General features: G+C 59.0%; 49 protein-coding genes and 1 tRNA gene (1 of these 50 running past the window's edge). 15 read left to right on the top strand and 35 right to left on the bottom strand.

Annotated features, from left to right (window positions below; translation table 11 throughout):
* The 5 genes in view from purM to purE are tightly spaced (at most 52 nt apart) and all read right to left on the bottom strand, a layout consistent with a single transcriptional unit that may run on beyond the window.
* On the bottom strand, positions 1-334 hold the 5' portion of the coding sequence (gene purM / locus B5G40_RS08780) for a phosphoribosylformylglycinamidine cyclo-ligase (protein ID WP_087399368.1). 710 nt of this gene lie to the left of the window's left edge; the window shows 334 of its 1,044 coding nt (coding positions 1-334); the start codon lies at positions 332-334; the stop codon falls past the left edge of the window.
* Positions 335-352: 18 nt separating this feature from the next.
* Positions 353-1,777 carry an amidophosphoribosyltransferase gene (gene purF, locus B5G40_RS08775; protein WP_087399367.1) on the bottom strand — a complete coding sequence of 475 codons (1,425 nt, stop codon included), beginning with the start codon at positions 1,775-1,777 and terminating at the stop codon, positions 353-355.
* Positions 1,778-1,829: 52 nt separating this feature from the next.
* On the bottom strand, positions 1,830-3,251 hold the full coding sequence (locus tag B5G40_RS08770; RefSeq protein WP_087399366.1) for an amidophosphoribosyltransferase: 1,422 nt from the start codon (positions 3,249-3,251) through the stop codon (positions 1,830-1,832).
* Between the two features lie 3 nt (positions 3,252-3,254).
* Positions 3,255-3,974, bottom strand: a complete 720-nt coding sequence (gene purC, locus B5G40_RS08765; protein WP_087189080.1) for a phosphoribosylaminoimidazolesuccinocarboxamide synthase — start codon at positions 3,972-3,974, stop codon at positions 3,255-3,257.
* Between the two features lie 37 nt (positions 3,975-4,011).
* Positions 4,012-4,503 (bottom strand): 5-(carboxyamino)imidazole ribonucleotide mutase, encoded by a 492-nt coding sequence (gene purE / locus B5G40_RS08760; protein WP_087189079.1) that lies wholly within the window; start codon positions 4,501-4,503, stop codon positions 4,012-4,014.
* Positions 4,504-4,884: 381 nt separating this feature from the next.
* On the opposite strand from purE, the gene B5G40_RS16635 reads away from it, so the two are divergent.
* Complete coding sequence (locus B5G40_RS16635; protein ID WP_143383393.1) at positions 4,885-5,202, top strand: hypothetical protein; 318 nt, start codon at positions 4,885-4,887, stop codon at positions 5,200-5,202.
* Positions 5,132-5,860: a phospholipase D-like domain-containing protein gene (locus tag B5G40_RS08755; protein ID WP_087399365.1), complete on the top strand. Its 729-nt coding sequence runs from the start codon at positions 5,132-5,134 to the stop codon at positions 5,858-5,860. Before B5G40_RS16635 ends, B5G40_RS08755 begins: the two co-directional genes overlap by 71 nt.
* A gap of 42 nt (positions 5,861-5,902) precedes the next feature.
* Here the strand turns inward: B5G40_RS08755 and B5G40_RS08750 are convergent, their stop codons facing one another.
* Positions 5,903-8,002: a glycogen debranching protein gene (locus tag B5G40_RS08750; protein WP_087399364.1), complete on the bottom strand. Its 2,100-nt coding sequence runs from the start codon at positions 8,000-8,002 to the stop codon at positions 5,903-5,905.
* A gap of 56 nt (positions 8,003-8,058) precedes the next feature.
* Positions 8,059-10,305, bottom strand: coding sequence for a hydratase (locus B5G40_RS08745; protein WP_087399363.1), 2,247 nt, complete (start codon positions 10,303-10,305; stop codon positions 8,059-8,061).
* Positions 10,306-10,496: 191 nt separating this feature from the next.
* On the opposite strand from B5G40_RS08745, the gene B5G40_RS08740 reads away from it, so the two are divergent.
* The gene (locus tag B5G40_RS08740) at positions 10,497-12,002 is read left to right on the top strand and encodes an N-acetylmuramoyl-L-alanine amidase family protein (protein WP_087399362.1); all 1,506 of its coding nucleotides are present in this window, start codon (positions 10,497-10,499) and stop codon (positions 12,000-12,002) included.
* 59 nt (positions 12,003-12,061) lie between these two features.
* On the opposite strand, the gene B5G40_RS08735 is transcribed toward B5G40_RS08740, so the two are convergent.
* From B5G40_RS08735 to larA, 6 genes are all read right to left on the bottom strand, one after another.
* Positions 12,062-12,775 (bottom strand): FadR/GntR family transcriptional regulator, encoded by a 714-nt coding sequence (locus B5G40_RS08735; protein WP_158099501.1) that lies wholly within the window; start codon positions 12,773-12,775, stop codon positions 12,062-12,064.
* A 222-nt stretch (positions 12,776-12,997) separates the two neighbouring features.
* On the bottom strand, positions 12,998-14,140 hold the full coding sequence (locus B5G40_RS08730; protein WP_087389263.1) for an acyl-CoA dehydrogenase: 1,143 nt from the start codon (positions 14,138-14,140) through the stop codon (positions 12,998-13,000).
* 138 nt (positions 14,141-14,278) lie between these two features.
* Complete coding sequence (locus B5G40_RS08725; RefSeq protein ID WP_087399360.1) at positions 14,279-15,283, bottom strand: electron transfer flavoprotein subunit alpha/FixB family protein; 1,005 nt, start codon at positions 15,281-15,283, stop codon at positions 14,279-14,281.
* A 14-nt stretch (positions 15,284-15,297) separates the two neighbouring features.
* A complete protein-coding gene (locus tag B5G40_RS08720; RefSeq protein WP_087399359.1) occupies positions 15,298-16,104 on the bottom strand; it encodes an electron transfer flavoprotein subunit beta/FixA family protein in 807 nt (268 codons plus the stop codon).
* Positions 16,105-16,126: 22 nt separating this feature from the next.
* Positions 16,127-17,548 (bottom strand): FAD-binding oxidoreductase, encoded by a 1,422-nt coding sequence (locus tag B5G40_RS08715; RefSeq protein WP_087326713.1) that lies wholly within the window; start codon positions 17,546-17,548, stop codon positions 16,127-16,129.
* A 62-nt stretch (positions 17,549-17,610) separates the two neighbouring features.
* A complete protein-coding gene (gene larA, locus B5G40_RS08710) occupies positions 17,611-18,885 on the bottom strand; it encodes a nickel-dependent lactate racemase (RefSeq protein WP_087399358.1) in 1,275 nt (424 codons plus the stop codon).
* Between the two features lie 381 nt (positions 18,886-19,266).
* Here larA and B5G40_RS08705 point away from each other — a divergent pair, with 381 nt between their 5' ends.
* Positions 19,267-20,826, top strand: coding sequence for an L-lactate permease (locus B5G40_RS08705; RefSeq protein WP_087399357.1), 1,560 nt, complete (start codon positions 19,267-19,269; stop codon positions 20,824-20,826).
* 52 nt (positions 20,827-20,878) lie between these two features.
* On the opposite strand, the gene B5G40_RS08700 is transcribed toward B5G40_RS08705, so the two are convergent.
* Positions 20,879-21,580, bottom strand: a complete 702-nt coding sequence (locus B5G40_RS08700; protein ID WP_087399356.1) for an ATP-binding protein — start codon at positions 21,578-21,580, stop codon at positions 20,879-20,881.
* A 131-nt stretch (positions 21,581-21,711) separates the two neighbouring features.
* Positions 21,712-21,960: an IreB family regulatory phosphoprotein gene (locus B5G40_RS08695; RefSeq protein ID WP_087189243.1), complete on the bottom strand. Its 249-nt coding sequence runs from the start codon at positions 21,958-21,960 to the stop codon at positions 21,712-21,714.
* Between the two features lie 243 nt (positions 21,961-22,203).
* On the opposite strand from B5G40_RS08695, the gene B5G40_RS08690 reads away from it, so the two are divergent.
* Positions 22,204-22,671, top strand: a complete 468-nt coding sequence (locus B5G40_RS08690; protein ID WP_087189244.1) for an RNA polymerase sigma factor — start codon at positions 22,204-22,206, stop codon at positions 22,669-22,671.
* 2 nt (positions 22,672-22,673) lie between these two features.
* A complete protein-coding gene (locus B5G40_RS08685; RefSeq protein WP_087399355.1) occupies positions 22,674-24,149 on the top strand; it encodes a serpin family protein in 1,476 nt (491 codons plus the stop codon).
* Positions 24,150-24,190: 41 nt separating this feature from the next.
* On the opposite strand, the gene cls is transcribed toward B5G40_RS08685, so the two are convergent.
* From cls to B5G40_RS08640, 9 genes are all read right to left on the bottom strand, one after another.
* On the bottom strand, positions 24,191-25,735 hold the full coding sequence (gene cls, locus B5G40_RS08680) for a cardiolipin synthase (protein ID WP_242959343.1): 1,545 nt from the start codon (positions 25,733-25,735) through the stop codon (positions 24,191-24,193).
* 25 nt (positions 25,736-25,760) lie between these two features.
* On the bottom strand, positions 25,761-29,237 hold the full coding sequence (locus B5G40_RS08675) for a DNA polymerase III subunit alpha (protein ID WP_087326693.1): 3,477 nt from the start codon (positions 29,235-29,237) through the stop codon (positions 25,761-25,763).
* Between the two features lie 37 nt (positions 29,238-29,274).
* Positions 29,275-30,165: a DNA-binding protein WhiA gene (whiA, locus tag B5G40_RS08670; RefSeq protein ID WP_087399354.1), complete on the bottom strand. Its 891-nt coding sequence runs from the start codon at positions 30,163-30,165 to the stop codon at positions 29,275-29,277.
* Between the two features lie 12 nt (positions 30,166-30,177).
* Complete coding sequence (locus B5G40_RS08665; protein ID WP_087189249.1) at positions 30,178-31,194, bottom strand: gluconeogenesis factor YvcK family protein; 1,017 nt, start codon at positions 31,192-31,194, stop codon at positions 30,178-30,180.
* A 13-nt stretch (positions 31,195-31,207) separates the two neighbouring features.
* The gene (rapZ, locus tag B5G40_RS08660) at positions 31,208-32,068 is read right to left on the bottom strand and encodes an RNase adapter RapZ (protein ID WP_087399353.1); all 861 of its coding nucleotides are present in this window, start codon (positions 32,066-32,068) and stop codon (positions 31,208-31,210) included.
* Positions 32,069-32,079: 11 nt separating this feature from the next.
* Positions 32,080-32,994 (bottom strand): UDP-N-acetylmuramate dehydrogenase, encoded by a 915-nt coding sequence (murB, locus tag B5G40_RS08655; RefSeq protein WP_087399352.1) that lies wholly within the window; start codon positions 32,992-32,994, stop codon positions 32,080-32,082.
* 63 nt (positions 32,995-33,057) lie between these two features.
* Positions 33,058-33,756 (bottom strand): glycoside hydrolase family 25 protein, encoded by a 699-nt coding sequence (locus B5G40_RS08650; protein WP_242959340.1) that lies wholly within the window; start codon positions 33,754-33,756, stop codon positions 33,058-33,060.
* A 166-nt stretch (positions 33,757-33,922) separates the two neighbouring features.
* Positions 33,923-35,212 carry a branched-chain amino acid transport system II carrier protein gene (gene brnQ / locus B5G40_RS08645; RefSeq protein ID WP_087399350.1) on the bottom strand — a complete coding sequence of 430 codons (1,290 nt, stop codon included), beginning with the start codon at positions 35,210-35,212 and terminating at the stop codon, positions 33,923-33,925.
* A 115-nt stretch (positions 35,213-35,327) separates the two neighbouring features.
* Positions 35,328-35,498 carry a DUF362 domain-containing protein gene (locus tag B5G40_RS08640; RefSeq protein WP_087189254.1) on the bottom strand — a complete coding sequence of 57 codons (171 nt, stop codon included), beginning with the start codon at positions 35,496-35,498 and terminating at the stop codon, positions 35,328-35,330.
* Between the two features lie 328 nt (positions 35,499-35,826).
* Between B5G40_RS08640 and B5G40_RS08630 the strand changes: the two genes are divergently transcribed.
* From B5G40_RS08630 to malQ, 3 genes are all read left to right on the top strand, one after another.
* Positions 35,827-38,319, top strand: a complete 2,493-nt coding sequence (locus tag B5G40_RS08630; RefSeq protein WP_087326678.1) for an ATP-dependent Clp protease ATP-binding subunit — start codon at positions 35,827-35,829, stop codon at positions 38,317-38,319.
* Positions 38,304-38,819: a DUF4358 domain-containing protein gene (locus tag B5G40_RS08625; RefSeq protein WP_087265544.1), complete on the top strand. Its 516-nt coding sequence runs from the start codon at positions 38,304-38,306 to the stop codon at positions 38,817-38,819. Before B5G40_RS08630 ends, B5G40_RS08625 begins: the two co-directional genes overlap by 16 nt.
* Positions 38,820-38,921: 102 nt before the next feature.
* Positions 38,922-40,400 carry a 4-alpha-glucanotransferase gene (gene malQ / locus B5G40_RS08620; protein ID WP_087326675.1) on the top strand — a complete coding sequence of 493 codons (1,479 nt, stop codon included), beginning with the start codon at positions 38,922-38,924 and terminating at the stop codon, positions 40,398-40,400.
* 88 nt (positions 40,401-40,488) lie between these two features.
* Here the strand turns inward: malQ and B5G40_RS08615 are convergent, their stop codons facing one another.
* From B5G40_RS08615 to B5G40_RS08605, 3 genes are read right to left on the bottom strand one after another with little or no spacing between them, the layout of a single operon-like run.
* Complete coding sequence (locus tag B5G40_RS08615; protein ID WP_343286729.1) at positions 40,489-41,040, bottom strand: GNAT family N-acetyltransferase; 552 nt, start codon at positions 41,038-41,040, stop codon at positions 40,489-40,491.
* Entirely contained in the window at positions 41,037-42,011 is a 975-nt protein-coding gene (locus tag B5G40_RS08610) for an HAAS signaling domain-containing protein (RefSeq protein ID WP_087399349.1), read from the bottom strand. Before B5G40_RS08610 ends, B5G40_RS08615 begins: the two co-directional genes overlap by 4 nt.
* A complete protein-coding gene (locus B5G40_RS08605) occupies positions 42,004-42,330 on the bottom strand; it encodes a PadR family transcriptional regulator (RefSeq protein ID WP_087265538.1) in 327 nt (108 codons plus the stop codon). Before B5G40_RS08605 ends, B5G40_RS08610 begins: the two co-directional genes overlap by 8 nt.
* Positions 42,331-42,578: 248 nt before the next feature.
* Between B5G40_RS08605 and B5G40_RS08600 the strand changes: the two genes are divergently transcribed.
* The 4 genes from B5G40_RS08600 (at position 42,579) to B5G40_RS08585 (ending at position 48,840) form a co-directional block, all read left to right on the top strand.
* Positions 42,579-45,515, top strand: coding sequence for an acyl-CoA dehydratase activase (locus B5G40_RS08600; RefSeq protein ID WP_087399348.1), 2,937 nt, complete (start codon positions 42,579-42,581; stop codon positions 45,513-45,515).
* 19 nt (positions 45,516-45,534) lie between these two features.
* A complete protein-coding gene (locus tag B5G40_RS08595; RefSeq protein WP_087265535.1) occupies positions 45,535-46,845 on the top strand; it encodes a 2-hydroxyacyl-CoA dehydratase in 1,311 nt (436 codons plus the stop codon).
* Complete coding sequence (locus B5G40_RS08590; protein WP_087399347.1) at positions 46,838-47,401, top strand: GNAT family N-acetyltransferase; 564 nt, start codon at positions 46,838-46,840, stop codon at positions 47,399-47,401. Before B5G40_RS08595 ends, B5G40_RS08590 begins: the two co-directional genes overlap by 8 nt.
* A gap of 98 nt (positions 47,402-47,499) precedes the next feature.
* Positions 47,500-48,840 (top strand): MATE family efflux transporter, encoded by a 1,341-nt coding sequence (locus B5G40_RS08585; protein ID WP_087265530.1) that lies wholly within the window; start codon positions 47,500-47,502, stop codon positions 48,838-48,840.
* A 54-nt stretch (positions 48,841-48,894) separates the two neighbouring features.
* On the opposite strand, the gene B5G40_RS08580 is transcribed toward B5G40_RS08585, so the two are convergent.
* The 3 genes from B5G40_RS08580 to B5G40_RS08570 are packed head-to-tail and all read right to left on the bottom strand — an operon-like array spanning position 48,895 to position 51,850.
* A complete protein-coding gene (locus tag B5G40_RS08580; protein ID WP_087189413.1) occupies positions 48,895-50,118 on the bottom strand; it encodes an aspartate kinase in 1,224 nt (407 codons plus the stop codon).
* A gap of 52 nt (positions 50,119-50,170) precedes the next feature.
* Entirely contained in the window at positions 50,171-51,382 is a 1,212-nt protein-coding gene (locus B5G40_RS08575) for a homoserine dehydrogenase (RefSeq protein ID WP_087399346.1), read from the bottom strand.
* 27 nt (positions 51,383-51,409) lie between these two features.
* Positions 51,410-51,850, bottom strand: a complete 441-nt coding sequence (locus B5G40_RS08570) for an ACT domain-containing protein (protein WP_087189411.1) — start codon at positions 51,848-51,850, stop codon at positions 51,410-51,412.
* Between the two features lie 174 nt (positions 51,851-52,024).
* Between B5G40_RS08570 and ytvI the strand changes: the two genes are divergently transcribed.
* Entirely contained in the window at positions 52,025-53,107 is a 1,083-nt protein-coding gene (gene ytvI / locus B5G40_RS08565; protein WP_087399345.1) for a sporulation integral membrane protein YtvI, read from the top strand.
* A 32-nt stretch (positions 53,108-53,139) separates the two neighbouring features.
* On the opposite strand, the gene B5G40_RS08560 is transcribed toward ytvI, so the two are convergent.
* Positions 53,140-53,529, bottom strand: coding sequence for a PaaI family thioesterase (locus B5G40_RS08560; RefSeq protein WP_087189409.1), 390 nt, complete (start codon positions 53,527-53,529; stop codon positions 53,140-53,142).
* Between the two features lie 10 nt (positions 53,530-53,539).
* The gene (locus B5G40_RS08555) at positions 53,540-54,109 is read right to left on the bottom strand and encodes a xanthine phosphoribosyltransferase (RefSeq protein ID WP_087189408.1); all 570 of its coding nucleotides are present in this window, start codon (positions 54,107-54,109) and stop codon (positions 53,540-53,542) included.
* Positions 54,110-54,919: 810 nt separating this feature from the next.
* Between B5G40_RS08555 and B5G40_RS08550 the strand changes: the two genes are divergently transcribed.
* A tRNA-Ser gene (locus B5G40_RS08550) sits at positions 54,920-55,013 on the top strand.
* Positions 55,014-55,053: 40 nt separating this feature from the next.
* On the opposite strand, the gene B5G40_RS08545 is transcribed toward B5G40_RS08550, so the two are convergent.
* The 3 genes from B5G40_RS08545 to B5G40_RS08535 form a co-directional block, all read right to left on the bottom strand.
* Positions 55,054-56,340, bottom strand: coding sequence for a tyrosine-type recombinase/integrase (locus B5G40_RS08545; protein WP_071428856.1), 1,287 nt, complete (start codon positions 56,338-56,340; stop codon positions 55,054-55,056).
* A gap of 147 nt (positions 56,341-56,487) precedes the next feature.
* Positions 56,488-56,730: a helix-turn-helix domain-containing protein gene (locus tag B5G40_RS08540; protein ID WP_071428857.1), complete on the bottom strand. Its 243-nt coding sequence runs from the start codon at positions 56,728-56,730 to the stop codon at positions 56,488-56,490.
* The gene (locus B5G40_RS08535) at positions 56,723-57,100 is read right to left on the bottom strand and encodes a type II toxin-antitoxin system PemK/MazF family toxin (protein ID WP_071428858.1); all 378 of its coding nucleotides are present in this window, start codon (positions 57,098-57,100) and stop codon (positions 56,723-56,725) included. Before B5G40_RS08535 ends, B5G40_RS08540 begins: the two co-directional genes overlap by 8 nt.
* Positions 57,101-57,671 lie beyond the last annotated feature (571 nt).

Below are 57,671 nucleotides of genomic sequence, written 5' to 3'. Positions count from 1 at the left end.
AGGCGATGTAGTCCAGGAAGAAGAGGGGAGTGGCGCCGCCGCAGATGATGTCGTTGACGCACATGGCCACGCAGTCGATGCCGATGGTGTCGTGCTTGTTCATCAGCTGGGCCAGGCGCAGCTTGGTGCCCACGCCGTCGGTGCCGGACACCAGCACGGGCTTCTTCATGCCCGCCATATCGGGGGCAAACAGACCGCCAAAGCCGCCCAGGGTGCCCATGACGCCGGGGATATAGGTGGATTCCACCATGGGCTTGATGCGCTCTACCGACTCATAACCGGCGGTCACATCTACGCCGGCGGCGGCGTAGGACTCAGAGTGAGAATTTTTCATACGGAGAAACCTCCTCGATTATTGGGTTTGACCGATTTTTTGTTCAAAACGGAATTTTTCCCTGGCTTCCGGCACGGGCACCGGATAGCTGCCGGTGAAGCAGCCGTCGCAGAAGGTGCAACCGCAGCCGTTGGCCAATTTATGGACGCTGTCCACGCTGAGGTAGCCCAGGGAGTCGGCGCCGATAATCTTGGCGATCTCCTCTACCGTGTGATTGCAGGCGATGAGGTGATCCCGGGAGTCGATATCGGTGCCGAAGTAACAGGGATGGAGGAAGGGGGGCGCGGAGACCCGCATATGGACCTCTGTGGCCCCGGCCTCCCGCAGCAGCCCCACGATGCGGGCGGAAGTAGTACCCCGGACGATGGAGTCATCGATGATGACTACCCGCTTGCCCCGCACTACGGAGGAAATGGGGTTGAGCTTGATACGCACCTTGTCCTCCCGGTTTTTCTGGCCGGGGGAGATGAAGGTGCGGGCGATGTACTTGTTCTTGATGAAGCCAGTGCCGTAGGGGATGCCGGACTGCCGGGCATAGCCGATGGCGGCATCGATGCCGGAGTCGGGCACGCCGATCACGATGTCGGCCTGGACCGGATGCTCCAGGGCCAGGAAGGCTCCTGCACGGAGCCGAGCCTCGTGGACGCCGGCACCGTCGATCACCGAGTCAGGCCGGGCAAAGTAGATAAACTCAAACACACACAGGCTGCTCTTGGCCTTGCCGCAGTGGGTCCGTATGCTCCGCAGGCCGGACTGGTCGGCGATGACGATTTCGCCGGGTTCCACATCCCGGAGGAAGTGGGCGCCGATGGCGTCCAGAGCGCAACTCTCCGAGGCGAACACATAGCCGCCGTCCAGAGTACCGATGCACAGAGGCCGGAAGCCGTTGGGGTCCCGGGCGGCGATCAGCTTGCGGGGGGAGAGAAGCACCAGGGAATAGGCCCCCTGGATCACATCCATGGCGGCGGACACGGCCTCCTCGATGGAGGGGGCTTTCAGCCGGGCGCCTGTGATGGTGTAGGCGATGACCTCGGTGTCGCTGGTGGTGTGGAAGATGGCGCCGGACAGCTCCAGCTTCTCCCGCAGCTCGGCGGCGTTGGTCAAATTGCCGTTGTGGGCCAGAGCCATGGAACCCTTCACATGGTTGATGACCATGGGCTGGGCATTGGTACGGCTCTTGCGGCCGGTGGTGGCGTAGCGCACATGGCCCACGGCCATACTGCCGGGACCCAGGTGCTCCAGAACTTCAGGGGTAAATACTTCGCTGACCAGTCCCACGTCCTTGTGGCTGGTGATGACGCCATCGTCATTGATGGCCATACCGGCGCTCTCCTGGCCCCGGTGTTGGAGGGCATAGAGCGCGTTGTAAGTAACAGAGGCGGCGTGGGTCATACCGGCCACACATACGCCGAAAACACCACATTCTTCATGAATTGTTGCCATGGTTTTTCTTCCTTTGCGTCAGGGGCTTGGACGTGGAAACCGGACGGACCGGTTATTCCTTACCGGTCCAGCAGTAGGTACAGATCTTGTCGCGGTCGATGGCGATGGCCTCCAGCAGGCCATCCAGAGACTGATAGCCCAGGGAATCGAAGCCCATTTCCTTACAGATGGCCTTGAGCATACACTGGCCTCGCTCTGTGGAGGAGTCGGCATATTCCTCCAGATGCTGCTGCCCCTCGTCACCCTCCAGGTTCTGGATGGTGCGCCGGGCCAGCAGCTCCATGTCGGAGTTGCTGCGGGAGAAGTTCAGATATTTGCAGCCGTACATGATGGGGGGGCAGGCCGAGCGCATATGAACTTCTTCGGCGCCGGATTCGTAGAGAAATTCCACCGTTTCTCTCAGCTGGGTGCCGCGGACAATGGAGTCGTCCACGAAGAGCAGCTTCTTGCCCTCGATGAGCTCGGGTACGGGGATCTGCTTCATTTTAGCTACCTGGTTGCGGGCCGCCTGATTGGCGGGCATGAAGGAGCGGGGCCAGGTGGGGGTGTATTTCACAAAGGGGCGGGCAAAGGGCTTGCCGCTGCGGTTGGCAAAGCCGATGGCGTGGGGCACGCCGGAGTCGGGCACGCCGGCCACATAGTCCACCTTGGGCAGCTGTCCTTTCCGGACCTCATCCCGGGCCATGATCTCGCCGTTGCGGTAGCGCATGACCTCCACGTTGACCCCCTCGTAATTGGAGTTGGGGTAGCCGTAGTAGGTCCACAGGAAGGCGCAGATCTTCATCTTATCGCCGGCAGGGGCCAGGGTCTCCCAGCCTCTGGCGGTTACCTTGACCACCTCGCCGGGGCCCAGCTCGTAGGCGTCGATGTAGCCCAGCTTGTGGTAGGCGAAGGATTCAAAGGAGACACAGCAGCCCTCGTCGTTCTGGCCGATGAGTACCGGCAGACGGCCCAGCTTGTCCCGAGCGGCGATGATGCCGTCGGGGGTGAGGATAAGCATGGTGCAGGAGCCATCGATCTCCTCCTGGGCGTGGCGGATGCCGGACACCAGGTCGTCCTTCTGGTTGATGAGGGCGGCGGCCAGCTCGGTAGCGTTCACCTTACCCGAACTCATGGCCATAAACTGGTGACCATGGTCGGAAAAGTACCGCTCGATCAGCGCCTCGGAGTTGTTGATGATGCCTACCGTAATGATGGCGTACAGACCCAGATGGGAGCGTACCAGGAGGGGCTGAGGGTCGGTGTCGCTGATGCAGCCGATGGCGGAACAGCCCTTGAACTCGGCCAGGTCTTTGTCGAACTTGGTACGGAAGGGGGTGTTCTCGATATTGTGGATCTGGCGCTGAAAACCGATCTTGGGATCATAGACTGCCATGCCGCCCCGCTTGGTACCCAGGTGGGAATGGTAGTCGGTGCCGAAGAACACGTCCATGACGCAGTCGCGCTTAGAGATAGTGCCAAAGAAACCGCCCATGCCTTACTTGTCCCCCATCAGACGGCGCATGACCTCTTCATAGGCCTCTTCGGCGCCGCCCAGATCCCGGCGGAAGCGGTCCTTGTCCAGCTTCTCGTGGGTCTTCTCATCCCACAGGCGGCAGGTGTCGGGGGAGATCTCGTCGGCCAGCACGATGGTGCCGTCGGCGGTCTTGCCGAACTCCAGCTTGAAGTCCACCAGATCGATGCCGATCTCCTTCATGAAGCCCTTCAGCAGGTCGTTGACAGCAAAGGCGTACTTCTTGATGAGCTCGATCTCTTCCTTGGTGGCCAGTTTCAGAGCCAGGGCGTGATAGTCGTTGATGAGGGGATCGCCCAGGTCGTCGTTCTTATAGGAGAACTCGATGGTGGGCTCGTCAAACACGATGCCCTCCTCCACGCCATAGCGCTTGGCGAAGGAACCGGCGGAAATGTTGCGGATAATGACCTCCAGGGGGACGATGGATACCTTCTTCACGGCGGTCTCGCGGTCGCTGAGCTCCTCCACATAGTGGGTAGGCACGCCCTTCTCCTCCAGGCGGCGCATCAGGTTGTTGGTCATGCGGTTGTTGATGGCGCCCTTACCGGTGATGGTGCCCTTCTTCAGGCCGTTGAAAGCGGTAGCGTCGTCCTTGTAGGACACAATGACCACCTGGGGATCGTTGCTGGCGAAAACCTTCTTAGCCTTGCCTTCGTAGAGCTGCTCTTTCTTCTCGTAAGCCATGACGTGATGCTCCTTTTTCTATTCTAAATTGATTTGATTACAGTTTTTCTACAATATGGCGGTCTTTTTCCATCACTTCTTCCGCCATGCGGGCCTTGAACTGGACCAGCTTGTCGGTCAGTTCAGGATCGGACAGGGCCAGCATCTGAGCGGCCAGGATAGCGGCGTTGTCAGCGCCATCCACCGCCACGCAGGCCACGGGGATGCCCTTGGGCATCTGGACCATGGACAGCAGAGAGTCCAGGCCGCCCATCATGGATGTCTTGATGGGAACGCCGATGACGGGCAGGGTGGTGTAGGCGGCCAGCACACCGGCCAGATGGGCGGCCTTGCCGGCAGCGGCAATGATAACACCGAAACCGTTTTCCATGGCGTGGGAGGCCAGTTCCTCAGCGGCGGCAGGGGTGCGGTGGGCGGAAATAATGCGGACCTCAGCGGGAATGCCGAAGGACTGCAGACGCTGGATGCAGGGGCGCATGGTGTCCAGATCGGAGTCGGAACCCATGACAACAGCAACTTTTTTGCTCATAAGACCCTCCTGTATACCTAAAAATTTTTCAGGGCTGGAAAAAATAAATCAGGGCATCCGGTATACGGATGCCCTGACGGTTTCAGACCCTGAGGTTGGACAGGTTGGTGCCGTGGATGGATCGCCAGTTTGCGTAAAACCAGTGCAGTGATGACATCCCCGTACCTCCCCATTTGTTTGATTCATGTAAAATAATATCGGATTTTTTGGTGCTTGGCAAGGGCACTGGTGGATTTTTGTCTTGTTATACAACTTTGACGAAAAAAGGAAGGGGTACGTTGTGGAAGAAGAGAGGAACCGCTCCGAAAGAGGTTGTGTTCCGGAGCGGCAGAGGCTATACTTGCCATAGGAAGAATCCATCGAAAAGGGGAGGTGGCCCGAGTGAAATCCAGCCGGAACGAGACGGTAAAAAACAGTGTGGGACGAGCGCTGTTCGTGGCTCTCAGCGTACTGCTCCAGGCGGCCTGGATCGTAGGGCTGGTGCTGCTGCTCAACGACTATTATTATGCTGTCTCTCTTATCACCAGCGTGCTGGCCTTCCTGGTGGTGCTCAATCTCTATGGCAAGCAGATGACCGGCCCTATGAAGGCCTCATGCCTCATGGATTATTCTGATCCTTTTTTTCCCTGTGATGGGCCTGTGCATCTATCTGATGTTTGGACGTCCCAACTGTACCCGTGTCATGCGCCGGCGGTTTGAGCGCCTCCAGCAGCGGACCCAGGACCTCCTGCCCGACAGTGAGACGGTGCTGGCCCGGATGGAGGAGCAGGACAAGGGGATCGCCAATCAGCTGCGCTATCTCTCACGACGGGCCGGGTTTCCGGCCTATGAGAATACCGATGTAGAGTATTATGCCACGGCGGAAGAGGGGCTGGAAGCCCAGAAGCAGGCCCTGCGGCAGGCGGAACACTTTATCTTTATGGAGTACCACGCCATTGAGGACTCCCAATCCTTCCACGGCCTGGAGGAGATTCTGGTGGAGAAGGTCCGGCAGGGGGTGGAAGTGCGGCTGCTGTACGACGACATGGGCAGCATGGGCTTCATCAGCCCGGCTTTTATCAAACGAATGGAAAAGCTGGGCATCCAGTGCCGGGTATTCAATCCCCTGATGCCGGTACTCAATATTTTTATGAACAACCGGGATCACCGGAAGATTACCGTCATTGATGGTAAGGTGGGCTTTACCGGCGGTTACAATCTGGCAGACGAGTACTTTAACCTGACGCATCCCTTTGGCTGGTGGAAGGACACGGGGGTCAAGCTGACGGGGGATGCGGTGCCCAGTCTGACGGTGATGTTTCTGACCATGTGGAACGGGATCAAGGAGACCGACAAGGACTTTGCCCCCTTGATGTAACAGAAAAAGCCTGCCGGAAATTTTCCGGCAGGCTTTTTTGAATCAACTGCGTCCGCTGACCGCATGAAAGACGGCCACCGAGCGGGGACCCATCTGAAGTCCATTGCCGCTGAACAGAGGACCGGCGGCAAAGGGATCGGGGCAGGCGGTATGGAGCACCAGACTCCACCGCAAGCCGGAGGGCAGCTCAGGCAGGCCCTGCCAATGTGCCTCCCAGTGGGAATTGACCGCCAGCAGAATCAGGTCGTCGGCGGTGTCATCCTGGTTCCGGCCGGTGAAGAGCACGCCGATCTGCCGGGTCTGCTCATCCATCTTGGCGTTCCAGGCCGCCCCATTGTGAAGGGACACCGAGGGCCAGCCGCACCGGGCGGGGGCGGTCTCTCCCCGGATAATGGGGTGTGCTTTGCGGAAGGCGATCATTTGCGAGACAAAGTGGAACAGATCCTGGTGGTTTTCCAGCCGGGACCAGTCCAGCCAGGAGATCTCGTTGTCCTGACAGTAGGCGTTGTTGTTGCCAAATTGGGTGTTGGCAAACTCGTCACCCGCCAGGAACATGGGGGTGCCCCGGCTGCACAGCAGCACGGCAAAGGCGTTTTTTATCAGCCGGTCTCGGAGGGCCAGCACCTCCGGATCCGTGGTGTCTCCCTCCACGCCGCAGTTCCAGCTGTTGTTGTCGTTGGCCCCGTCGGTGTTGCCCCAGCCGTTGGCCTCGTTGTGCTTGACGTCGTAGGAGTACAGGTCGTACAGGGTAAAGCCGTCGTGGCAGGTCAGAAAGTTCACCGAGGCATTTTGTCGCTGGGAGGGGGGATACAGGTCGGCGGAGCCGGTGATGCGCTGGACCGCCGCCCAGGCCAGACCTCCGTCCCCCTTCAGGAAGCAGCGCAGGTCGTCCCGGTACTTGCCGTTCCATTCTGCCCACCGGTTCCAGGAGGGAAAGGACCCCACCTGATACAGTCCGCCGGCGTCCCAGGCTTCGGCAATGAGCTTCACCCGGCCCAGGATGGGATCGAAGGCAAGGCTCTCCAGCAGCGGCGGTTCGGACAGGGGAGCGCCGTCGGTGTCCCGGCCCAGGATGGAGGCCAGGTCAAACCGGAACCCGTCCACCCGGTACTCCACCACCCAGTACCGCAGGCAGTCCAGAATGAACTGCCGCACCACCGGATGGTTGCAGTTGAGGGTGTTGCCCACCCCCGAGAAATTGTAATACTTGCCGTCGGGGGTGAGCATATAGTAGATATTGTTGTCCAGGCCCTTAAAGGAGAAGAAGGGGCCCTGCTCGTTGCCCTCGGCGGTGTGGTTGACTACCACATCCAGAATGACCTCGATGCCGTGCTCATTTAAAGTGCGGATCAGGTGCTTGAGCTGGGTGCCCTCATGATTAAATTCCGGGGTGGCGGTGTAGCTGGTATTGGGGGCGAAGAAGCAGACGGTGTTGTAGCCCCAATAGTTGAGCAGTTGACGGCCGTCCACAATGCGCTCGTCCGCCATCTCGTCAAACTCAAAGATGGGCATCAGCTCCACTGTGTTGACCCCCAGCTCCAGCAGATAGGGCAGCTTCTCCAGCAGGCCCTCAAAGGTGCCGGGGTGCCTGACGCCGGAGGAGGGATGCTGGGTAAAGCCCCGGACGTGGGTCTCATAGATGATCATATCCCGGAAGGGGAGATGGGGGTCGTGGAAGTCCCCCCAGTCAAAGATATCCTCCACCACCCGGGCGTGGTAGGAGCAGCCGGGGGTCTGGTTCACGCCCCAGATGCTCTGGCCGGTGACCGCCCGTGCATAGGGGTCCAGCAGGTATTTGGTTTTGTCAAAGAGCAGGCCCCGGTCCGGGTCGTTGGGACCGTCCATCCGATAGGCATATTCGATCTCGTAGATGTCCAGGTCAAAGACGATCATAGAGAAGGTGTTGCCGATACGAAAGTTCTCCGGGAAGGGCAGGATGGCGAAGGGCTCCTGCTGGGTGCGGCGGAAGAGGCACAGCTCGCAGTAGGTGGCGTTGATGGAGTGGATGGTGAAGCTGACTCCGCCGGGCACCACGTTGGCGCCGTTGAGGAGAAACAGGCCAGGCCGCACTCGGAAGCCGGAGATGTTGTTGGTGGCGGCCAGGGGTTTGGCGGGCAGCAGGGGGATAGGCTTTGGGACCATGGGAAAGTCTCCTTTAAAAAAGAGGGGCGCTGCATCGGTGTGCAGCGCCCCGGCTTTTATTTGGCGTAGTAGTTGATGAGGCAGCCCGCCAAAACAATATCACGTTCTTCGCGGGTCATACCGGGCAGCTTCAGGGTGACGGTGTGCTCCGTACCGTTCTGGATAAGGACGGCGGGGATCACGTCGGCGCCGCTGTCCAGGGCAGTGCGGACGCCGGGGATGTACAGCTTGTCGCCGGGCTGGATGTTCCAGTCCTTTACGTCCTCGTTGATGAAGGGCAGCATACCCCAGTTCACCACGTTGGAGCGGTAACGCTTGGTGGCGTACTCAGCGGCCAGGTTGGCCACGCCGCCCAGCACACGCTGGCAGGAGGCAGCCTGCTCACGGGCGGAGCCGTCGCCGGGCTTGAGGGCCATCACCAGGGAGCCCAGGCCGGTGTTGGCGGGATTGTGGCCCATCAGGGCCTCCTTCACCTCGGGGGCCTCGGGGTTGGTACGGCGCAGCTTCTCCACCGCCAGAATCTCCTTGGCCCGGGGCACATACTGGGGATCCTTCCGGCTCAGAGCGAACTCAGACAGCTTGATGGGGTTGGAGCGGTAGGAGGAGGTCTCGCCGGAGGGGATTAGCTCGTCGGTGGTGGTGACGGGATCATAGATGGCGGAGCAAACGGTGAGCAGCAGGTTGTCGGGCAGAGCCACCTGCTCCGGCCAGTCGGCGATGTTGGGACCAAAGACCAGCTCCTGGCTGGGATCAGCCTTGCCCACGCCGAAGTACACCCGGGCCTTGTAGGGAGTGTCGTCATAGGCGAAGGGCTCCACGGCGGGATCAGCGGGGGCGTTGGGCAGTTCGTCGGCTCCGGTAAGGGCACCCCCGTTGAGGGCGGTGGCGGCGATGGAACGGGCGTCCATCAGGGCCACATAGGACACCTGGCCGTCGGAAGGCTTGGAGCCCTCCCGGTTGGGGAAGTTGCGGGTGGAGTGGCGGATGGAGAAGGCCCCGTTGGCGGGCACGTCGCCGGCGCCGAAGCAAGGACCGCAGAAGCAGGAGCGGATGGAAGCGCCAGCCGCCATCAGGGAGGCGATGTAGCCACGCTTTGTCAGCTCCAGGTTGACGGGCTGGCTGGTGGGGTAGACGGACAGCCAGAAGGCGTCGGAGCCGATGGCGTGACCATCCAGCACCTGGGCTGCCCGGACAATGTTTTGATAGGTGCCGCCGGAGCAGCCGGCGATGACACCCTGATCCACCATGAACTTGCCGTCCACGATCTTGTCCAGCAGGGAGGCAGGCTTGCTCTTCAGCTTCAGCTGGTGCATAGTGTCCTCGTCTACCTGGTGGAGGAGGTCGGCCATGTTCTCCTTAAACTCCTGGATGGTGTAAGCGTTGGAGGGATGGAAAGGCAGGGCGATCATGGGCCGGATCTTGTCCAGCTCCACATGGATAACGCCGTCATAGTAGGCGCCGTCAGCGGGGGCCTGGGGCTTGAACTCGCCGCCGCGGCCCAGCACCGCCAGGTGGTCCTTCAGAGTGTCGTCGGCTACCCACACGGAGGACAGACAGGTGGTCTCAGTGGTCATGACGTCGATGCCGGAGCGGTAGTCCATGGACAGGTTGGCCACGCCGGGACCGAAGAATTCCATGACGGCATTCTTGACGGTGCCGTCCTTGAAGGTGGAGCGGATCAGCTCCAGAGCTACGTCCTGGGGACCCACGCCGGGGATGGGGGTGCCGGTGAGATAGATGGCGATAACCTTGGGATAGCTGATGTTGTAGGTCTTTTCCAGCAGCTGCCGGGCCAGCTCGGGGCCGCCCTCACCGATAGCCATGGTGCCGTAGGCACCGTAGCGGGTGTGGGAGTCGGAGCCCAGGATCATCTTGCCGGGGGCGGCATACCGCTCTCTCATATAGGAGTGGATCACGCTCTGGTGGGCGGGGACGAACTCGCCGCCATACTTCTTGGCAGCGGACAGGCCGAACACATGGTCGTCCTCATTGATGGTGCCGCCCACGGCGCACAGGGAGTTGTGGCAGTTGGTGAGCACATAGGGGAGCGGGAACTCCTTCATGCCGGAAGCCCGGGCGGTCTGGATGATGCCGACGTAGGTGATGTCATGGGAGGCCATGGCGTCGAACTTGATGGCCAGACTGTCCATAGAATCGCTGGTGTTATGGGCCTTCAGAATGGAATAGGCCATGGTGCCTTTCTTTGCCTCCTCGGGAGCGGGCAGGCCGGCGGCGGGGCCGTCCTGGACAGGCACAAAGGCGTTGTTTTTATAGTAGACGCCCTGACGGGTGATGTTCAGCATATGATTCCCTCCGATGCTCTTGAATTATCTTTCATCATACCAACTTTTTCTTGCAAGTGCAAGAGCTTTGTCCGTCATTTTCTGGATGATGAAATTTATGTCAACTTTTTCTGCCGGCGTTTTCTTGACGGCTCTATGGGAAATAGGATAAAATATGTCGAAGATATCCCAGTTCTGGCAAGGAGCATACCATGAAGAAACGCATATTTACGCTGTTTTTGCTGCTGGCGGTGGTAGTTGGACTGTTTCCGGCCGCTATGGCGGCGGGGACGGAGCAAATCACCGTCCGGTTTTACGATGAGGTGAGCCAGCGTTACAGTGAACCTACAGTGACCGATCGTGCCAATTTGACTCTGGACGGGGAGGCGTTGATACCGGAGGACGTGCCGGCGCTGGCCTACTATCCGGAGGGAAGCACCAACGGCCGTACCCTGGTGCCTGTCCGGCTCATCTCCGAGGCACTGGACGCTACAGTGACCTGGGTGCCTGAGACCCGGCAGATCATCATCCTGCGGGAGGAGAGCACCATTGTACTGACGGCAGGCAGCGCCACGGCCCTGGTGGACGGCCAAGCGGTGGAGCTGCCCGACGGAGTGCCCGCCGGCGGCGTCATGTGGGATGGCAAGGAGAGCACCATGGTACCCCTCCGCTTTGTGTCCGAGCAGTTGGGGGCCGGTGTGGAATGGGTGGGGGAGACGGCCACAGTGGCCATTACCTCCCCGGAGGAGCCTCAGCAGCCCGATCCCACCCAGCCCCAGGAGGGAGATCTGGGGTGGATTACCGAATTGTCTTTTGATGAGGAGGAGCAGACCTTTACCATCACCGCCGACCATACGCCCAAGTACCGCATTGTGGACCTGGGGGACCGGCTGGCCATAGACTTGCTGGGGGCAGTGTACGCCCCGGCGGTAGGGAAAGATCTGACGCTTCAGGTGGAGAGCGACTCCATTGAGAAGATCCGCTGTTCCCAGCATGGGGATGATCTGGGCTACGGGTATCCCCACACCTTGCGGGTGGTGCTGGACCTGGCCTCCGGTGTCAGCTATGCACAGAATCTGTCCGTATCTTCCGGTGGGAATCAGGTGCGAGTCAGCGTCACCGATGTGCCGGAAGAGCCGGAGGTGCCCCCTCTGGATCCGAGCAAGATTACCATTGCCATTGATCCCGGCCACGGCGGCAATCAGCCGGGTGCGGTCTATCCCGATGAAAATGGAAATGATGTAAAGGAAAAAGATCTGACCCTGCCCATGTCCCTGATGCTGGCAGATATCCTGGAGGAGCGGGGGTACAACGTGGTACTTACCCGGACGGGGGACGACTCGGTGAGCCTGGCCGACCGGGCCAAGATGGCCAACGCCGCTCAGGCGGAGGTCTTTGTCAGCATCCACTGCAATGCCCTGGACCGGACAGATTATGAGGGGATCTTTACCTATTATTATCCCAACAGCACCCGGGGTGAGGCCTTGGCCAAGCAGGTGCAGGCCGGGGTAGTAGCCGCCACCGGCGGCATCGGGCGTGGTACCCCCTCCGCCAATTTCCAGGTGCTGCGGGAGACCACCATGCCCGCCGTGCTGGTGGAAACCGGATTCATGACCCATCCGGGAGAGCTGGCCCGGTTGTGCGACCCTGATTACCAGCAAAAGATCGCCCAGGGCATCGCCGACGGTGTGGAGGCCTATCTGAAAGCGGAGACATAAAGAAAAAACAGCGCTTCATCTGCATCATCAGATGAAGCGCTGTTTTTTTGAAAAAAGGATTAAAAAATCTTGCGTCCGGCCAGTTCATCCTTCTGGATGGAGGTGTTGACTATCTCGAAGTGGGTGAAGGTGGCTCGGATGGCGGCCAGCTCATCATGGTCGGCCAGGGCTTGGGCCAGTTGGATATGGGCGTTGTGCAGGAGGGAGGCCTGTTCCTTGTCCTCCATGATGCGGACGTAGACGGTGCCGATAAAATCATTTACGGTGGCCCGGATAGCGCCGAACAGGGAGCGGATCAACTTGTTGCCCGAGGCGTCGCACAGCAGGTTGTGAAATTCCTGGTCATAGTGGGAGGCCTTTTCTGCATCCGTTTCATCCCGCATTTTTACAGCCAGTTCCATCAGGCGGGCGGCCTGGCCGGGCAGAATACGGTTGGCGGCCAGACGTGCGGTCTCACTTTCCAGACCGCGGCGCAGCTGGCTGACCTGCAGGTAGTTGGTTTCACCCAGCAGCAGCATCATGCGGAAACTGGCGCTCAGGTTTTGTTCCAGGTCGCAGGTGAGGAAGTTGCCAGCACCGTGGACGCTGGAGATAAAGCCCATCAGACTCATGGTGCGCAGGGCTTCCCGGACGGAATTGCGGCTGACGCCCAGCAGTTCGGCCAGATCCCGTTCAGGGGGCAGGCACTCACCCCGTTTCAGATTGCCTTTCCAGATTTCACTCTGGATATAATTGACTACCTTTTCATAGGTGCGTTCCGATCGTTCGTTCATGGAGCCTCCCAATTCGGTCATATTCTGTCACCGCGCTATTGTATCACAAAAAAAGTGAGGACACAACCGGAACCCGTTGCTCCTCGTATCAGGAGAAAAGACAGAGACACCGGCAAGGATGGATCGGCCTTGTCGGTGTCTCTGCGTTCATATGGAGGAAGACGATACGCGGAGCAGGTCCGCGAGAATAAACCGGGCAAGCGGTTTATTCACAAAAGGAAATTATTTGACGCCCATCCAACCGGAGATGACCATACGCTGGACCTCAGAGGTGCCCTCGTAGATCTCGGTGATCTTGGCGTCGCGCATCATGCGCTCAAAGGGATACTCACGGGTGTAGCCGTAGCCGCCCACCAGCTGCACGCAGCGGCGGGTCACGTCGCTGGCGGTCTCGGAGGCGAAGAGCTTGCCCATGGCGGCGAGATGGCTGTAAGGCTCGCCATCCTGCTTGGCCTGAGCGGCCCGGTAGATGAGCAGTCGGGCGGCATCCACCTTGGTCTGCATATCGGCCAGCTGGAACTGGGTGTTCTGGAACTGGCTGATGCGCTTACCGAACTGGATACGCTCCTGGGTGTACTTCACGGTCTGATCGATGCAGCCCTGAGCGATGCCCAGCGCCTGGGCGCCGATGCCGATACGGCCGCCGTCCAGAGTCATCATGGCGATCTTGAAGCCCTTACCGACCTCGCCCAGCAGATTCTCCTTGGGTACCTTGCAGTTGTCAAAGATCAGCTCGCAGGTAGAGGAGCCGCGGATACCCATCTTCTTCTCATGGGCGCCCACGCTGAAGCCCGGGGTGTCCCGGTCCACGATAAAGGCGGAAATGCCCTTGGTGCCCAGGGACTTGTCGGTCATAGCGAAGATGACGAACACGGAGGCATAGCCGGCGTTGGTGATAAAGATCTTGGAGCCGTTGATGAGCCAGTGATCGCCCTTATCCTCGGCGGTGGTTTTCTGCATGGCGGCGTCGGTGCCAGCGCCGGGCTCAGTGAGGCCGAAGGCGCCCAGCTTCTCACCGGAGCACAGAGCGGGCAGATATTTCTGCTTCTGCTCCTCGGTGCCGAAATGCTCGATGGGCCAGCAGCACAGGGAGGAGTGAGCGGACACCATGACGGAGGTGGTGGCGCAGTGCTTGGCCAGCTCCTCACAGCAGGCGATGTAGGTCAGATAGCTCAGACCGGCGCCGCCGTACTCCTCAGGATAGGCAATGCCCATCATGCCCATGTCGGCCAGCTTGTGCCAGGTCTCCTCGGGGAAACGCTCCTGCTCGTCGATCTCGGCGGCCAGAGGGGCCACCTCCTTGACGGCAAAGTCGTGGAGCATATCAATGATTTCCTGCTCTTCTTCGTTGAATTTGAAATTCATAAAACAGCACTCCTTCTATCATGGGCGGCGAACGGTGTGACCGGTGGAAGGGAGAGGGGAGAGGGGAGCAGGGGCGGGGGGACGCCCCTGCCGGTCTTGCCGGCCGTTCCGGCCGCGGCCCAACGGGTCTGACAATACTTAGCCTTTCATCTTCTTGATCTCGGCGGTCAGGGCGGGCAGCACCTCGAAGAGGTTGCCCACGATGCCGTAGTCAGCAACACCGAAAATGGGGGCGTCGGGGTCCTTATTGATGGCCACGATCACATCGGAGGAGCTCATACCAGCCAGATGCTGGATGGCGCCAGAGATGCCGCAGGCGATGTACAGCTTGGGTCCCACGGTCTTGCCGGTCTGGCCAACCTGATGGGAGTGAGAGATCCAGCCGGCATCCACAGCGGCGCGGGAGGCGCCCACGGTGGCGCCCAGGGCCTCAGCCAGCTGGCGGACGGGCTCAAAGCCCTCGGCGCTGCCCACGCCGCGGCCGCCGGCCACAATGATATCGGCGCCCTCCAGGTCCACCAGCTCACCGGCGGTCTCCTTGATAACCTCCAGGATCTCGGTGCGGATGTTCTCGGCGGGGAAGGAGAAGTCCACCTTCACGATCTCAGCCTTGGCCTCACCAGCCTCGGGCTTCTTGAACACGCCGGGACGGACGGTGCCCAGCTGGGGACGGTGGTCGGTGCACAGAATGGTGGCCATCAGGTTGCCGCCGAAAGCCGGACGAGTCCAGGCCACACAGCCGGTCTCTTCGTCGATAGCCAGGCCGGTGCAGTCGGCGGTCAGGCCGGTCTGCAGGCGGCTGGACAGGCGGGGGCCCATGTCACGGCCATTGGGAGTGGCGCCGATGAGCATGGTAGTGGGACCATAGGTCTCCACCAGGTGATCCAGAGCGGCCACATAGGCGTCGGTGGAATACTGACGGAACTCTTCGCCGTCGATGTAGAGGACCTGATCCGCGCCATGGCAGGCGGCCTCGTCCACTGCGGCCTTCACGCCGCAGCCGATGACCACAGCCACCAGCTTGCCACCCTGCTTGTTGGCCAGCTCACGGCCGGGGCCCAGCAGCTCGATACCCACATTCTTGGCGGAGCCATCCTCCTTGGTTTCTACAAATACCCAAAGGTCCTTGGTTTTCGCTTCCATGTTGTACGCCTCCCTTAAATCACATGGGCCTCGCTCAGCAGCGCGAACAGCTTCTGAGCGGATTCTTCGCCGGTCTCTTCCTTAATCACCACGCCGGCCTCCTTGCGAGGGGGCACGAAGGTCTTTTTCACCTTGGTGGGAGAACCCTTCAGACCGGCCCGGGCGGGATCGATGGCGGTCAGCTCGGCGGAGGTCAGGCTCTCGATGACTGCCTTGCGGGCGGCCATCTTCCGCTTGATGGTGGGGAAGCGGGGGTCAAAGGCGGGCTTGGTGAAGGTGATCAGGCAGGGGGTCTTGACGCCGATCAGATAGTTGCCGTCCTCACCCTCCTTCAGGATGTGCAGAGTACCGTCGGCATTGGTGGCCTCCAGCGCGTAGGTCACCTGGGGGTAGTTCAGCAGCTCAGCCAGCTCGGGACCCACCTGAGCGGTGTCGCCGTCGATGGCCTGCTTGCCGCAGAAGATAGCGTCGAACTTGACGCCCTCCAGCTCCTCCACCTTGGAAATGGCATTATAGAGGATGTAGCTGGTGGCCAGGGTGTCGGAACCGCCGAACATACGGTCGGTGACCAGATAAGCCTTGTCGGCGGCGATGGCCAGAGCCTCACGCAGAGCGGCCTCGGCCTGCTTGGGACCCATGGACAGCACCACGATGTGGGTGTCGGGGTCCTTGTCCTTGATGCGGGCGGCGGCCTCCAGAGCGTAGCCGTCAAAGGGATTGATGATGCTGGGAACGCCGTCCCGGACCAGGGTATTGGTGACGGGATCGATCTTGATCTCCGTCGTGTCCGGGACCTGCTTGATGCATACCAGAATATTCATAACGAAACTCCTTTCCGAACGATCACAGAGTGCAGCACACCTTGCCGGGATTGAGGATCATCTTGGGATCAAAGACCTTCTTGATGCCCTGCATCAGCGCCATATTCACCGGGCCAACAGCCTCGGCCAGGTATTTGACCTTGCCATAACCGATGCCGTGCTCGCCGGAGATCTGTCCGCCCAGCTCCACAGCCTTCTGATAGATGGCGCTGAGGAACTGATCCACCTGCTTGCGGAACTCGGCCTCGTCCATGGTGTTGGAGCACTCATAGATGTGCAGGTTGCCGTCGCCGGCATGACCGAAGTACTTGACCTCGAAGTCGTAATTGCTCTTGGTCTCGTTGACAAAGGCCACGTAGTTGGCGATCTGATTGACGGGAACCACCACGTCGCATTCGTCCAGCAGCTTGGTCTGCTCCTCGATGCCCTCCAGGAAGGAGGAACGGGCGGCCCAGGCGTCCTTCAGCTTGCCCGGGGTGTCGGCAATGAGCACGTCCAGCGCGCCCTCCTCCACCAGCATCTCGGCAGCGCTCTCCACAATGGGATCCAGCTCGTCCATGGAGTCGCCGTCGAAGGTGAGCAGCAGATAGGCACCCACATCCACGCCGTCAAAGGTGTGGGGGAAGGCCTGCTTGCCCAGATACTCCTCGGAGGAGACCAAGATCTCCTTCTCAAAGAACTCTACGGCCTGGGGCTTGAAGTGATTCATAAAGATCTTGGGCACAGTGGAGATGCAGGCGTCCAGATCCTCGTAGGGGACGATGAGGCTGACGGTGGCCTTGGGGGCGGGGATGAGCTTCAGGGTCAGCTCAGTGATAATGCCCAGGGTGCCCTCGGAGCCCACCATCAGGTTGGTCAGGCTGTAACCGGAGCTGGTCTTGGACACGGTGCTGCCGAAGTGGGTGATCTCACCGGTGGGGAGAACTACGGTCATGGCCCGTACATAGTCACGGGTAGCGCCATACTTGACAGCCCGCATACCGCCGGCATTGGTGGCCACGTTGCCGCCCAAGGTAGCCATCTTCTCGCCGGGATCGGGGGGATACAGGCAGCCGTGGGTGAGCGCATCGTCGGCCAGCTGCTGCAGCAGCACGCCGGGCTGGACAGTGACGGCGAAGTTTTCCAGGTCATAGCTCAGGATCTTGTTCATCCGCATGGTGCAGAGTACCACGCCGCCGCACACGGGGGTGCAGCCGCCCACCAGGCCGGTGCCCGCGCCCCGGGTGGTGACGGGGATGTTGTTGTCGTAGCAGATCTTGACGATGCCGGCCACCTCTTCGGTGGTGAGCACGTCGATGGATACTTCGGGCATCTTCACGCCGTAGATGGGCATTTCGTCCCGGGCGTAGTCAGGATTGACGTCGGCCCCCACCACGACGCGGCCGGGTACCACCTGCTCCAACTGAGCGATGATTTCAGGCGTGACAGGATTGTACGTTGCCATAAGTAGAACCTCCTCCATACACATAGTTCAGGCAAAATGTATTAACGAATGGGAAACGGGACTTACTCCCGCACCATGACGGAAATACCATTGGGAATGACCACCAGATGGGCGTCGGCACCCTTGGCCTGGCGGGCCCGCTCCAAAGCGGTATCCACGTCGGGGGCCCATTCCATCTTCATATCCTCGATGGTTTGGCGCTGCTCGGGTACGGTGACATAGATCACGCGATGCTTGCACAGCACCCGGGCCAGGATCTGAAACTCCCACTGATCAGGTTTGGTGTGATCCTGAGGGGTAGCCAGGATCTCATCGGTCAGGGCCTGGGGGGAGGAGGCGTCACGCAGGGCATGATAGAAACTGTCCCCGCCGGCCCCGTCCATGCAGGAGCTGACCATGATGAGCACGCCGCCTTCTGCCGCGGCGGCCTCCGCCGCGGTGAGGCCCTTGACGCTCTGGTAGATGTTCTGATCCAGGGGGTAGCCGCCGTTGCTGGAGATGACGATATCGCCCCGGCGCTCCGGCTTGACCTGGCAGTAACCCAGCAGGAAGTCACAGCCCTTGCGGTGGGCGGTCTCCGGGTCGCCGGCAAAGGCGGCCACTACCTTCTTGTCCTCGTCAATGATGACGTTTACGATGTAAGCCAGCTTGGCCATCCTGGCCGCCGCCAGCATATCGGAGTGGAGGGGATTGCCGTCCAGCACGCCAGTGCGGGCGCAGGGGGAGGCAATAAACTTGGAGCAGTGGTTGCCCAGAACGGTGACCTGATCGCACACGCCGGGCAGCACGCTCTTGCGGCCGCCGGAGAAGCCGGCGAAGAAGTGAGGCTCAATGAAGCCCTCGGCCACCAGCAGGTCGGTCTCCACCGCCAGCCGGTCAATGACGCAATCGGCGCCGGAGGGGAGCACGCCGATCTTCACGTTGGAGGCGGCGTCCCGGCTGTCGTGAATCACGATGGTTTCATGGTCCACGATGTCCTGACCCAGCTTGCCAATCAGCTCCTCTTTGGTGGTGGGGCGGTGGAAGCCGGTGGCAACCAGCAGGGTGATCTGGATGTCCGGATTGCCCCGGCGCAGCTGGGCCAGCATATGGGGCAGAATGTGCTTGCTGGGCACCGGACGGGTATGATCGCTGATGATGATGGTGCAGGTTTTCTTGCCGGCGGCCAGCTCCTCCAGAGGCTTGGAGTCGATGGGGTTGGCCATGGCGGCCAGCACCAGGGCGTCCTCTGAGCCGGAGGCAGTCAGCTCCCCGATGTGAGAGGTGAGTACCTCAGCCCCGGACAGATCAGCGTGCAGCGTCATGCCGGAAGATCCAAAGGGAATGGTAAGGGCCATTCGAAATACCTCCTTGCAGATCGGAATTAAGAATGAAGTGGTACAACCACTTTGCTGACGTCATCACTTTACCACAATTTTTGAAAAATGCAATCCCCAGTTTTTAATTTCTCACATATTCCGAAAAAATGGGTTTTAATTTATGCAAAGTGCCAATTTTGAGCTGAAATAAAGAAAGGGAGTGGACAATTTGCTGGTACGAATTTATAATAAGACCAGTCAGTTTATCGAAATATCATTTACTGCGGAAAAGTATGGAAAAATTAAGGAGGGAGAGAAGGGCGAATTTCGGTTTTTGTATTTTGATTGGTAGAACCAATAAAAAGTGGGCCGCCGCCCTGTGTCCGGCGGCGGCAGGAGACAAAGGAGGTCCCGTTTTCAATGCCGTTGTTGATGTCGATCCTTACGCTGCTGCCTATTGTCTGGCTGATAATTGCGCTGGCTGTTCTGAAAATGCCGGGCCATCGCGCCTGTCTCATCGCGCTGCTGCTCACGGCGGTGCTGGCCCTGACCCTGTGGAAGATGCCGCCGGTGGATTGCCTGACCTCCGCCCTGGAGGGCTTTGCCGCGGCCCTGTGGCCCATCATTCTGGTCATCATCGCCGCCATTTTTACTTACAATCTGTCTTTGCGCACCGGCGCTATGGATGTGATCAAGCGGATGCTGTCCAATGTGTCGGGGGACCGGCGGGTCATCATCCTGCTGATCGGCTGGTGCTTCGGCGGATTTCTGGAGGGAATGGCGGGCTTTGGTACCGCCGTGGCCATTCCCGCCGGTATGCTGGCCGGTATGGGTATGGACCCGGTGCTGTCCTGCCTGGTGTGTATGCTGGCCAACGCCTTCCCCACGGCCTTTGGCTCGGTGGGTATTCCCACCACCACGCTGGTCAGTGTGACCGGGCTGGATGCCATCCCGCTGGCCTTTACCACCGTGGTGGAAATGGCTCCCTTCATGATCCTGATGCCCTTCCTGATGGTGATTGCCGGCGGTGGAGGCTTCAAGGCCTTGAAGGGTGTGGTAGGTATTACCCTGGTGGCCGGCCTGTCCTTTGTGCTGCCTGAGTTGGTGGTCTCTTATTTCCTTGGGCCGGAGCTCACTGTGGTAGTGGGCAGTGTGGTTTCCCTGATTTGTACGCTTGCCATGGCGCGGCTGCGGAAGGGCAAGCCGGTACCCCAGATCTACCAGATGGCTGGAGGTCAGCAGGTCCGGACGGAGGAGAAGGGCAAAATGTCTCCTCTGGTGGCGTTCCTGCCTTTCCTGCTGATTTTCATCCTGCTGCTGCTTACCTCCAAGCTGGTGCCGCCGGTCAACAGCTTCCTGTCTCAGTTTGCCTCGTCCTTCAAGATCAGCACCGCTGAGACGGCGGGGCTGACCTCCTTCAGTTGGGTCAACACACCTGGTGTGGTTATCTTTGTGGCGGCCATCATCGGCGGCGTGGTGCAGAAGGCAGGGGCCCGGTTGATGTGGGAGACCTTCCTGGCCACCCTGAAGCAGATGAGCCGCACCATTGTTACCATTATGGCGGTATTGGCGGTGGCCAAGATCATGACCTATTCCGGCATGATCTCTGACATGGCAGGGCTGTTTGTCTCCATTACCGGCGTGTTCTATCCCTTTGTTTCCCCCATCATTGCTGCCATTGGTGCCTTTGTTACCGGCAGCGGTACCAACACGGAGGTATTGCTGGGCCGGCTTCAGTCGGAAGCGGCCACAGCCATCGGCGCTTCGCCCTACTGGCTGGCGGCAGCAAACTCTGTGGGTGCCGGTATCGGCAAAATCCTCTCTCCCCAGTGTATCGCCACCGCTGTGGCGGCGGTTGGCCTGGTGGGTCAGGACAGCAAGGTGCTGTCTGCGGTTCTGAAATGGGCCCTCTTCATGCTGGTTTTGGCCTGTATTCTGGTGGGCTGCTTCCAGTGGCTTGCCCCTTATCTGGTTGGATGAAATTAAATACCCCCGGACCACTGTTTTCAGAGGTCCGGGGGTATTTTGATAGTTACTGTATGGAGCCGTCGGGGGCTACGATGGCAACCCGCAGGGGAATATTCTTTCCGCTGGCGGCCACGGCGTTCTGGACTGCCCGCTGGATACCGCCGCAGCAGGGTACCGTCATGCGGACTACGGTGACACTCTTTACGTCGTTACCCGCCAGAATGGCAGTCAGTTTCTCAGTATAATCGCCCTCATCCAGCTTGGGACAGCCGATGAGAGTTACCCTGCCCTTGATGAAATCCTGATGGAAATTGCCGTAGGCGTAGGCTGTGCAGTCGGCGGCAATGAGCAGATGGCAGCCGTCGAAGTAGGGGGCATTGATGGGCGCCAGCTTGATCTGTACCGGCCACTGACGCAGCTGGCTAGGTACCTGCCCGGCGCAGGGGGAAGGGAAGGCTTCATCACGATGGATGGCCCGGCTCATGCTGCCGGGGCAGCCGCAGGGCAGGGGAGCGGCTGCTTTCTCCTTGGCCGCCTTGGCGGCCAGCACGGCGACGTGGTCGTAGGCAGGAGCTTCCCGTTCTTCAAACGTGATGGCTCCGGTGGGGCAGGCGGGCAGACAATCGCCCAGCCCGTCACAGTAGTCCTCCCGGGTCAGTTTGGCCTTACCATTTACCATCTCGATGGCGCCCTCGTGGCAGGCGGCGGCACACAGGCCGCAGCCGTTGCACAGGGCCTCGTCAATTTTTATGATCTTGCGTTTCATATGGAACGCCTCCTTGTGTTTGTGTGAGCCAAGCATACCAGAGCTGTGCCCTGCGGTATGTTGCAGAAGCAACACAAACAGAAAAAAGATGTCTGCGCATAGCGCAGACATCTTTTTCTCGCAATCAAACATCAATCCCTGAGATACTGCTTGACCAGCTCCTGCAACAACTCGTCCCGGTCCAGCTTACGGATGAGGGCCCGGGCGTTGTTATAATTGGTGATATAAGTCGGGTCCTCCGAGAGGATGTACCCCACGATCTGATTGATGGGGTTATATCCCTTCTCCTGAAGGGAGTTGTATACGGAGGTCAGCACCTCTTTGATCTCAGGATCTTTTTCATAACGGATGCTGAATTTGCGAGTGTAATCGGTCTCCATACCTGTCGCACCTCCTAGTTCAATCTGTTTTCCATTGTAGCCGAAAATGCTTGTGCTGTAAAGGGGGAGTGTGAAAATTTATCAATCTTTAAGATGTTGGAAAGGAAAATATCTGGTGGATGCAACCATTGGATGGGTGCTGTGGTATTATGGATACCAGAGGACCGGCGGGGCCTGCGCTTACGGGCATGAGCGCAGGAGAAATCGGCGGCCTCCGGATGCCCGTAAGGGAGGGGAAAGACCATGACGGACGAGCGGAAAGCCAGAGCTCAGGTGGAGCGCTGGGGAGATATGGTGTGGCGGCTGGCCCTGGCCCGCACTCGCCATATCCAGGACAGCGAGGATGTGTTCCAGGAGGTGTTTGCCCGCTTCTTCCGCCATGAGGAGGAGCTGGACAGCGATGAGCACCGGAAGGCCTGGCTGATCCGTTGTACCCTCAACTGCACCAACACCCTGCTGTCCGCTCGCTGGCGGACCCACCTGCCCCTGGAGGAGGCGGTGACAAAGGCCATGGAACCGGCGGATCGCACGGTCTATGAGGCGGTACTGTCCCTGCCAAAAAAGTACCGGACTGCCATTCACCTGCATTACTATGAGGGGTATTCGGTGGAGGAGATTGCTGCCCTCACCGGAGCCAAGACGGGCACAGTGAAAAGCTGGCTGTCCCGGGGGCGGGACCGGCTGTCTCAAGCGCTGAAAGGAGACAAGTGACCATGATGGATGAATATAAACGGGCCAACGATACCCTCCATCCTACCCATTCCGCTGTGGAGCGGGCGGTGAAGGGGGAGGCGCCCAAGAGGAAACGCAGGCCATTGAAAGCCCTGGTGCCGGCTGCTGTGGCGGCAGTGGCCGCCGTGGCCCTGCTCATCACCGGCATCCCAGGCCCAGGCGGGGGGACGGGCGGCGGGCCGCTGGCCGGCAGCGCCTATGCCATCGCCCTGCCGGAGTACCCGGACCTGCCCCGGTACCCCGCCGAGCCCGCCTCCGGCACCGAGGCGGCCTGGGAACGGTATCAGGAGGAATACGACGTCTATCGGAATGCCTGGCGGGATTACCGGGATGAGGTGCCCGCCCTGTACGAGACCCAGGAGCTGACCGCCGCCCTGTCCGACTACACCGGCAGAAGCGCCGCCCTGGCCCTGTCGGGGGAGGGCAACCGGGTCTATTCCCCCGTGTCCCTGTGGTTTGCTCTGGCCATGTTGAGCGAGACTACGGACGGAGAAACTCAGCAGCAGATACTGGATGCTTTAGGGGCTTCCGATGTGAATCAGCTGCGGGAGTGGGCCGACATCCTGTGGCACACCCTCTACCTGGATGACGGCACCGCCGCCACCCTGCCGGGCACCTCCATCTGGCTCAACGAGAAGTTAGACTTCCACCAGGACACCCTGGAGCGGCTGGCGGAGTACTACTACGCCGGCTCCTTCCGAGTCCCCATGGGTACCGGCGAGGCGGACAGCGCCATCACGGAGTGGGTATCGGAGCAGACAAAGGGCCTTATCGGCTCTGACGGCAAGGTACTGACCACCAGGGCCGAGACTCTGGCGGTGCTGGCCTCCACCCTGTACTTCCAGGCCCGGTGGAGCGACGAGTTTGATCCCAGCCTCACGGCGGAGGATGGGTTCACCGCCGCGGACGGCAGCGAGACGGCGGTGGATTTCATGCACAAGACCCAGACTGCCGGCTTTCTCCGCCAGAACGGCTATCAGGCGGCCAGCCTGGGCACCACCGGCGGAACGATGACCTTTGTCCTCCCTGACGAGGGGGTCACCCCCGCCGAATTGCTGGCCGACCCGGATTTTCTGACGGAACTCACCGATTCTGAGAGTAAGATCTACGGCGAGGTTCAGTGGTCGGTGCCCAAGTTCGATGTCAGTTCCGATCTGGATTTGATTCCTGCCCTGACAGGTATGGGGATCACCGACGTGCTGTACAGGGGGACCGCCGACTTCACCCCCCTCGTCGACCTCACTCCGGTGTGGCTGGACCAGGCCAGACAGATCGCCCGGGTGAAGGTGGATGAGGAGGGGGTGGAGGCCGCCGCCGTCACCCTGCTGGCTGCCGACGCCTCGGAGGCCATCGTGGAGGACCCCGCTATCTGCGTTATGGATCTGGACCGGCCCTTCCTGTTCGTGATCCGGGATGGGGATGCCGTCCTTTTTGTGGGCGTGGTGGAGCAGGTATAAGCACAGCCCCCGCGGCAAGATGCCGCGGGGGCTGTGTTCGTTTATACCAGGGGAGCCAGCACACGCAGGATGGATCGGAACAGCCGCCGGGGCCAGGACCGCTCCAGGCACTGCTCCAGGGTGACTTTTTGGCTGGCCAGCTGGGTGGCCAGAAAGTCGGCCTTGATGTCCAGCACTGTGGGGTCCTGGTAGAGGAGCACCGCGTCCTCAAAGTGGAGGAACATACTGCGATAGTCCATGTTGATGGTACCTACAACTCCGCACACATCGTCGGACACCACATTTTTGGCGTGGACAAAGCCGGGGGTGTACTCAAAGATCTGTACTCCAGCCTCCAGCAGAGGCTGGTAATGGGATCGGGTCAGCTCAAATACCAGCTTTTTGTCCGGGATATGGGGGGTGATGATGCGTACATCCACTCCGGATTTGGCGGCATTGCACAGGGCGGTATTGACGCTGTCGCTGACGATGAGATAGGGGGTCATAATATAGACGTACCGCTTGGCCTTGGAGATCAGGTTCAGATATACTGTCTCACCCACCGGCTCGTTGTCCAGGGGATTGTCGGCGTAGGGCTGTACAAAGCAATCTTTTCCCAGAACAGCCTCGGGAGGCAGGGCGGTGGGCCGCAGGGCAGCATAGTCCACCTTGATCTCCCGGATATATTCCCACATGGTGAGGAACATCACCGTCATGCTCCAGGCTGCTTCTCCTTTTACCAGGATGGCGCTGTCCTTCCAGTGACCGAAGCGGGGCTTCTGGTTGATATACTCGTCGGCTAGATTGATCCCGCCGGTAAAGGCGGTATGGCCATCAATGATACACAGCTTCCGGTGGTCCCGGTTGTTCATGCGGATGGAGATGACTGGTTTGAATCTGTTGAAACAGCAGCAGGGAATGCCGGTTTCCTGCTCAAATGTTTCGGCGTAATTGGCGGGCAGGGTGCCAAGGGAGCCCACATCGTCATAGATCACCCGTACGTCCACGCCGGCAGCGTGCTTTTCCTTCAAAACTTCCACGATGGAGTCCCAGAACACACCGGGGGCCAGGATGAAATACTCCAAAAAGATATAATGTTTGGCCTTTTTCAATTCCTCCAGCATGGCGGGGAAGGCGTCGTCTCCCAGCGGGAAGTACCGTGTCCAGGTATTGGTATACACCGGGCAGCGGGCATATTGCTCCAGATAGCGGGCCTGATTTACCGCGTCACGGCCCAGCACCGCCAGCTTCTGAGCCTTGTAGTCCCCCTCCAGCTGCTCCAGCATGGTACGGTCCATACCCTGCATCTTCCGGCGCATCCGGGCAGACAGCTTGTTGCCGCCGCACAGCAGATAGACCAGCCAGCCAAACATGGGGAAGAGCAGGATGGGGATGATCCAGGCGATCTTATACCCCGGATCGGTCTGCCTGCGGACAATGACCAGTACAGCCAGCAGAGAGAGTACGACACAGGCCCAGTATACGTAGACATAGTAACTCCAGGCCCATATCATGGGCACCAGAAGCACGGTGGCCTGCAAAATGATGAGCACAGCCACGATCACCGAGCGCTGAAAGAGAAAGGAAGATAGCTTTTTGATGTTCACGGGGTTACTCCTTGCCGCATGATGGTTACTTCACGACCACATTTTCTCCGCCCAGCAGCTCCTTCAGTTCTTCGACGAGGGCTGGATGGATCACGCAGGGGGTGGACAGCAGCTTGCCGGTATCGGCACAGCGGATCACCAGCTGCTCCGTGCCGGGGAACATGGTGAGTACCAGTTTGATCCTGCGCCAGCGGGAGTCCTCCAGGCTGGGGATACGGATGTATAGCTTTTTGATCTTCAAAGTGGGCTGGTCCGGCTCCTCGTAACCGTCCCGCAGGTGGTCCAGAGGTTGTACCCGGTCACACATGAGCTGGGGGGCCTTTTCGTCCCGGACGGAGATGCGGCCCTCTGCCAGCAGCGGCACATTTTCCTTCAGATAGGGGCCGCACTCGCCCAAAGCCCGGGCAAACACCAGCATCTCCATGGAGCCGGTGTCGTCCTCCAGGGTGACATAGGCCATCAGAGTGTTGTTGCGGGTGGTGCGGGTACGGGAGGCGGACACCACACCGGCAATGGTCACCCGCTGCTCGTCCCGGAAGGTGGTGGGCCCACCCTCCTGGGCGAAGTCGGAGAGAATAGCGCCGATAGAGGCTGCCTTTCGCTTTTTCACCAGGTCCCGGTACTCATCCATGGGGTGACCGGATAGGTACAGGCCGGTGGTTTCCTTCTCCATGGTCATTAGCTCCCGGCGGGAGAACTCAGGGATGTTTTTCAGATTGAGCTGGGGGGCGGACTGGGGCTCGTCTCCGCCGCCGCCGAAGAGGTCAAACTGTCCCTCCAGATTTTTGCGCTTGTTCTGAGCGATGGAGTCCACCAGAGACTCATAGGCGTCCAGCAGCTGGGAGCGGAAGATTCTCATACTGTCAAAAGCGCCGCACTTGATGAGACTCTCCAGCACCCGCTTGTTCAGGTCAGAGTCGAACATCCGCTGACAGAAGTCGGGGAAGGAGGTGAACGCCCCCTTCTTTCGTTCTGTCAGTACGTCATTGATAAAGCCACGGCCCACGCCCTTGACGGCCACCAGACCGAAGCGGATGTGGTCGCCGGACACGGTGAAGTCGGCCCCCGACTCGTTGATGTCCGGGGGGAGGAGAGGAATGCCGCAGTCCTTGCATTCGGCGATGTACTCCGCCACCTTTTCGCTGGAGTCCAGTACCGAGGTGAGGAGGGCGGCCATGTATTCCTTGGTGTAGTGGCACTTGAACCAGGCGGTGTGGTAGGCCACAATGGCGTAGCTCACCGCGTGGGCCTTGTTGAAGGCGTACTGGGCGAAGGCCTCGATCTCGTCATAGATGTCCTCGGCGGTCTGCTGGGGGATGCCGTTTGCCATACAACCGGCAATATTCCGCTCGGGGTCGCCGTGGACAAAGGTGTGCCGCTCCTTCTCGATCTGGGCCTTCTTCTTTTTGGAGATGGCCCGGCGCACCATATCGGCCTGTCCCATAGTGTACCCCGCCAGCCGGCGGAAAATCTCAATGACCTGCTCCTGATACACGATGCAGCCGTAGGTCACCGACAGGATGGGTTCCAGGGCGGGGTGCTTGTATTTCACCTTGTCCGGGTTGTGTTTGCAGGCGATGAACCGGGGGATGGAGTCCATGGGGCCGGGGCGGTAGAGGGCGATAATAGCGGTGATATCCTCGATGTTGTGGGGCTTCAGCCCCACGCACACCCCGGTCATGCCCGCCGACTCCATCTGGAACACGCCGGAGGTCTTGCCGTCGGACAGCATCTGGAATACCTCCGGATCGTTGTCCGGGATGTCGGCCAGAGAGAAGCCGGTACGCTTCTGGGCCACCAATTTCACCGTGTCGTCCAGGATGGTCAGGTTCCGCAGGCCCAGAAAGTCCATTTTCAGGAGGCCAAGCTCCTCCAGGGTGGTCATGACGTACTGGGTGACCACCGACTCGTCGTTTTTGGCCAGAGGTACATAGTCCATCACCGGGCGGCGGGTGATAACCACGCCAGCGGCGTGGGTGGAGGCGTGGCGGGGCATTCCCTCAATGGCCTTGGCGGTGTCGATGAGCTCCTTTACCCGCCCGTCTCCCTCGTAGAGGTCCTTCAGGGGCTTGGACAGCTGGAGGGCCTGGTCCAGGGTGATGTGGAGGGCACCGGGGCCACTGGGTACCTGTTTGGCCACCGCATCCACGTCGGCGTAGGGAATGTTCAGGGCCCGGCCCACGTCCCGGATGGCCCCTCGGGCGGCCATGGTACCAAAGGTGACGATCTGAGCCACGTGGTCCTCGCCGTACTTGCGCTGTACGTACTCAATAACTTCCTGCCGCCGGCGGATGCAGAAGTCGATGTCGATATCGGGCATGGTGACACGTTCCGGGTTGAGGAATCGCTCGAAGTAGAGGGAGTATTTCATGGGGTCCACATCGGTGATGTTCATGCAGTAGGCCACCATGGAGCCTGCCGCCGAGCCGCGGCCGGGGCCCACCGGGATACCCTGGCTTTTAGCATACCCAATAAAGTCGGACACAATCAGGAAGTAGTCCACAAAGCCCATCTGGCGAATGACGCCCATCTCGTAGGCCAGACGGTCCTGGTACCCCTCGGGATTGTCAGGGTAGCGGCGGGCGTACCCCTCCCGGCACAGCTTCTCAAAATAGGCGTCCCCGTCGGTGTAGCCCTCGGGCAGCTTGAATTCCGGCAGGTGATAGGTGCCGAACTGGAAGTCCATATTGCACAGATCGGCGATCTTCAGGGTGTTCTCCACCGCCTCCGGGTAGTCGGGGAAGAGGGCGGCCATCTCCTCAGTGGATTTTACATAGAGCTCACTGGTCTCCATTTTCAGGCGGTTGGGGTCGTCCACCGTCTTGCCCATCTGGATGCACATGAGGGTGTCCTGCATCTGGGCGTCCTCCCGGCGGAGGTAGTGGGCGTCGTTGGTCACCACCAGGGGGATACCGGTCTCCTGGTGGATGCGGATCAGCCCCTGGTTGATGGCGGGGTCATTGGGCAGATTGTGATCCTGGAGCTCCAGGTAATAACCGTCCTCCCCAAAGAGCTCCCGCATTTCAAGGGCGATGGCCTTGGCGCCCTCGTAGTCCCCCGCCAGGATGCGCCGGGGCACCTCGCCGGACTGGCAGGCCGACAGGGCGATGAGTCCGCCGCAATGCTGGCGCAGCAGCTCCTTGTCAATGCGGGGGCGGATGTAGAAGCCTTCGGTAAAGGCGCAGGAGTCCAGGTAGCACAGGTTGCGGTAGCCCTCCTCGTTACGGCAGAGGAGGATCAGATGGTACATGGCGGCATCCAGCTCATGGACCCGGTCGGTACGGCCGCGGGGAGCCACATAGACCTCGCAGCCGATGATGGGCTTGATTCCCTCCGCTTTGCAGGCCTTGTAGAAGTCCACCACGCCGTACATGACCCCGTGGTCGGTGATGGCCACGGCAGGCTGACCCAGCTCCTTCACCCGCTTGACCAGCAGGGGAATGCGGCAGGCGCCGTCCAGCAGGGAAAACTCGGTATGGACGTGCAGGTGGACAAAGGACATGGGGATACCTCCTTGGGGACGTAAAAATAGTGGGTTATTATTTAGAAAGTTCTACCAGCTTGCGCAGGCGGTGATTAAAGGCGGATTTGCTTACCGGCGGATCGCACAGTTCGGCCAGCTGGGACAGGGTGAGCTCCGGGTGGGCCATTCGCAGGTCCACCGCCTCCTTCAGCTTGTCCGGCAGTTCCGCCAGCATACCCCGCTCCTCCAGCCTGTAAATGGCCTCGATCTGGCCCTGGGCGGCATCCACCGCCTTGTCAAGGTTAGCGGCGTCGCAGTTGACCCGGCGGTTGATGCTGCCCCGCAGGTCCTTCTCCGCTTTGGCGTTCATCAGATCCATAGCCGCCAAGGGGGCCCCCATGGCGGTAAGAAAGTCCTCAATGGCGTTGCTCTGCTTAAAGTAGGTGATGGCGTTGGCCTTGCGGCGGCTTTCTTTGGGGGAGAAGCCCATCTCCAGCAGCAGGGCGTGGAGCTCCCGGCTCACCGACAGATGGGAGGTGGCCAGTTCCAGATGATAGCGCTTGGCCGGGTCGGTCACCGAGCCGCCCGCCAGAAAGGCGCCCCGCAGAAAGGCGGTACGGCAGTGATCTTCCTCCAGAACAGCGTAATTGATGTGGTGAACCAGCGCCTCCGCCGGATCATGGCCAAAAACGGACCAGAGGGCGGACAACTTGTCCGGAGCGGTGATGGAAAAGATGCGCTTGCCCGCCCCCTCTGCGGGCAGGCGGTCAAAGCGCACCTGAAAAGCCTTTTGAAACAGTTGGGGCAGCCGGTCGGCAAACTCCGGCGACTCGGTGGTGATACGGACCTCGGTGGGGGTGGACAGGGAGCAGTAGAGCAGTACCCCGTAGGCTTCCGCCTGGGCACAGCACTTCCGGTTGAGGGGGGCGCGGCACAATTCCGCCTTGACCTGAGTGGAAAAGGACATGATACGCCCTCCTTACAGAATCCGGGTGGAGGCCCGCTCCTGGTAGAGATCCATCACCGCGGCGGACAGCCGGGCAAAGGAGTGGCGGGCATAATCCAGTGTTTCAGAGGCCAAAGGACGGGTGACCAGCTCCACCCCCAAGGCTTCAATGGCCTCTTTGTCCACGACGATGGGAGTGGCGTCCTCCTCCTTATACCGCTCCAGCAGGCCGGGACGTACCGGGGCGGAATTGCACAAACAGATATCAATGAGGCAGGGACCGGAGTGGCGCAGCAGGGCCTTCACATGGTCGGAGGCGGTCATGCCCTCGGTCTCGCCGTCCTGAGTCATAATATTGCAGATGTAGATCTTCAGGGCCTTGGAGGCGCATACCGCCTCGGAAATGCCGTCCACCAGCAGATTGGGAATGACACTGGTATACAGGGAGCCGGGCCCCAGCAGGATCAGGTCGGCCTCCTGGATGGCACGGATGGCCTCGGGCAAGGCTTTGGGGTGCTCGGGCAGCAGGCGCACACCCTGGATGCGGCAGTCCTGGGCCTTTTTAAAGTCGCTGATCTTGGATTCGCCCTGGACTCTGGTGCCATTCTCAAAGGTGGCCTCCAATACCACGTCGGCGTTGGTCACAGGCAGTACCCGGCCGGTGATGGCCAGAACCTGACTCATTTTGGATACCGCCTCGTCAAAGGAGCCGGAGATCCCGTTGAGGGCGGCCAGGATCAGATTGCCGAAGGACTGGCCGGTCAGATTGCCGGAACCCTGGGGGAAGCGGTAGGTGAGCAGCTGCTGCATCAAAGGCTCGGCATTGGCCAGGGCTTCCATACAGTGGCGGATGTCTCCCGGAGGGGGCATCCCCAGATCCTGCCGCAGCATACCGGAGCTGCCGCCATCGTCGGCTACGGTGACGATGGCGGTCAGATTCTTGGTGTGGTTTTTCAGACCGCGGAGCATGGTGGACAGACCGGTGCCGCCGCCGATGGCGACGACCTTGGGCCCCTGGGCCCAGCGGCGCTCATAAAAGGACTGATACACGGCGGCTCCTCCTTTATGCCCGGGTCATGTCCCGGTGATTTTCGGTGGCCTGATAGCCCTTCTGCTTGATGTACTCGGCCAGCGCGTGGGTAATGGCGACCGAGCGGTGCTGGCCGCCGGTACAGCCCACGGCGATGACCAGGGCGGCCTTGCCCTCCGCCACATAGAGGGGGAGAAGAAAACCGATGAGGTTTTCCAGATAAGTCATGAAGTCGGTGGTCTGCCGGTATCCGAAAACAAAATCGTACACACCATCATCCAGTCCGGTCTGGTGGCGCAGCTCGGCAATGTAATAGGGATTGGGCAGGAAGCGTACGTCAAACACCAGATCGGCCTCGATGGGGATACCGTACTTGAAGCCGAAGGAGATGACGCTGACGCTCATCTCGGGGGTATCGCCACCGTGACCGAAGAGGCGCAGCACCTCCCCCCGCAGCTTGGCGGTGGAGAGAGCGGAGGTGTCGATGATGTATTCCGCCCGCTGGCGGACAGGGGAGAGGACGGTGCGCTCCAGCCTGACGGCCTCGTCCAGGGAGTGGGCGGAGCTGGCCAGGGGGTGGCTGCGCCGGGTCTCCTTGTACCGCTTGATGATGGCCTCCACGCTGGCCTCCACAAAGAGGATCTTATACTCGCACCCCATCTCCTGGAGGGCGTCCAGGGCGGAGAACAGCCCGTCAAAGGTCTGACCGCCCCGGATGTCGGTGACCAGAGCTACCCGGTCATACCGGGAGGGATTTGCCATACACAGCTCGGCAAATTTGGGGATCAGGGGGGCGGGCATATTGTCGACCACATAAAAGCCGATATCCTCCAGGAAGGAGGCGGTTTTACTCTTGCCTGCGCCGGACAGGCCGGAAATAATAATAAAATCCATAGGAACTCACCTCAAAAACCCAAAAACTTCACTTCTGGTTCCAAAGCAATGCCGGTCTCGCGGAGTACGGTGTTCTGGATCAGCTCCATCAGTCGGCGTACATCGTCGGCGGTGGCCCCACCGCGGTTGACGACAAAGCCGGCGTGCTTTTCCGATACCTGGGCACCGCCCACGCCCACGCCTTTCAGGCCGCACTGCTCAATGAGAGCGGCGGCAAAGTGGCCCTCGGGGCGTTTGAAGGTACTGCCCGCGCTGGGCAGGTCCAGGGGCTGCTTGGAACGGCGCTTTTGGGCCAACTCATCCATTTTGGCTTTGATTGCAGCGGGGTCTCCGGGGGTGAGGGCAAACTCAGCCTCCAGAATGAGCCATTCCGGATGGTCGGTAAACAGGCTGTGCCGGTAGGTGAGAGCGCACTCCTCCACAGGCAGAGTGACCTCATCTCCAGCCTCGTTGAGGAAGGTGACGGAGGTCAGAACCTGAACCAGCTCGCCGCCGTAGGCGCCGGCGTTCATGGTGACGCCGCCTCCCAGGGTACCGGGGATGCCGTGGGCAAACTCCAGGCCGGTCAGGCCTCTGCCCAGGGCCGCCATGGCCAGCCGGGCCAGGGGAATACCGCTCTCCGCCCACAGACGGTGGTTTACCTCCCGCACATCATCCAACCCGGAGGTTTTCAGGACAAAACCGTTATACCCCTGATCGGACACCAGGAGGTCGCTGCCGTTGCCCAGAAAGAAAGGGGAGATGTCCAGCTCTTTGGCCGCCTGAACCGCGGCGACGGCCTCCTTCCGGCTTCTGGGCAGGGCGATCAGCCGGGCGGGACCGCCGATGCGGAAGGTGGTATAGGACGACATAGGCTCCTGCTCCCGCAGTTCCAGCTGAGGGACACGGCGGCGCAGTTCCTGAATCAGAGTATCAAAACGGTCCATAGGGGCCTCCTTACAGTTTTGCATACTGGTATTATATCAAAAAGAGGGGGAAATTAGAAGTTCTTATCCCAGGCCAAAGGCATCAAACTCCGCCTGGCTGCCCCGGAATACGTTCAGATCAATAAGGGGCTGAGCGCCGGTATAGCCTTCCAGTTTTGCGGAGTGGGAGTACTGCCAAAAGTGCCACCGGGGAACCAGAGGGAACACCGTGGGACTGGAGCACCACACCGGATAATCCGCATATTTGGCGTCGGTGAGGTAGCTGTAGTAGGAGCGGTAGGTTACATAGAGAATGGGCTTGACTCCGTAATGCGCCTCCAGCCGTGCCAGCAGAGGGTCCAGAATGCTCTGGACCTGGGCTTTCTCCGGCGGATTCTCCAGGTATTCGCCGTAAAATTCAATATCCACCACCGGAGGCAATGCCCCATCGGTGACCGGGACCATGGAAATAAAGTTGTCAGCCTGGGTCTCCCCGGGGCTGTCATAGCTGAGGAAGTGGTAGGTGCCGGGCCGGACTCCGGCTTCCAGGGAGCCGTTCCAGTTGGAGGCAAACTGCTTGTCCTGAAGGAGGGAACCTTCCGTAGCCTTGATAAAGGCAAAATCTACCCCCTGGCTGGCCAGGGCGTGCCAGTCCACCGTCCCCTGATAGGAGGATACGTCCACACCGAATACCTCCCACTGGTCCGGGTTGGATTCGTGGGAGTACAGGATCAGCCCGCGCCAGCGCAGGAAGAAAAAGCCCAGCAGGAGGATTGCTCCCACCAGAAGAAGGATCAATATCGTGCGCCGCAGAATGCGGAAAACTCGTCTCAAAAAGCATCACCAAACAGGATAGGGATTCAATAGACAATATGATACCCGTATGCGTGGGAAAAGGCAAGCAAAAACCAACGGGATACCGCGTTGGCGGTATCCCGTTTGGGAAAGGTTACTGCTTTTTAGGGGACAGAAGCAGACCAAGCAGGATGCCCACAACGGCGGGGAGTACCCAGCCCAGCCCCATGGAAGCCAGAGGCACATAGGTCAGGAAGGAGAGGGGGAGGCCAATGCCCTGGAGGGCATAGAGCAGGCTGGCCACGCCGGTAAACAGAATGGCCACCGGATAGACCAGCCGCTCTCCTTCCAGCCAGCGCTGGAAGAAGGATAGGGCAATGAGCACAATAGCCATGGGGTAGAGCACCCCCAGCACGGGGGCGGAAACGGAAATGATCTGGGCCAGACCGGCATTGGAGATCACCATGCTGACCACGGCAAACAGAATTGCCCAGCCCCGGTAGCTGAGACGGGGGAAGAGCTTGTGGAAGAACTCGCCGCAGGAGCTGATCAGACCGACGCACACATTGAAGCAGGCGATGATGAAGATGGCGGCCAGCAGGGCGTTACCCAGAGGACCAAACAGCAGACCCACCACATTGGTGAGAGCGGCAGCACCGTCGGTGGGGGTGGGGACTGCGCCGCCGGACAGCGCGCCGATGTGCGCCAGCATGGCATAGACCACCAGCAGCATGGCCCCGGCAATGAAGCCGGAGCGGATGGTGCCTTTGACCACAGCTTTGTCCTCCCTGACTCCTCTGGCCTGGATATTCACCGCGATCACAATACCAAAGGCCAGCGCGGCAATGGTGTCCATGGTCTGGTAGCCCTCCAGGAAGCCCTTGACCACCGGGTGGGTCACATAGTCGCCGGAGGCAGCTCCATAGCCGGACAGGGGGTTGACCAGGCAGCCGGCAAAGGTGACCACGATGAGGAGCACCAGGATGGGGCAGAGGATCTTGCCCAGCCGGTCGGTGAGCTTTTCCGGCCGCAGGGCAATGACCAGAGCGGCGGCAAAGAACACCAGAGAGTAGATCAGCCGGAAGAGGGACAGAGGAGCATCCGGTCCGGCAAATGGGGGCACCGCCATCTCAAAGGAGGTGGTGGCGGTACGGGGAATGGCCAGGCAGGGACCGATAGCCAGATAGGCGGCGATGGTAAAGGCCTTGGAAAAGAGAGGATGGACCCGACTGCACAGGGTATCCAGACCACCGGCGCGGGCCACTGCCACTACGCCCAGCACCGGCAGGCCAACAGCGCTGATGGCCAGGCCCAGAAATGCGGGCCAAGTGGCGGTTCCGGCCTGGGCGGCAATGCCGGGCGGGAAGATCAGATTGCCTGCTCCGAAAAACATGGAGAACAGCGTGAGGCCCACCAGAAGCAGGCTTTTGCCCTTAAGCTGCATAATATCCTCTCTTTCTGCGGGAGAGGGCCTTACCGGCCCCAATGTGGATTTGGTATGGAAGTAAAAACAGCGGCATACCAGTGGTATGCCGCTGTTTTCTTACGTAGTGCGTCAATTAGCCCTGGGAAATAGCACCCGTGGGGCAGGTGTCGGCACAAGTACCGCAATCGATGCAGGAACCGGCGTCGATCACGTAGTGGTCATCGCCCTGAGCGATAGCACCGACGGGGCAAGCGCCCTCGCAAGCGCCACAGCTCACGCAAGCGTCGCTGATGACATAGGCCATTGGATACACCTCCAAACTTCAAAGCTAACGATATTGTATCATAACTTTTCAAAATTGCAATGCTAAAATGTGTGTACCATGGGTATATTTTTTTCTGGCGGGAAAAATGATAACTGCGATGCGCAGCCGGAAGGGAGCGATCCGATGGACAGAACATCGAGGTTCCGCATGGAAGCGGCAGGGGATCTGACCCCTGAGCTGAACGGGGCTCCGTGCAGCGGGGCCCATCCGCATAGAACAAAGGAAAAGGGGCGTGGCACAAGGTATGAAGCCCGTCAAGAAAAAACGCAGGCTCTTCCCCTGGAGGAAGGGATGGCGAAGCGCCGGCATGAATGAGACCCGGTTTACCCAGCGGGCCCAGGCCGCGCTTCGGCTGGCTCAGGAGAGCGCGGCGGAGCTGGGCCATGGCTATGTGGGCAGCGAGCACCTGCTGCTGGGGCTGGCTGGGGAGGGCCGTGGCGTGGCCTCCAAGGTGCTTTTGGCCGCCGGCCTGGAGCCGGAGAAGCTGAAAAAGACCGTGGCCCAGCTGGTGGGGGTGGGTACGCCGGGCGCTGCCCCCTCCCAGGGACTGACCCCACGGTGCAAGAAGATCATTGAACTCTCCCTCACCGAGGCGGTGCGTCTGGGCCACCAGTATGTGGGCACGGAGCACCTGCTGCTGGGTATCCTCCGTGAGGGGGACGGCGTGGCGGTCCGGGTGCTGGACGCCGCTGGGGTGGAGCCCCGCCGTCTGCGGGGCGACCTGTCCGCCGCCATGGGAGGGGAGGCGCCGCCGCCTCCCTCCTTTCGGGGCAGCGGCAAGCCCCGTACCGAGCGGGATTATCCCGGCGAGTCCAAGGTGCTGGAGCAGTTTGCACGGGACCTGACCCGGTTGGCGGCTGGCGGTCAGCTGGACCCGGTGGTGGGGCGGGACAAGGAGATCCGGCGGGTGATCCAGATCCTGTCCCGGCGGCAGAAGAACAACCCTGCCCTCATCGGAGAACCTGGCGTGGGCAAGACGGCGGTGGCCGAAGGCCTGGCCCGAATGATGGTGGCCGGAGAGGTACCGGAGGAGCTGCAGCGCAAGCGGCTCATCTCCCTGGACCTGTCCGCCATGGTGGCGGGGACCAAGTACCGGGGCGAGTTTGAGGAACGGGTCAAAAACGTCATGTCCGAGGTTCGACGGGTGGGGGATGTAATCCTCTTCATTGACGAGCTCCATAACATTGTAGGGGCAGGCTCCGCCGAGGGGGCCATCGACGCGGCCAATATCATCAAGCCTGCTCTGGGCCGGGGAGAGATCCAGGTCATCGGCGCCACAACCACCGAGGAGTACCGCAAATATATTGAAAAAGATGCGGCCCTGGAGCGGCGGTTTCAGCCGGTACTGGTGGGAGAGCCCGATCAGAAGACGGCGGAGGCCATCCTCTTTGGCCTGCGGGATCGGTATGAGGCCCACCACCGCATCACCATCAGCGATGGGGCGATCACCGCTGCTGTGGCCCTGTCCAGTCGGTATATCGGGGATCGCCGCCTGCCTGACAAGGCCATCGATCTCATGGATGAGGCGGCGGCCCGGGTGCGGCTGGACCGGCTGGCGGCCCCTCCCGATCTGCGGGAACTGGAGAGCAAGGTGGCCCGGGCCAGAGGGGAAAAGGAGGAGGCCATCCGCAGCCAGGACTTTGAGAAGGCCGCCATGCTCCGGGACGCGGAGGAGGATTTCCGCCGGGAGCTGGACCAGCAGAAGGCCCTGTGGCGGGCAGGCCAGAATACCGGCGCCGTGACCGCCGAGGATGTAGCGGCGGTGGTATCGGGGTGGACCGGCATCCCGGTCACCACCCTGACCCAGGCCGAGAGCGATCGCCTGCTCAAGCTGGAGGAGGACCTCCACCGCCGGGTGGTGGGACAGGAGGAAGCCGTCAAGGCGGTGGCCCGGGCGGTGCGCCGGGGCCGGGTGGGCTTGAAGGAGCCGGAGCGGCCCACTGGCTGCTTCCTGTTCCTGGGTCCCACCGGCGTGGGTAAGACGGAACTGAGCCGTGCCCTGGCGGGGGCCCTCTTCGGCAGCGAGGAAGCCCTGTTTCGATTTGATATGTCGGAGTATATGGAAAAGCACGCCATCTCCCGGCTCATCGGCTCCCCGCCGGGCTATGTAGGCCATGAGGAGGGAGGACAGCTCACCGAGAAGGTGCGGCGGCGGCCTTACTGTGTGGTGCTCTTTGATGAGATCGAGAAGGCTCACCCTGACGTGTGGGGCATTCTGCTCCAGATCATGGAGGACGGTGTGGTCACCGACTCCCAGGGCCGCAAAGCCGACTTCCGCAACGCGGTGGTGGTGCTTACCTCCAACGTAGGTGCGGCCAAGATTACCGCAAAGGGCAGCAAACTGGGCTTTTCCGCTGCCGAGCACCGGGACGGTGAGACCCGCACCCCGGAGGAATTGCGCAGTGCAGTGCTGGAGGATTTGAAAAAGGTATTTCGACCGGAATTTCTCAACCGTCTGGACGAGACCATCGTCTTTACCCAGCTGGGCCGCAGCGAAATCAAAGCCATTGCCTGCCGCCTGCTGTCCCAGGTGGGGGAGCGGCTCAAAGCCCTTGGGGTGACGCTCACCTGGACTGACGGGGCGCTGGAGGTGCTGGCCAGGCTGGGATTCGACCCTGACTATGGGGCACGGCCTCTTCGCCGGGCCATCCGTACCCAAATAGAGGACCCGGCAGCCGAACTGCTGCTGGGCGGCAAGGTTGGCCGGGGAGATACCCTGGTGGTGGATCAGGCCGGTAAAAGTCTGACCCTGCACAGACAGGAAGCAGAAAAGGAGAAGGAACCATGCGAAAACAACTGATGATCCCTCTGGCGCTTCTGATGCTCGTCATGGCGGGCTGCGGAGACAAACAGGAGGAGAAAAAAGACCTGACGGCGGAGGAAAGGACTGTGCTCTATCAATCCGCCATTGAAAACGCCAGGGATGCGGAAATGAACGAGGCGGTGCCTGCCATAACCTCGGAAGAGGCGGATCTGGCTCCCGCCATCTTTGGCCTGATTGGTGTGACGGAGGGGGATATGCAGGCCTATGCCATTGCCATCTCTCCCGTCAATGTCAAGGCCTATGGCATTTCGGCCATTCTGCCCGCCGAGGGCCGGGAGGCCGTGGTGGTGGACGGATTGCAGGCCTTTATTGACCGACAGAAGAGCAATTTCCAGACCTACCTGGCCGATCAGTATGCCATCGCGGAAAAAGCCAGGCTGGAAACCCTGGAGGACGGCACAGTGCTGATGGTTATGTGTGAGGATTCCGACCAGGTGCTGGACACCATTAAAACGGCCATAGAGGCCGGTACCTGATCAGAGGGCAACCCTTGAAAGCAGCGGCTTTCAAGGGTTGCGGCTTTTTCGGGGATGTAATATAATAGGAACGTCCGTAATCAATGAAGTGGAGGCCTGTTTATGCAAGCAAGAGCCAGCGGGATCCTGCTTCCCGTATTCTCCCTGCCGGGGCCTTACGGCATCGGCACGCTGGGCAAGCCGGCCCGGCAGTTTATCGACTTTTTGGCGGCTGGAGGTCAGAAATTCTGGCAGATCCTGCCTCTGGTACCGCCGGGCGGGGGTAATTCCCCCTATATGTCCCCCTCGTCCTTTGCCGGAAACCCCCTGTTTCTGGATCTGGATGAGCTGGCGGAGGAGGGACTGCTGACCCAGGATGAACTGCGGTCTGCCTGCCGGGACAATCCGGACCGGGTGGATTATGCCTGGCTTCACGAGACGCGGCTGCCTCTGCTGCGGAAGGCGTTTGAGCGGGGACGTGCAAAGTATGCCGCTCAGCTCAAGGAATTTGAAGAACAGGAGGGGGACTGGCTGCCCGATTACGCCCTCTTTTTGGCGCTGAGGGAGCACTTCGGCGGCAAGGAACTGGCTGACTGGCCTGACGAAGTTCGACTGCGTCAACCCAAGGCCATGGAGCAGTACCGGGTGGAACTGGCGGAGGCGTGCGCCTTCCAGGTTTTCCTGCAATATCTGTTCTTCCGCCAGTGGAAGGCGGTTAAGACCTATGCCAACTCCAAGGGTGTTTCCATCATCGGGGATCTGCCCATCTATGTCTCTCCCGACAGCGCCGAGGTATGGGGCAATCCGGAACTTTTCCAGCTGAAAAAGGATATGCGCCCCTCCGGCGTGGCCGGTGTGCCGCCGGATGCCTTCTCTGACAAGGGCCAGCATTGGGGCAACCCTCTGTACGACTGGGATTATCACAAAAAGACCGATTTTGCCTGGTGGAAACGCCGGGGCGCCCATATGGCCCGGTTGTACGACGTGGTACGTATCGACCATTTCCGGGCCTTCCATACTTACTGGTCCATCCCCGTGGGAGCCAAGGATGCCCGGGAGGGCCACTGGGAGAAGGGGCCGGGCAACGACCTGTTGGACGTGCTGAAAAACGTACCCGGCCTGGCCCTAATCGCTGAGGATCTGGGGGACCTGGACGCCGACGCCCTGGCCTACATCGCCCAGAGCGGCCTGCCTGGCATGAAGGTGCTGGTCTATGCCTTCGACCCGGTGGGGGAGAGCGCATATCTGCCCCACAACTGCCCCCGGGACGCGGTGATGTATACCGGCACCCACGACACTCCCACCTTTGTCCAGTGGCTCTTTACCGAGGCTAACCCGGACGAGCGGCAGTACGCCTTCGACTACCTGCGGCTGCGGGAGGATGAGGGCTTCGGCTGGGGTGCTGTGTGCGGGGCCTGGATGTCTCCGTGCCGGCTGGCCATCGCTCCTTTCCAGGACCTGCTGGGCCTGGGTGGGGACGCCCGGGTCAACGCCCCCGGCACTTTGGGAGATCAGAACTGGTCCTGGCGGGTGCGCGCCGATGCCCTTAATCCAACGGTATCTGGAAAGCTGGCCGGGATCACCCGTACGTATCGGAGATAACGTCAAAAACTGCCTGCCGCAGTCCTGCGGCAGGCAGTTTTTTGCTTATTGGGAAGCTATCAGAGCATTGGACAAACTGGAGATTGTCTTAAAGTTTTAATACGGCAATCTGTTCCTCTCCGTCTTTTTCTCCGGTCTCTATAAATCCAAAAGAGGCATACAGCGCTTTGGCTACCACATTTTCTGGCTCATATGACAGCCAGCAGTAATCAGCTTTACCGCAGGGAAATGTTCGGATAAAACTTAGCGCAAGTTCTAGCGCCTGTTTCCCGTATCCCCTGTTTTGATGGTTCTTATCAATCATCAATCTCCACAGGTTATAATTCCCATCTGCTATGGCAGGCGCATCTTTCCAGTAATCATCTTTATCATAACCGATCATCACAAAGCCGACGGGATTATTACCTTCAAAAATTCCAAACGGGAAAGCATATCCATTGGATGTAATAGCGATATACGCTTCGATCATGCTGATATCATTGCTGGCAACAAAACTTTTCTGAATATCTGAGACATTTAACTTTAAAATGTCCCAGATATTTTCACCGTTTATTTTTTCCAGATGAATCATTTTATTTACCTCTGCAAATCCCGATTCTCTGCTAGAAAAGTCAAATATGATCTCAACAGAAAGACTCATTGAAATTCCAGACTGACATCTCCTGTGCCGCTGGTCAGGGAGAGAGACCGGTCCCCATTGCCGCCCGTGGCGGTAAAGGTGAAGGGAGCCGCTGTCTCCCCATTCAAGCGGATGTCGCCGGTGCCTGTGCTCAGCTGCCAGGCGTAGTCGGACTGACTGCCTGTGACCTTCAAAGTTACATCGCCTACGCCGGTGGAGAGGTCGGCCGTCCCCAATGGAGCCGACACATCCAGATCGCCTACGCCGCTTTCGACGCTCAGCTTGCCGCTGACGGTGCAGCCATCCCAGTCCACATCGCCCACGCCGATGCCTAGATCCGCCTGCTCCAATGCTGTGCCCTTTGGGACAGTGATCAGGATCCGCACATCAGGAGAACTTTCGCCGGAGGCGATGTTGTCCGAGACGCTCCAGACAGAGAGGGTATCGCCGTTCTGGCTGTACTTCAATTTCTGTGTGGTGTCGTAGCGGCTGTCCCACCCACGGTTGATCAGACGCAGGTGCCACTGGTCGCCTTCCTCCACCTGAACGTTGCCCAGGCCTATTGAAATGTCCAGTTTTGTGAAGGGGTCCACTTCGCCCTCCCAATCCCCCTGAATGTCAGGGGTTTGGACGGCGTCCGCCGTTTGGCCGGGAAGGAGGACAGAGTCGGAGGGATCGGGCCGGACCAGGAGAAAATAGAGGAGAAGGGCCAGAACGACAGCTCCGCAGAACACTATGATTGGTAAGAAAGCCCGATTTTTTTGCTTGCCAGGTTGGGGCGCAGGCACCTCTTCGGTCGGCTCGTTCCGATCCTTCAGCACTTGCTCCGCCGCCGAGGCGGGGGAGCCCAGACGCTCAGCAACGGTCTCCTCATCCTCTTCGGAATCGGCAAAATAGGCCTCATAGTAGGAGAGAACATCGTCCAGTTCCTCCGGCGGCAGCTTGCCCGCCAGAATGTCATGCAGTTCTTTTAAAAATTCTGCCTTATTCATGGTTCTCCTCCTTTTCCCCCAGCAGAAGCGCCTCGATCTGGCTGCGGTAGCGTACCCATTCCTCTCGATAACCGGACAACAGCGCCCGGCCGGCCGGTGTGATGGCGTAATAGCGCCGGTTGCGGCCCTGAAAGGGCTTGTCGTAGACGGTGAGGCAGCCGCTCTGCTGCAGCCGCCTGAGGACGGGGTATAGGGTGGATTCCGATAGCTCCACCTGTTCTTTCATGCGCTGGGTCAGACGGTAGCCATAAGTGTCCCCCTCATCCAGAACCGCCAGTACACAGGCATCCAGCAGAGGAGCGCCCAAAGGAAAGGTCATATCCAAGGCCTCCTTTCATTCTAATAATATTATATGACGTATAATATTACTTGTCAACATAGATGTTGCGGTCAGAAGGCGTTGGTAAAAATGCGTCAGCGGCCTAGGATAGAAGTCGGATTTTTAGGCACAATTCTTTCCGGATACGGAACATCCTGTATTTTCGAGGTTTGGTCTTGTAAAAAAATTTTTTTTGTTATATTATGATGGATACGAAATTCTTTATAATAAGGATACCAGGTGAATCTATGAGTCTGCGGATTGGAATTGACATTGGTTCCACCACGGTAAAAGTGGTGGTGTTGGACGAGGAGAACAAGCTGCTCTTCCGCTCTTATGAACGGCACTACTCCAAGGCCAGAGAGCGGGCAGCGGAGACTCTGCGTTCCATCGAAGAAAAGCTGCGGGGCCAGCAGGTGCGTATTGCCATCACCGGCTCCGCCGGTCTGGGCGTGGCCAAAGCGGCGGACATCGACTTCGTGCAGGAGGTGTACGCCACCGCTGCCGCTGTCAACACCTACATACCGGATACGGATGCCGTCATCGAGCTGGGCGGCGAGGACGCCAAGATCATCTTCTTTGGCGGTGCACTGGAGGAGCGGATGAACGGCTCCTGTGCCGGCGGTACCGGTGCTTTTATCGATCAGATGGCCACTCTGATGAACGTCACGGTAAACGAGTTGGATCAACTCTCTCTCAAACATGAGAAGATCTATCCCATTGCCTCCCGCTGCGGCGTGTTTGCCAAGAGTGACATCCAGCCTATCCTGAACCAGGGCGGACGGAAAGAGGACGTAGCGGCCTCTATCTTCCAGGCGGTGGTGGACCAGACGGTGGCCGGTCTGACCCAGGGCCGTGAGCTCAAGGGTAAGATCGTCTTTCTGGGCGGCCCCCTCCACTTCCTGCAGGGCCTGCGTCAGCGCTTTGTGGAGACCCTGAAGCTGGACGAGGCCCACGCCATTTTCCCGGAGGACGGCGATTGCTTTGCCGGCATCGGCGCAGCTCTGTGCGCCACCGATTTTGCCGAGTGCTCCTTTGACGAGATGCTGGACCGGCTGGAGAAGAGCGTGGATAATGTGGGTCTGGTGGATACCATGCCGCCTCTGTTCCAGAACCAGGCTGAGTATGATGCCTTCCTGGCCCGCCACAATGCCATGCATCCCCCGGAGGTGGACATCAACACCTATTCCGGCGATGCCTGGCTGGGCATTGACGCCGGCTCTACCACCACCAAGATGGTGCTGATCACTGCCGATGGCGGTCTGCTGTACACCTACTACCACTCCAACCTGGGCAACCCGGTGGCCATTGTGCTGGACCAGCTGAAGGAGCTTTACAACCTGTGTGGTGACCGCATTGTCATTAAGGGTGCGGCTGTCACCGGCTACGGTGAGGATCTGATCAAGAACGCCTTCTCCTGCGATGCCGGTCTGGTGGAGACGGTGGCCCACTACATTGCCGCCCGTCACTTCAACCCCGACGTGGATTTCATCATCGATATCGGCGGCCAGGATATGAAGTGCTTCAAGATCCGCAACGGCGCTGTCGATTCCATTATGCTCAACGAGGCCTGCTCCTCCGGTTGCGGCTCTTTTATCGAGACCTTTGCCAAGGCGCTGGGCTACAACATTGCCGACTTCTCCAAGCTGGGTCTGCTGGCTCAGCACCCGGTGAACCTGGGCTCCCGCTGCACCGTGTTCATGAACTCCTCGGTGAAGCAGGCCCAGAAGGACGGTGCCAGCGTGGAGGACATCTCCGCCGGCCTGTCCATCTCCATCGTGAAAAATGCCGTGTATAAGGTTATCCGCGCCGCCAATGCCGACGACTTGGGCAAGCACATCGTGGTACAGGGCGGTACCTTCCACAACGACGCGGTGCTGCGTGCCTTTGAGCTGGAGCTGGGCCGCAATGTGACCCGGCCCACCATCGCCGGCATCATGGGCGCTTTCGGCGCGGCACTGGCTGCCCGGGACCTCCATCTGGACAAGAGTTCCATCCTGACGGCGGAGGATCTGAAGACCTTCTCCCACACAGCCAAGCCGGTGACCTGCAACCTGTGCACCAACCACTGCTCTTTGACCGTCAACACCTTTGACGGCGGTCGGCGGTTCATCTCGGGCAACCGGTGCTCCCGGCCTCTGGGCAAGGAGCGCACCGAGAACCCCGACCTGATGCACTATAAGTACAAGCGGCTGCGGGCCCTTCACGGCAAGGGCGCCGGCAACGGCGTCCGGGGCCGGATAGGCATCCCCTTTGGCCTGAATATGTACGAGAACCTGCCCTTCTGGTTTGAGTTCTTTACCCGCCTCAACTTTGAGGTTGTGCTGTCCCCTGAGTCCTCCCGTAAGCTCTATCTGAAGGGTCAGCACACCATTCCCTCCGATACGGTGTGCTATCCCGCCAAGCTGCTCCACGGTCATGTGGAGGCCCTGGTGGAGGAGGGGGTGGACGCCATCTGGTACCCCTGTATGTCCTACAACAACGACGAGGGTATCGGTGACAACCACTATAACTGCCCGGTGGTGGCCTATTACCCTGAGCTGCTGGCTGCCAACGTGCCCATGCTCAAACAGACCAGGTTCCTCAATCCCTATGTGGGCCTGTGGCGCCATAAGGACTTTACCAAACGCATTGCCGTGATTATGGAGCAGGAGTTCAACATCCCCAAGCGGGAGACTGAGGCGGCTGCCAAGGCGGCCTACACGGCCTATGACACTTACCTCCACGATGTGCGGGAGACGGGCAAGCGATACATTGAGTATGCAAGGGCCCATGATATGCCCATCATTGTGGCCTGCGGCCGGCCCTACCACATTGACCCGGAGATCAACCACGGGATCAATGATCTGATTACCTCTTTCGGGTTTGTGCTGGTTACCGAGGACGCCCTCAGCTATCTGGAGGGTTACGCGCCCCGAAAGGTGCTAAATCAGTGGACCTTCCAGTCCCGGATGTACAATGCCGCCCGCTATGTGTGCACCCAGCCTGATATGCAGGTGGTACAGCTGGTCAGCTTCGGCTGCGGTACTGATGCCATTACCACCGATGAGATGCGCGACATTCTGGAGAGCGGCGGTAAGCTGTACACCCAGCTGAAGATCGACGACATCAGCAATCTGGGCGCCGTTACCATCCGGGTCCGTTCTCTGATGGCGGCTATGGACGCCCGAAAGCACCAGGACTGAGAAAGGAACCTTCGTTACTATGGCAGAACTGATTTATGACAAGACGGGGCGGCTGCTGTTCACCAAGGAGATGAAGGAGGAATACACCATCCTCTTTCCCACCATGCTGCCCGTTCACTTCGGCCTGATCGCCCGGATTATCGAGCGGGAGGGCTATAAGCTGGAGATGCTCACCACCAACCACCGCAACATCGTGGACGAGGGGCTCAAGTACGTCCACAACGACACCTGCTACCCCGCCCTGCTGGTCATCGGCCAGCTCATCGACGCGGTGAAGAGCGGCAAGTACGACCCCCACAAGGTGGCCCTGCTCATCACCCAGACCGGCGGCGGCTGCCGGGCCTCCAACTACATCCACCTGCTGCGCAAGGCTCTGGTGAAGGCGGGGCTGGAGTATATCCCCGTCATCTCCCTGAACCTGTCCGGCCTGGAGCACAACCCCGGCTTCAAGCTCAATCTGGACATCATCCGCAAGGCCATCTTCGGCCTGATGTACGGCGATATCATCGTCCAGTCGGCCAACCAGGTCCGCCCCTACGAGGTGGAGGAGGGCCAGACCGAGCGCACCATCGAGGAGGTGGAGAACCACCTGCTGGAGGAGATGGAAAAGGGCAAGGGCCTGTCCTTCAAGAGCATGGTGGAGAACTTCGACCACATCGTGGCCGCCTTCAAGGCCATCCCGGTACAGGGCGAGCCCAAGGTCCGGGTAGGCGTGGTGGGGGAGATCTACATCAAATACTCCCCCCTGGGCAACAATAACCTGGAGCAGTTCCTCCTCTCCGAGGGGGCGGAGCCGGTGGTGCCCGGCCTCACCGACTTTATCATCTTCAAAATCTATAACCGGGAAGTGGACGTGGATATCTACGGCGGGAAGCTGGCCAAAAAGGCCGCCTGCGCCGCCCTGCGCCACTACATTGAGAAGTGCCAGCGGGCCATGATTGATGCCATGAAGCGAGGCGGCTTCCGTGCCCCCGGTACCTTCCAGGATCTGCGCCGGCTCATCAAGGGCTATCTGGGCGAGGGCAACAAGATGGGGGAGGGGTGGCTGCTTACCGCCGAGATGCTGGAGCTCATCCACTCCGGCACCCCCAACATCGTTTGCACCCAGCCTTTCGGCTGCTTGCCCAACCACATCGTGGGTAAGGGCATGATCCGCAAGCTGAAGGACGACTATCCCAGCTCCAACATTGTGGCCATTGACTACGACCCAGGCGCCACCAAGATCAACCAGGAGAACCGCATCAAGCTGATGCTGGCCAACGCCCGGGCTCTGGCCCGGCAGGCAGCTCAGCAGGAGCCCGAGACGGCAGGGGAAGAGGTCCATGTCTGATCCCCTGCGCTTTGTAGATGCCTGCTCAGAAGTGCATTTTGCCGCCATGAGTGCCATTCATTGCAGAGGCTGGAGGGCGGCCTATCCGGGCTTTGTGCCGGAGGACTACCTGAGCGAGGTTATCACGGAGGAGCATTGGATTCCGTTTTTCCGGGAAGACTACGCCACCAAGAGATGCAAAGGACTTTTGCTTTACGAAAATGACGTTCCTGTAGGGTGCTGTAATTACGGCCCCATCCGCAGCGGCCCCAGTCCCCGCCAAAGCGAAGGATTGGTAATTGATTCCTCCAACTACAGCGGGTGGGGTGAGGTGATTTCCCTTTATGTTGAGCCTGCCAGAACCGGTTGCGGGTATGGAGGATTGCTTCTGGAGGAGGCGGCTCGCCGCCTGAAAGAGGCGAGCTATCCAGGCTGTACGCTGTTTGTTCTGAAGGAGAATGAAGGGGCCCGCCGGTTCTATGAGCGGCACGGCTTTGTATGGGACGGCACCATTCAAAAGGTGCCCTTTCCTCATGATATGGTGTGCAATGATTTGCGGTATATCAAAACTTTATAAGTATCCAGCGGGCTGCCACGCCGCTGGAGGAGAATAGATCGGGGCGTGCGTCAGCACGCCCCGATTTTTACAGAAAGAGAATCATAGGAGGAATTTGGGTGGAAGAGAACAAGATGGCGGTGATGCCGGTACGCCGGTTGCTGATCAATATGTCCTGGCCCATGATGCTGTCCATGCTGATCCAGGCCCTGTATAATCTGGTGGACAGCCTTTTTGTGGCCAACCTGAGCCGGGACGGTTTTGAGGCGCTGGCGCTGGTATATCCGGTGCAGACGCTGATGATCTCGGTATGTGTAGGCGTAGGTGTGGGCTTCAACGCGCTGCTGGCACGCAGACTGGGGGAGCGGCGGCAAGCGGAGGCCGATCAGGTGGCGGCCAACGGCTATTTTGTCTACTTTGTCTGCTGGCTGGTCTTTCTGATCCTGGGAGTTGGCTTTGCCCGGCCTTTCCTGTGCCTGTTCTCAGATGTGCCTCAACAGATTGAATATGGAGTGCAGTACCTCTCCATTGTCACCGGCCTCTCCATCGGTGTGTGTATGCAATTTGCCGGCGAACGTACCCTGCAGGCCACAGGAGATACCGTGGGGCCCATGATTATTCAGGGTATCGGGGCGGTGGTCAACCTGATTCTGGACCCGCTGTTCATATTCGGCATCGGCCCCTTCCCGCGGCTGGAGGTTGCGGGGGCCGCTTTGGCTACCGTTCTAGGTCAAATTGTGGGCCTGGTGGCCAGCTTCTGGATGGTGCGGCGCAGCAAGGTGGTGAAACTCTCTTTCCGGGGCTTCCGGCCCAACGGGGAGATCATTCGTATTATGTTCAAGGTGGGCTTTCCTGCCATTGTCATGCAGTCGCTGTCCAGCGTTATGAACGTTGGCATGAACCTGATCCTGCGCCTGTTTACTCCCTTTGGCGTCTTTATCCTGGGTGCTTATTACAAGATCCAGTCCTTTATCTTTATGCCGCTGTACGGCATGAACAATGCCTTGGTGCCCATCGTCAGTTTTAACTACGGCGCCAAGAGCAAGGAGCGCATCACCGGCACGGTGCGCTTTGCTATGGTGCTGACGGTAATCATTATGGGTGTGGGGACCTTGTTCCTGATTTTCCTGGCTGGACCGCTGATGACTCTGTTTGACGCCGACGGTGAGCTGCTGGCGGCTGGTGCGGTGGCCCTTCGTATGGTTGCGCTCTCCTTCCTGTTTGCCGGCATTTCCATTATCCTGTGTTCTGCGCTGCAGGCCCTGGGATCTGCCAACGCCAGTCTGCTGATTTCTTTGCTGCGGCAGGTGATTCTGCTCTTTCCGGCGGCGCTGGCCTTCGGCTGGCTATACACGGATCTGATATGGCTGGCTTTTTTGGTGGCAGAGGTGATTTCCTGCGGAGTGGCGCTGCTGCTCTATCGGGTGGTCTATCACAAAAAAATATCCGTATTGCAATAAAAAATGCTGGCCCGCGCAAATGCGCGGGCCAGCATTTTTTTATTGTATGAACGATCAGTTACCGCCAAACTCATGGAAGAAACGGTCGTGGATGACCTGCACGGCCCGATCAGCCTCAGGCAGATCCACCAGGACGGATACCTTGATCTCGCTGGTGGAGATCATATTGATATTGATCCCGGCGTTATACAGAGCTTCGAACATCTTGGCGGCCACGCCGGGATTATGGATCATGCCGGCGCCCACAATGGAGACCTTGGCAATGGAGTCATTGACGTCGATATGGTCAAAGCCCAGCGCGCCCTTGTGGGCCTCCAGAATCTCCTTGGAGCGATCCATATCCTGCTTGCCCACGGTAAAGCTGATGTCCTTGGTGTTGTTGCGGCCGATGGACTGAAGGATGATATCCACGTTCACCTTCTCTTTTGCCAGCAGAGAGAAGATCTTAAAGGCGATACCGGGCTGGTCAGCCAGCCCCACAACGGCCAGACGGGCCACGTTCTTGTCGCAGGCCACCCCGCTGACGTGCATTTTTTCCATGGTTTTTGCAACCTCCTTGACTTTGGTGCCGGGCTTGCCGGAGAAGCTGGAGAGAACCTCCAGATTGACGCTGTAGCGTTTGGCCATTTCCACCGAGCGATTGTGCAGGACCTGAGCGCCCAGAGTAGCCAGTTCCAACATTTCATCATAGGTGATCTCTTCCAGCTGGAAGGCGCCGGCCACATGGCGGGGATCGGCGGTGAACACGCCGTCCACATCGGTGTAGATCTGGCACAGATCAGCGCGGAGGGCAGCAGCCAGAGCCACGGCGGAGGTGTCGGAACCGCCCCGGCCCAGCGTGGTGATGTCGTCGTACTTGTTCAGACCCTGGAAGCCGGTGACGATGACGATGGCCTTCTTATCCAGTTCTGCCAGTACACGCTCGGTGTCCAGCCGCTTGATGCGGGCGTCTCCGTAGACGGAGTTGGTGCGGAATCCGGCCTGCCAGCCCGTCAGGGAGATGACAGGGTAGCCCATGGCCTCGATGGCCATGGCGCACAGAGAGCAGGAGATCTGCTCTCCGGTGGAGAGGAGCATATCCATCTCTCGCTTGGAGCCGTTGGGGTTGATCTCAGCGGCCTTGGCGATCAGGTCGTCGGTGGTGTCCCCCTGGGCGGAAAGCACGGCCACAACACTGTGGCCCCGGCGGTAGGTCTCGGTGATGATGCGGGCCACGTTGCGGATGCGGTCTGCATCAGCCACGGAGCTGCCGCCGAATTTCTGTACAATGAGTCCCATTGGTATTTGTACCCCCTAAATCAGGTGAAATCTCTTACGATATCCTATGCGCTCAGTCCAGCACACGGAACACGGAGCAGGGCTTGAGCCCCGCCAGCTGGCTGTCCAGTGCGGAACGGGTCATGGACGGTGTCAGGAAAGCAAATTCATTTTCCGGTGCTCCGGCACGGGGCAGCAGAGCACAGTCGGGGAAGGCAGCCTTCACGGCCTCCAGCGTGCCCTCCACTCGGACATACCAAACGCTTTCCAGGTCGGTGGGGGAAACGGCCACATCGTCGCCGCCCTCGGCCCATACCATCCGTTTCTTGGCGTCCTTATGGCGGGCGGCATCAATGACGTCGGCCACCACGGCGGAGGCAGTGGGAAGCTTACCGGCGCCCCGACCGTAGAACATGACATCGCCGATGGCGTTGCCCTTGACGGCGATGGCGTTGAACACATCCTCCACGCCGGCCAGAGGATTCTCCACATCTACCAGGTGGGGAGCCACAAAGGCGCACACCTTTCCATCGGGGCGACGGATGGCGCGGCCCAGCAGTTTGATCTTCTTGCCGCAGGCGTCGGCATAGGCCACATCGGCCAGCGTGACGCCGGTAATGCCCTCGGTGGGCACTTGGCTGGGATAGACGTGTCGGCCAAAAGAAAGGGAGGAGAGGATGCAGATCTTGCGGCAGGCGTCGTGTCCTTCAATGTCGGCGGTGGGGTCCTGTTCGGCGTAGCCGTTCTGCTGGGCTTCCTTCAGAGCGGCATCAAAGCTGAGACCGGCCCGGATCATCCGGGTCAGGATATAGTTGGTGGTGCCGTTGAGGATGCCGGCGATCTCCTCAATCTCATTGGCGGCCAGACACTGGTTCAAGGGGCGGATAATAGGGATACCGCCGCCTACGCTGGCCTCAAACAGATAGCTGACGCCCTTCTCCTGGGCCAGCTTGAGCAGCTCACAGCCGTGCTCGGCCACCAGCTCCTTGTTGGAGGTGACCACGCTCTTTCCGGCGGCCAGAGCCCGGCGGGTGAAGTCCAGGGCTACCTTGGCGCCGCCGATGGTCTCCACCACAATATTGACCTCGGGGTCGTTCTCGATGATGCTGAAATCGTGGATGACCTTGTCGGCAAAGGGACTGTCGGGGAAGTCCCGTACGTCCAGAATATACTTCAGGCGAATCAGATCGTCCACCTTTTTATCAATGTGAGGGCCGTTGGTGGCGAGGACCTCCGCCACACCGGAGCCTACCACGCCGAAACCCAGGATCGCTACGTTCACCATTACAATGCCTCCTTACTCCAAAGGGTATTACCCTGATATCACTTCGCTGCGCAGGACGCCTTCCACCTTCAGCAGCCGCTCCAGCAGCTCCTCCATGGAGATCTGAAGACCGGAGGTCTCGGCGCCAATGGTTACTGCCGCGCAGCCGCTGACCGGGATGGCCTGGTTGATGGTTAGAATATTTCCGCCGGTGATGGCAAAGATATTCAGGACCGCGGACAATACGCCCGGCTCATCTTTCAGTACGATCTGGAAGGTGACGATCCGTCCATGGAGCATATCGTTGAACGGCCGGACCGCATCCTTATACTTATAAAAGGCGCTACGGCTGATCCCGACCCGGCGTACGGCCTGATTGACTGCTCCGGCCTCGCCGGTTTCCAGCAGACGCTTGGCTTCCGCCACCTTCAGAAACACTTCAGGCAGCGCGCTGGCCTCTACAATGAAATAGGCTGGTGCCTTGCCCATTCTATGGACCTCCTCTTGTCCGTGACAGAAAAGCATTTGTTCTTGTATTGGAGCCTATTTTAGCACAATAAAGTCTTGGCTGCAAGGGCCAAGTTTTTCTGACGCGCCGATATCTTCCAGATTTTTGGCGAGATTTTCGTCATATTATACATAATTCGGAAGGAGGGCGTCTTTATGAGGGAGGACAGGTACCTGCGGCGTGTGATCCGCCTGTTGTGGATCGGACTGGTTTTGGCGGCGGTTTGGGCGGGCGCACGGTGGGTATTGCCCTGGTTGGCGCCCTTTTTGGTGGCCGTGGTGCTGGCATGGCTGCTGGAACCGGTTGTGAGCTGGCTTATCCGGTTCCTGCGGTTGCCCCGCCGGTGGGCGGCTGCCCTATGTGTGCTGGCTGCGGCGGGAGCGGCAGGAGGCCTTGCGGCATTGCTGGCCTGGAGGCTGTGGTATGAGCTGATGGGGTTGCTGGGACGGCTGCCGGGGCTGTTGACAGAGTTGAATGGCTGGGCAGAACAGGCGGAGGTATGGCTTTATCGTCTTTTTGTGGCGCTGCCTGCGGAACTGCGGGAGCCAGCCAGACAAGCGGTGGAAGAAGCGGTCCGGGGCATTCTGGCATTTCCGTCCTGGGCAGGGGAGACCCTGGCAGAAGGGGCGGGCGGACTGCTGACTGCACTGCCGGCCGCAGGGCTGTTTCTGTTTACTGCCTTCCTGGCGACTTATTTCCTCATGGCAGGCCGCCCCGGTCTGCAAGCGGCCGCCCAACAGCTGCCGACGGCGTGGCAGGAACGGATGAAACGCTGGCAGCGGGCAGCGTCCGGAGCGGCAGGCAGTTGGCTGCGGGCCCAGGGAATTCTCATCCTCCTTACCTTTGGAGAACTCTCTGTAGGCCTTTTGGTGCTGCGGGTGGAGCCGGCACTGCTGCTGGCTGGGATGATTGCCCTGGTGGATGCACTGCCCATTTTCGGAAGCGGAGTAGTGTTGCTGCCCTGGAGTCTGGTTTCTCTGTTGGCAGGAAGGACACCCTTAGGCCTGGGGTTGCTCCTTCTTTATGGAGTGGTCACACTGGTTCGGGGGGCACTGGAACCACGCTTGCTGGGGAAACGTATCGGGTTGCCGCCCCTGGTGTCGCTGGTCAGTATGTATGTGGGATTTCAGATCTTTGGTGTGGCAGGTATGATCCTGATGCCGGTACTGACTATGATTGCCTGGCAGATCTGGCTGGACCGGGATGTGGTGATGGATAAGAAAGAGGGACGGCCTTGAAGCCGTCCCTTGCACGCCTTATCATGAAGAACTCAGCGCTGCCCGATGCAGAAGAAGGTGAAATCACCGGTAGCCAGCAGAGCTCCGCTTTCATCTGTGATTTCAACATCAGCCTGACAGGTACTGCGGCCCCGGTGTCGGACCACGGCCCGGGCGGTTACGGTACCGCTGCGGGCGGAACGGATGAAATTCAGGCCCCCGTGCAGGGTGACGTAATTTCTTCCATCGGTACGGCAGGCGGTTCCGCAGGCGCTGTCAGCCATCGTATAATAGGCACCGCCATGAAGCAGGCCGTAAGGATTCAGGCTGTCTGGTCCCAACGTGAGTACAGACTCGCCGTGGTCTGGACCGGAAGAGCTGGAATGAATGCCGTTGAAAAGTGCAAATGCGTTAGGCAAAAGTGCGTTGGTGGTGTTTTCCATGGGGGTCTCCTTATGCTAGAATGATTTGACCGTGCTCAATGGCCTGTACAGTGGCCAGGGCTTCGACCCGGATTCCCATCCGACGCAGGACACGGCCGCCCTCCCGCATGGACTTTTCGATAGCAACGCCCACACCTGCGACTTCTCCACCCGCTTTGGATACCAGCTCCAGAAGGCTGAGCATGGTCTGTCCGTTAGACAGGATGTCGTCGACCAACAGAACCTGATCCTCTTCGGTCAGATATTTCTTGGATACCCGCAGGGTGTAGGACTTGTCCAGAGAAAAGGAGTGGGTGTCCGCAGAGTAAACGTCAGGATCGATGTATCCGGTTTGAAATTTTTTGGCGTAGATCACCGGCACACCCAGCGCCCGGGCGGTAAAGCAGGCAAGGGCGATTCCGGAACTTTCTGCTGTCAGTACTTTTGTAATGTGCTGACCACGGTATCGCTTGGCAAGGGTGGCGCCCATACGCTCCATCAATTCCATATCCATGCAGTGGTTGAGGAACATATCCACATGGATAATGTCGCCTTCTCCCACGATCGCTTCGCTGAGTATGCGTCGTTTTAGTTCTTCCATGATCTCCTCCTGCATATATTGCCAGGTTGCTTACATACAGCACTGATTATATCTTATTTCATACCTGGCTGCAATATTGACAAGCGAACAAAAATGAGGTATCTTATACATTACGGCGCCAAACCAGATAGTGTTGGCGAAGTGGATTTAGAAATGCAGCGGTATCGAAGCGGTCATAACGGGGCTGACTCGAAATGGATGGGGTCTTAGGTCGCTTTGTCCGCGAGAAGTGATTGATTTTCAGCTGTTTCCAGTCTTTTTACTCACTTATCCCTGCGTAGTTCTCTCCAACAGTTCTCTCCAATTCTCTCCCGAATGAGGATGGAGCGCCTGTGGGAGTGACCGATTTGGAGATGTACCCAAGTGGTTGAAGGGTCCGCACTCGAAATCATGTTTCCACTTTGGAAGTCCAAACTGCCGAAAAGCCAGTAACCATGCGGGTTTGCGGGCAAGTTCAAATCGTGAATTGGGGTCTGTTCTATCCTGTTGTTCTTCCCAATTTCCACGGCTTGAATTTTGCGGGAAAATGGCTATAATGAGAGCAGCCATCTGACGGCCACTTTGAGAGGTGTATTTTGGGGTTCCGTAGTTACCGCTATCGTCCCTGATTTACCGTCATCATCCAAGTTGGTGTAATGATTCGAAATCAGGTTTCCTATGCGGAGTGCCAAACGGCTGAAACCCTTGGAACCATGCGGGTTCCAGCCGAGTTCAAATTGAATAATGTTGCTTGTTCTATCCTGTTGTTCTTCCCGATTTCCACCGGCTGAATTGGTCGGCGGGTCGGGACCAGGGATATAACATAAATTTGGAGATGTACCCAAGCGGTTGAAGGGTCCGCACTCGAAATGCGGTAGGTCGGCTCAAAACCGGCGCGAGAGTTCGAATCTCTCCATCTCCGCCATGAGGTCTGCCAGCGAAAAGCTGGTAGACCTCTTTCTTTTTTATGGAGAAACCGCCGATAGGTTTTGCAGCATGGGCGCCACAATGTCCTGCTCAATGGCTGCGGCGGATTGTTTTTTCGTGGCATATTGCAGATGCCCGTAAATATCCACCGTTGTTGAGATCTCACTGTGTCCCAGCCACTCCTTTACCTGTTCCATCGGAACACCGTTGGCCAGCAAAAGCGAGGCACAGGTATGGCGAAGATCGTGGAAACGAATGTGCCGTAAATTGTTCTTGGCAAGCAACTTCCCAAAGGTCGAGGACACATAGTTGGGTTTAATAAGATTGCCGATCACATCGACACAGACATATCCCAGATATTCTTTGTTGTAGGAACGCCCGCACAGCTTGCGATTTTCTTCCTGCTGTTTCTTGGCCTCCAGCAACCGCTCTTTCAAAAAAGGAATCAATGGATAAGTCCGCAGACTGGATTTGTTTTTTGCCTTGTCCTTCTTAATCGTGACCCGTTCTCCCTTTACATTGCAAGTTGTTACCGTATGCCGGATGGAGAAGCAGTTATGGTTGAAGTCAAAGGCACTCCATTTCAGACCGATAACCTCACTGCGGCGCAGGCCGTAAAAAGCAGTCAGAAGAACTACCAGTTCGATCTTATGCCCCTTGATGACTTCAAACAGATTCAGGACTTCCGAATCCAGGTAGTAGTCACCCTTGAAGGGTTCAGGCTTGGAAATGATAATCCGGTCAGCCGGATTGCTTGGAATCAGATTTTTGTCAACCGCATAATTCAACGCCCCATGAATCAGAGCGTGGTAATGCTTAACGGTGGTCGGCTTGACCCGTTCCAATTCTTTCTCATAAAAAGCGAGAATATCTTGTTTGGTAAGGTCACAAAGGGCGACAGGATGCTCTTGGAAATACGGGGCGATGGGGTTATTAAGCTGCTGTTCGTATCCCGAATAGGTCGAGAGTTCGATGGGCTTGCTGTCCATCACCCGTCCGGTAGCAGACTTGTACTTGTACTCAAGCCACTGGTACAGGAAATCCACAAAGGAAATCTCTGCGGATGACGGGCCAGACGGAGAAGCCGACTGCTGTGAGGCCGCAGCCTCCTGAAGCAGCTTTTCCGTCCATTCCTTTCGGATGGTGGGAAGCATATTGTTTGCCCAGGTCTTGTTACCCTTAACTTTCTTATGGGTGGGAATCCATTTGGGCTTTCTCTTACCGTTTTCATCGGTAAGGTTTAGAACCCAATAGAGATACCCTTTTTTCTCGGCCACATGGCCGGAGATTAGTTTGCTGTTTTCTTGCAGGTGTACCGCTGGCATACTGATCTGTTCCTCCTTTTGCGGTATTGAGTTCACCTACCAATGACACCTTTATTGTATCATCGGACAGAACAAAACTCCAGGTAAATCCGCGTCAGAATTGTTAACTTTCTGCGTCTATCCGGTGAAGATCGACACCATAGCCTGCTACTCTGCAAAAGTGGAGCAGGTGATTTTCAAATAACGAAGAATGTGGGCTTTGGGGATGCGATAAGCCCGTCCAATTTTCAGGTACTCAATTTTCCTGTCTTTAAGTAACTTGTACCCGGTTTTTGTACTGACGCCAAGCGCCTCACACATTTGACCAATGTCCATCACATCAGGGTAGTCTTTTAACATCAATCGGTAGGCATCTCTGGGAGAGAGTAGGCCGCCGTCATTTTCATACATTGTGAGTCCTCCTTTCGTTGGGGTATCCTATGCCGATGCTGATTGCCAGGGCTGCATCTATCTCCAGCATTTTTTCTTTGCTGATACGCCCAATGTAACCACGGAGCCGCTGCCGGTCTATTGTCCGCAGTTGTTCCAACAGAAGCAGAGAGGTAGGCGCAAGCCCCGGCACATTCTCAAGTAGGATATGGGTAGGCAGACTGTTCTTCGCTTTTCTGCTGGTGATGGCTGCCGCAACAACGGTAGGACTAAAGTGATTCCCCACATCATTTTGGATAACAAGGACAGGGCGGATGCCGCCTTGCTCGGAGCCGACCACCGGGTTCAGGTCTGCATAGAACAGATCGCCACGCCGGATAGCCTTTCGCATAAGCTGACCTCCTGAATATTAAGTAAGCCGGAAACAGGGCAGGCCATAAGACCTGCCCCATTTCCGGCGAAATATAAAATCCGATTTGTTTTCTTGCTATGTGCCATTTGTCCTTGACACCCCGCACATATTGGGAAGTCATCAGCGGCCAGCAGCGAACCGGCCCACGGGAATCTCACCCCTCCGAGGATCTCTCCGAGCTGCCCCCATTGCGTGATCTGTGGCTGGACAGGAGTACCATTATACCCCTTTCCGATCATGGCCGCGCCGGGTGCTGCCCGGTTTTTACAGGCTGCCGTTACTCGCTCATACGGGACAGGATTGTATGCAAGACCAATTATGATAATCAGGTGGGATCTGCTCATCATGTCCGTATATCATGGCGCGGCCCCTGAATCGGCTTTTGCTCCTCGCACTGGAAAGGGGGATGTTACTGATGAATGAGTATGTGGTTGTCAACGCCTCATGAAATGCCATCACAGCTGAGAATGAAAATATAGTCTGTGCGTTAACCGAAGGATTTGCTAAACTGAATACAGCAGGCGTAGTCCGGTTGCACCTTGGTGGATTT

Source organism: Flavonifractor sp. An9 (assembly GCF_002161245.1).
GTDB classification, from domain to species: domain Bacteria; phylum Bacillota; class Clostridia; order Oscillospirales; family Oscillospiraceae; genus Flavonifractor; species Flavonifractor avicola.
Note: the sequence above shows the minus strand (reverse complement) of the source record. Positions and strands in the feature narration are given on the sequence as shown.

Bases quoted from the DNA above. Each gene is read 5' to 3' on its own strand.
- purF (WP_087399367.1), bottom strand. From the start codon at position 1,777: ATGGCAACAATTCATGAAGAATGTGGTGTTTTCGGCGTATGTGTGGCC.
- B5G40_RS08770 (WP_087399366.1), bottom strand. From the start codon at position 3,251: ATGGGCGGTTTCTTTGGCACTATCTCTAAGCGCGACTGCGTCATGGAC.
- purC (WP_087189080.1), bottom strand. From the start codon at position 3,974: ATGGCTTACGAGAAGAAAGAGCAGCTCTACGAAGGCAAGGCTAAGAAG.
- purE (WP_087189079.1), bottom strand. From the start codon at position 4,503: ATGAGCAAAAAAGTTGCTGTTGTCATGGGTTCCGACTCCGATCTGGAC.
- B5G40_RS08750 (WP_087399364.1), bottom strand. From the start codon at position 8,002: ATGGTCCCAAAGCCTATCCCCCTGCTGCCCGCCAAACCCCTGGCCGCC.
- B5G40_RS08745 (WP_087399363.1), bottom strand. From the start codon at position 10,305: ATGCTGAACATCACCCGTCAGGGCGTCTACTATAAAAACAACGCCTTT.
- B5G40_RS08740 (WP_087399362.1), top strand. From the start codon at position 10,497: ATGAAGAAACGCATATTTACGCTGTTTTTGCTGCTGGCGGTGGTAGTT.
- B5G40_RS08735 (WP_158099501.1), bottom strand. From the start codon at position 12,775: ATGAACGAACGATCGGAACGCACCTATGAAAAGGTAGTCAATTATATC.
- B5G40_RS08730 (WP_087389263.1), bottom strand. From the start codon at position 14,140: ATGAATTTCAAATTCAACGAAGAAGAGCAGGAAATCATTGATATGCTC.
- B5G40_RS08725 (WP_087399360.1), bottom strand. From the start codon at position 15,283: ATGGAAGCGAAAACCAAGGACCTTTGGGTATTTGTAGAAACCAAGGAG.
- B5G40_RS08720 (WP_087399359.1), bottom strand. From the start codon at position 16,104: ATGAATATTCTGGTATGCATCAAGCAGGTCCCGGACACGACGGAGATC.
- B5G40_RS08715 (WP_087326713.1), bottom strand. From the start codon at position 17,548: ATGGCAACGTACAATCCTGTCACGCCTGAAATCATCGCTCAGTTGGAG.
- larA (WP_087399358.1), bottom strand. From the start codon at position 18,885: ATGGCCCTTACCATTCCCTTTGGATCTTCCGGCATGACGCTGCACGCT.
- B5G40_RS08705 (WP_087399357.1), top strand. From the start codon at position 19,267: ATGCCGTTGTTGATGTCGATCCTTACGCTGCTGCCTATTGTCTGGCTG.
- B5G40_RS08700 (WP_087399356.1), bottom strand. From the start codon at position 21,580: ATGAAACGCAAGATCATAAAAATTGACGAGGCCCTGTGCAACGGCTGC.
- B5G40_RS08695 (WP_087189243.1), bottom strand. From the start codon at position 21,960: ATGGAGACCGATTACACTCGCAAATTCAGCATCCGTTATGAAAAAGAT.
- B5G40_RS08690 (WP_087189244.1), top strand. From the start codon at position 22,204: ATGACGGACGAGCGGAAAGCCAGAGCTCAGGTGGAGCGCTGGGGAGAT.
- B5G40_RS08685 (WP_087399355.1), top strand. From the start codon at position 22,674: ATGATGGATGAATATAAACGGGCCAACGATACCCTCCATCCTACCCAT.
- B5G40_RS08675 (WP_087326693.1), bottom strand. From the start codon at position 29,237: ATGTCCTTTGTCCACCTGCACGTCCATACCGAGTTTTCCCTGCTGGAC.
- whiA (WP_087399354.1), bottom strand. From the start codon at position 30,165: ATGTCCTTTTCCACTCAGGTCAAGGCGGAATTGTGCCGCGCCCCCCTC.
- rapZ (WP_087399353.1), bottom strand. From the start codon at position 32,068: ATGGATTTTATTATTATTTCCGGCCTGTCCGGCGCAGGCAAGAGTAAA.
- murB (WP_087399352.1), bottom strand. From the start codon at position 32,994: ATGGACCGTTTTGATACTCTGATTCAGGAACTGCGCCGCCGTGTCCCT.
- brnQ (WP_087399350.1), bottom strand. From the start codon at position 35,212: ATGCAGCTTAAGGGCAAAAGCCTGCTTCTGGTGGGCCTCACGCTGTTC.
- B5G40_RS08640 (WP_087189254.1), bottom strand. From the start codon at position 35,498: ATGGCCTATGTCATCAGCGACGCTTGCGTGAGCTGTGGCGCTTGCGAG.
- B5G40_RS08630 (WP_087326678.1), top strand. From the start codon at position 35,827: ATGAATGAGACCCGGTTTACCCAGCGGGCCCAGGCCGCGCTTCGGCTG.
- B5G40_RS08625 (WP_087265544.1), top strand. From the start codon at position 38,304: ATGCGAAAACAACTGATGATCCCTCTGGCGCTTCTGATGCTCGTCATG.
- malQ (WP_087326675.1), top strand. From the start codon at position 38,922: ATGCAAGCAAGAGCCAGCGGGATCCTGCTTCCCGTATTCTCCCTGCCG.
- B5G40_RS08615 (WP_343286729.1), bottom strand. From the start codon at position 41,040: ATGAGTCTTTCTGTTGAGATCATATTTGACTTTTCTAGCAGAGAATCG.
- B5G40_RS08610 (WP_087399349.1), bottom strand. From the start codon at position 42,011: ATGAATAAGGCAGAATTTTTAAAAGAACTGCATGACATTCTGGCGGGC.
- B5G40_RS08605 (WP_087265538.1), bottom strand. From the start codon at position 42,330: ATGACCTTTCCTTTGGGCGCTCCTCTGCTGGATGCCTGTGTACTGGCG.
- B5G40_RS08600 (WP_087399348.1), top strand. From the start codon at position 42,579: ATGAGTCTGCGGATTGGAATTGACATTGGTTCCACCACGGTAAAAGTG.
- B5G40_RS08595 (WP_087265535.1), top strand. From the start codon at position 45,535: ATGGCAGAACTGATTTATGACAAGACGGGGCGGCTGCTGTTCACCAAG.
- B5G40_RS08590 (WP_087399347.1), top strand. From the start codon at position 46,838: ATGTCTGATCCCCTGCGCTTTGTAGATGCCTGCTCAGAAGTGCATTTT.
- B5G40_RS08580 (WP_087189413.1), bottom strand. From the start codon at position 50,118: ATGGGACTCATTGTACAGAAATTCGGCGGCAGCTCCGTGGCTGATGCA.
- B5G40_RS08575 (WP_087399346.1), bottom strand. From the start codon at position 51,382: ATGGTGAACGTAGCGATCCTGGGTTTCGGCGTGGTAGGCTCCGGTGTG.
- B5G40_RS08570 (WP_087189411.1), bottom strand. From the start codon at position 51,850: ATGGGCAAGGCACCAGCCTATTTCATTGTAGAGGCCAGCGCGCTGCCT.
- ytvI (WP_087399345.1), top strand. From the start codon at position 52,025: ATGAGGGAGGACAGGTACCTGCGGCGTGTGATCCGCCTGTTGTGGATC.
- B5G40_RS08560 (WP_087189409.1), bottom strand. From the start codon at position 53,529: ATGGAAAACACCACCAACGCACTTTTGCCTAACGCATTTGCACTTTTC.
- B5G40_RS08555 (WP_087189408.1), bottom strand. From the start codon at position 54,109: ATGGAAGAACTAAAACGACGCATACTCAGCGAAGCGATCGTGGGAGAA.
- B5G40_RS08545 (WP_071428856.1), bottom strand. From the start codon at position 56,340: ATGCCAGCGGTACACCTGCAAGAAAACAGCAAACTAATCTCCGGCCAT.
- B5G40_RS08540 (WP_071428857.1), bottom strand. From the start codon at position 56,730: ATGTATGAAAATGACGGCGGCCTACTCTCTCCCAGAGATGCCTACCGA.
- B5G40_RS08535 (WP_071428858.1), bottom strand. From the start codon at position 57,100: ATGCGAAAGGCTATCCGGCGTGGCGATCTGTTCTATGCAGACCTGAAC.